This window comes from Pseudomonas fluorescens, from assembly GCF_018614775.1.
GTDB lineage: Bacteria > Pseudomonadota > Gammaproteobacteria > Pseudomonadales > Pseudomonadaceae > Aquipseudomonas > Aquipseudomonas fluorescens_BY.
In genome coordinates this window covers 55185-109332 of record NZ_JAGGOF010000048.1, presented here as the reverse complement: position 1 = coordinate 109332, position 54148 = coordinate 55185, and the positions used below count along the sequence as shown (strand labels likewise).

The 54148-nt window shown below is 63.9% G+C and carries 58 protein-coding genes (2 of these 58 only partly in view); 25 read left to right on the top strand and 33 right to left on the bottom strand.

What is annotated here, in order from left to right:
- Positions 1–22, top strand: the final stretch of a protein-coding gene (locus J7E36_RS14020; RefSeq protein ID WP_215003832.1) for a transglycosylase SLT domain-containing protein. Its footprint begins 1103 nt before the window's first position; the window shows 22 of its 1125 coding nt (coding positions 1104–1125); its start codon lies beyond the left edge, outside the window; the stop codon is at positions 20–22.
- Between the two features lie 43 nt (positions 23–65).
- Here the strand turns inward: J7E36_RS14020 and J7E36_RS14015 are convergent, their stop codons facing one another.
- The gene (locus tag J7E36_RS14015; protein WP_215003830.1) at positions 66–1232 is read right to left on the bottom strand and encodes a serine hydrolase domain-containing protein; all 1167 of its coding nucleotides are present in this window, start codon (positions 1230–1232) and stop codon (positions 66–68) included.
- A gap of 145 nt (positions 1233–1377) precedes the next feature.
- Here J7E36_RS14015 and J7E36_RS14010 point away from each other — a divergent pair, with 145 nt between their 5' ends.
- The gene (locus J7E36_RS14010) at positions 1378–2592 is read left to right on the top strand and encodes a cytochrome P450 family protein (protein WP_215003828.1); all 1215 of its coding nucleotides are present in this window, start codon (positions 1378–1380) and stop codon (positions 2590–2592) included.
- Positions 2593–2661: 69 nt separating this feature from the next.
- On the opposite strand, the gene J7E36_RS14005 is transcribed toward J7E36_RS14010, so the two are convergent.
- Positions 2662–3252 (bottom strand): GNAT family N-acetyltransferase, encoded by a 591-nt coding sequence (locus J7E36_RS14005; protein WP_215003826.1) that lies wholly within the window; start codon positions 3250–3252, stop codon positions 2662–2664.
- Complete coding sequence (locus J7E36_RS14000; RefSeq protein WP_215003824.1) at positions 3249–3785, bottom strand: RNA polymerase sigma factor; 537 nt, start codon at positions 3783–3785, stop codon at positions 3249–3251. The genes J7E36_RS14005 and J7E36_RS14000 overlap by 4 nt, the downstream gene beginning before the upstream one ends.
- Positions 3786–4096: 311 nt before the next feature.
- On the opposite strand from J7E36_RS14000, the gene sctW reads away from it, so the two are divergent.
- The 12 genes from sctW (at position 4097) to J7E36_RS13940 (ending at position 15251) form a co-directional block, all read left to right on the top strand.
- Positions 4097–5233, top strand: a complete 1137-nt coding sequence (gene sctW, locus J7E36_RS13995) for a type III secretion system gatekeeper subunit SctW (protein ID WP_231286420.1) — start codon at positions 4097–4099, stop codon at positions 5231–5233.
- On the top strand, positions 5230–7317 hold the full coding sequence (gene sctV / locus J7E36_RS13990) for a type III secretion system export apparatus subunit SctV (protein WP_215003822.1): 2088 nt from the start codon (positions 5230–5232) through the stop codon (positions 7315–7317). The genes sctW and sctV overlap by 4 nt, the downstream gene beginning before the upstream one ends.
- A 144-nt stretch (positions 7318–7461) precedes the next feature.
- Positions 7462–8355, top strand: coding sequence for an FHA domain-containing protein (locus tag J7E36_RS13985; RefSeq protein WP_215003820.1), 894 nt, complete (start codon positions 7462–7464; stop codon positions 8353–8355).
- Positions 8355–9713 (top strand): FliI/YscN family ATPase, encoded by a 1359-nt coding sequence (locus tag J7E36_RS13980; RefSeq protein WP_215003818.1) that lies wholly within the window; start codon positions 8355–8357, stop codon positions 9711–9713. The genes J7E36_RS13985 and J7E36_RS13980 overlap by 1 nt, the downstream gene beginning before the upstream one ends.
- The gene (locus J7E36_RS13975) at positions 9700–10119 is read left to right on the top strand and encodes a hypothetical protein (RefSeq protein ID WP_215003816.1); all 420 of its coding nucleotides are present in this window, start codon (positions 9700–9702) and stop codon (positions 10117–10119) included. Before J7E36_RS13980 ends, J7E36_RS13975 begins: the two co-directional genes overlap by 14 nt.
- Positions 10112–10675 (top strand): type III secretion protein, encoded by a 564-nt coding sequence (locus J7E36_RS13970; RefSeq protein WP_231286419.1) that lies wholly within the window; start codon positions 10112–10114, stop codon positions 10673–10675. The genes J7E36_RS13975 and J7E36_RS13970 overlap by 8 nt, the downstream gene beginning before the upstream one ends.
- Position 10676: 1 nt before the next feature.
- A complete protein-coding gene (locus J7E36_RS13965; protein WP_215003814.1) occupies positions 10677–11777 on the top strand; it encodes a FliM/FliN family flagellar motor switch protein in 1101 nt (366 codons plus the stop codon).
- The gene (gene sctR, locus J7E36_RS13960) at positions 11774–12427 is read left to right on the top strand and encodes a type III secretion system export apparatus subunit SctR (RefSeq protein WP_215003813.1); all 654 of its coding nucleotides are present in this window, start codon (positions 11774–11776) and stop codon (positions 12425–12427) included. Before J7E36_RS13965 ends, sctR begins: the two co-directional genes overlap by 4 nt.
- A 9-nt stretch (positions 12428–12436) precedes the next feature.
- Positions 12437–12691, top strand: coding sequence for a type III secretion system export apparatus subunit SctS (gene sctS, locus J7E36_RS13955; protein WP_029613975.1), 255 nt, complete (start codon positions 12437–12439; stop codon positions 12689–12691).
- Positions 12691–13488, top strand: a complete 798-nt coding sequence (gene sctT / locus J7E36_RS13950) for a type III secretion system export apparatus subunit SctT (RefSeq protein ID WP_215003811.1) — start codon at positions 12691–12693, stop codon at positions 13486–13488. Before sctS ends, sctT begins: the two co-directional genes overlap by 1 nt.
- A gap of 15 nt (positions 13489–13503) precedes the next feature.
- Positions 13504–14604, top strand: coding sequence for a type III secretion system export apparatus subunit SctU (gene sctU, locus J7E36_RS13945; protein ID WP_215003809.1), 1101 nt, complete (start codon positions 13504–13506; stop codon positions 14602–14604).
- 125 nt (positions 14605–14729) lie between these two features.
- Complete coding sequence (locus tag J7E36_RS13940; protein WP_215003807.1) at positions 14730–15251, top strand: type III effector; 522 nt, start codon at positions 14730–14732, stop codon at positions 15249–15251.
- A gap of 57 nt (positions 15252–15308) precedes the next feature.
- On the opposite strand, the gene J7E36_RS13935 is transcribed toward J7E36_RS13940, so the two are convergent.
- The 14 genes from J7E36_RS13935 to J7E36_RS13870 all read right to left on the bottom strand — a co-directional run bounded on the left by J7E36_RS13935 (position 15309) and on the right by J7E36_RS13870 (position 24914).
- Complete coding sequence (locus tag J7E36_RS13935; protein WP_215003805.1) at positions 15309–15758, bottom strand: type III secretion system chaperone; 450 nt, start codon at positions 15756–15758, stop codon at positions 15309–15311.
- Positions 15759–15769: 11 nt separating this feature from the next.
- Positions 15770–16147 carry a hypothetical protein gene (locus J7E36_RS13930; protein ID WP_215003803.1) on the bottom strand — a complete coding sequence of 126 codons (378 nt, stop codon included), beginning with the start codon at positions 16145–16147 and terminating at the stop codon, positions 15770–15772.
- A 6-nt stretch (positions 16148–16153) separates the two neighbouring features.
- Positions 16154–16363, bottom strand: a complete 210-nt coding sequence (gene hrpT / locus J7E36_RS13925) for an HrpT family type III secretion system protein (protein WP_215003801.1) — start codon at positions 16361–16363, stop codon at positions 16154–16156.
- Positions 16360–18507 carry a type III secretion system outer membrane ring subunit SctC gene (gene sctC / locus J7E36_RS13920; protein ID WP_215003799.1) on the bottom strand — a complete coding sequence of 716 codons (2148 nt, stop codon included), beginning with the start codon at positions 18505–18507 and terminating at the stop codon, positions 16360–16362. Before sctC ends, hrpT begins: the two co-directional genes overlap by 4 nt.
- A complete protein-coding gene (locus J7E36_RS13915) occupies positions 18500–18937 on the bottom strand; it encodes a type III secretion system chaperone (RefSeq protein WP_215003797.1) in 438 nt (145 codons plus the stop codon). Before J7E36_RS13915 ends, sctC begins: the two co-directional genes overlap by 8 nt.
- Positions 18924–19148 (bottom strand): type III secretion protein HrpF, encoded by a 225-nt coding sequence (locus J7E36_RS13910; protein ID WP_215003795.1) that lies wholly within the window; start codon positions 19146–19148, stop codon positions 18924–18926. The genes J7E36_RS13915 and J7E36_RS13910 overlap by 14 nt, the downstream gene beginning before the upstream one ends.
- Before the next feature lie 128 nt (positions 19149–19276).
- On the bottom strand, positions 19277–19858 hold the full coding sequence (gene sctL / locus J7E36_RS13905) for a type III secretion system stator protein SctL (RefSeq protein WP_215003793.1): 582 nt from the start codon (positions 19856–19858) through the stop codon (positions 19277–19279).
- Entirely contained in the window at positions 19836–20261 is a 426-nt protein-coding gene (locus J7E36_RS13900; RefSeq protein WP_215003791.1) for a type III secretion protein, read from the bottom strand. Before J7E36_RS13900 ends, sctL begins: the two co-directional genes overlap by 23 nt.
- A gap of 161 nt (positions 20262–20422) precedes the next feature.
- Positions 20423–21310, bottom strand: a complete 888-nt coding sequence (gene sctJ, locus J7E36_RS13895; protein ID WP_215003789.1) for a type III secretion system inner membrane ring lipoprotein SctJ — start codon at positions 21308–21310, stop codon at positions 20423–20425.
- A gap of 14 nt (positions 21311–21324) precedes the next feature.
- The gene (gene sctI / locus J7E36_RS13890; protein WP_231286418.1) at positions 21325–21747 is read right to left on the bottom strand and encodes a type III secretion system inner rod subunit SctI; all 423 of its coding nucleotides are present in this window, start codon (positions 21745–21747) and stop codon (positions 21325–21327) included.
- Positions 21738–22652, bottom strand: a complete 915-nt coding sequence (locus J7E36_RS13885) for a harpin HrpZ family protein (RefSeq protein WP_231286417.1) — start codon at positions 22650–22652, stop codon at positions 21738–21740. The genes sctI and J7E36_RS13885 overlap by 10 nt, the downstream gene beginning before the upstream one ends.
- A 57-nt stretch (positions 22653–22709) precedes the next feature.
- A complete protein-coding gene (locus tag J7E36_RS13880) occupies positions 22710–23003 on the bottom strand; it encodes a hypothetical protein (protein WP_331275372.1) in 294 nt (97 codons plus the stop codon).
- 9 nt (positions 23004–23012) lie between these two features.
- The gene (locus J7E36_RS13875) at positions 23013–23945 is read right to left on the bottom strand and encodes a sigma 54-interacting transcriptional regulator (RefSeq protein ID WP_215003787.1); all 933 of its coding nucleotides are present in this window, start codon (positions 23943–23945) and stop codon (positions 23013–23015) included.
- 393 nt (positions 23946–24338) lie between these two features.
- Positions 24339–24914, bottom strand: a complete 576-nt coding sequence (locus tag J7E36_RS13870) for a DUF6436 domain-containing protein (protein WP_215003785.1) — start codon at positions 24912–24914, stop codon at positions 24339–24341.
- Between the two features lie 108 nt (positions 24915–25022).
- On the opposite strand from J7E36_RS13870, the gene J7E36_RS13865 reads away from it, so the two are divergent.
- Positions 25023–25970, top strand: a complete 948-nt coding sequence (locus J7E36_RS13865; protein ID WP_215003783.1) for an alpha/beta hydrolase — start codon at positions 25023–25025, stop codon at positions 25968–25970.
- 133 nt (positions 25971–26103) lie between these two features.
- Here the strand turns inward: J7E36_RS13865 and J7E36_RS13860 are convergent, their stop codons facing one another.
- A complete protein-coding gene (locus J7E36_RS13860) occupies positions 26104–26847 on the bottom strand; it encodes a hypothetical protein (RefSeq protein ID WP_215003781.1) in 744 nt (247 codons plus the stop codon).
- 140 nt (positions 26848–26987) lie between these two features.
- Between J7E36_RS13860 and J7E36_RS13855 the strand changes: the two genes are divergently transcribed.
- Together J7E36_RS13855 and J7E36_RS13850 are read left to right on the top strand one after the other, a co-directional pair.
- Positions 26988–27620 carry a 2OG-Fe(II) oxygenase gene (locus J7E36_RS13855; RefSeq protein WP_215003779.1) on the top strand — a complete coding sequence of 211 codons (633 nt, stop codon included), beginning with the start codon at positions 26988–26990 and terminating at the stop codon, positions 27618–27620.
- Between the two features lie 2 nt (positions 27621–27622).
- Positions 27623–28114 (top strand): DUF523 domain-containing protein, encoded by a 492-nt coding sequence (locus tag J7E36_RS13850; RefSeq protein ID WP_215003777.1) that lies wholly within the window; start codon positions 27623–27625, stop codon positions 28112–28114.
- Here J7E36_RS13850 and J7E36_RS13845 read toward each other — a convergent pair.
- Entirely contained in the window at positions 28107–29492 is a 1386-nt protein-coding gene (locus J7E36_RS13845) for a DUF3482 domain-containing protein (RefSeq protein WP_215003775.1), read from the bottom strand. The two genes, J7E36_RS13850 and J7E36_RS13845, sit on opposite strands and share 8 nt — an antisense overlap.
- Entirely contained in the window at positions 29485–30852 is a 1368-nt protein-coding gene (locus J7E36_RS13840) for a DUF2868 domain-containing protein (RefSeq protein ID WP_215003773.1), read from the bottom strand. The genes J7E36_RS13845 and J7E36_RS13840 overlap by 8 nt, the downstream gene beginning before the upstream one ends.
- 86 nt (positions 30853–30938) lie before the next feature.
- On the opposite strand from J7E36_RS13840, the gene J7E36_RS13835 reads away from it, so the two are divergent.
- Positions 30939–31451 (top strand): dihydrofolate reductase, encoded by a 513-nt coding sequence (locus tag J7E36_RS13835; RefSeq protein ID WP_215003771.1) that lies wholly within the window; start codon positions 30939–30941, stop codon positions 31449–31451.
- Between the two features lie 82 nt (positions 31452–31533).
- Here the strand turns inward: J7E36_RS13835 and J7E36_RS13830 are convergent, their stop codons facing one another.
- Positions 31534–32925 carry an L-cystine transporter gene (locus J7E36_RS13830; protein ID WP_215003769.1) on the bottom strand — a complete coding sequence of 464 codons (1392 nt, stop codon included), beginning with the start codon at positions 32923–32925 and terminating at the stop codon, positions 31534–31536.
- A gap of 241 nt (positions 32926–33166) precedes the next feature.
- On the opposite strand from J7E36_RS13830, the gene J7E36_RS13825 reads away from it, so the two are divergent.
- Positions 33167–34222, top strand: coding sequence for a haloacid dehalogenase-like hydrolase (locus J7E36_RS13825; RefSeq protein WP_215003767.1), 1056 nt, complete (start codon positions 33167–33169; stop codon positions 34220–34222).
- Between the two features lie 185 nt (positions 34223–34407).
- Here J7E36_RS13825 and ilvD read toward each other — a convergent pair whose 3' ends face one another.
- The 3 genes from ilvD to J7E36_RS13810 all read right to left on the bottom strand — a co-directional run bounded on the left by ilvD (position 34408) and on the right by J7E36_RS13810 (position 39187).
- On the bottom strand, positions 34408–36249 hold the full coding sequence (ilvD, locus tag J7E36_RS13820; protein WP_215003765.1) for a dihydroxy-acid dehydratase: 1842 nt from the start codon (positions 36247–36249) through the stop codon (positions 34408–34410).
- Between the two features lie 267 nt (positions 36250–36516).
- A complete protein-coding gene (locus J7E36_RS13815; protein WP_215003763.1) occupies positions 36517–37719 on the bottom strand; it encodes an MFS transporter in 1203 nt (400 codons plus the stop codon).
- A 271-nt stretch (positions 37720–37990) separates the two neighbouring features.
- On the bottom strand, positions 37991–39187 hold the full coding sequence (locus tag J7E36_RS13810; protein ID WP_215003761.1) for a class I SAM-dependent rRNA methyltransferase: 1197 nt from the start codon (positions 39185–39187) through the stop codon (positions 37991–37993).
- Positions 39188–39403: 216 nt separating this feature from the next.
- Here J7E36_RS13810 and J7E36_RS13805 point away from each other — a divergent pair, with 216 nt between their 5' ends.
- Genes J7E36_RS13805 through J7E36_RS13795 form a run of 3 tightly spaced genes read left to right on the top strand, consistent with a single transcriptional unit; the run spans position 39404 to position 41437 of the window.
- Complete coding sequence (locus J7E36_RS13805) at positions 39404–40219, top strand: HDOD domain-containing protein (RefSeq protein ID WP_215003939.1); 816 nt, start codon at positions 39404–39406, stop codon at positions 40217–40219.
- 29 nt (positions 40220–40248) lie between these two features.
- Complete coding sequence (gene mutM / locus J7E36_RS13800; RefSeq protein ID WP_215003759.1) at positions 40249–41061, top strand: bifunctional DNA-formamidopyrimidine glycosylase/DNA-(apurinic or apyrimidinic site) lyase; 813 nt, start codon at positions 40249–40251, stop codon at positions 41059–41061.
- A 55-nt stretch (positions 41062–41116) separates the two neighbouring features.
- Positions 41117–41437 carry a multidrug transporter gene (locus J7E36_RS13795; protein WP_215003757.1) on the top strand — a complete coding sequence of 107 codons (321 nt, stop codon included), beginning with the start codon at positions 41117–41119 and terminating at the stop codon, positions 41435–41437.
- A 158-nt stretch (positions 41438–41595) separates the two neighbouring features.
- On the opposite strand, the gene J7E36_RS13790 is transcribed toward J7E36_RS13795, so the two are convergent.
- From J7E36_RS13790 to J7E36_RS13770, 5 genes are all read right to left on the bottom strand, one after another.
- A complete protein-coding gene (locus J7E36_RS13790; RefSeq protein WP_144926124.1) occupies positions 41596–41847 on the bottom strand; it encodes a YfhL family 4Fe-4S dicluster ferredoxin in 252 nt (83 codons plus the stop codon).
- Between the two features lie 147 nt (positions 41848–41994).
- Positions 41995–42474 carry a pantetheine-phosphate adenylyltransferase gene (gene coaD / locus J7E36_RS13785; RefSeq protein WP_003177462.1) on the bottom strand — a complete coding sequence of 160 codons (480 nt, stop codon included), beginning with the start codon at positions 42472–42474 and terminating at the stop codon, positions 41995–41997.
- 115 nt (positions 42475–42589) lie between these two features.
- Positions 42590–44185 (bottom strand): GMC family oxidoreductase, encoded by a 1596-nt coding sequence (locus J7E36_RS13780; protein WP_215003755.1) that lies wholly within the window; start codon positions 44183–44185, stop codon positions 42590–42592.
- A 145-nt stretch (positions 44186–44330) separates the two neighbouring features.
- Positions 44331–44876 (bottom strand): twin-arginine translocation pathway signal protein, encoded by a 546-nt coding sequence (locus J7E36_RS13775; protein ID WP_215003753.1) that lies wholly within the window; start codon positions 44874–44876, stop codon positions 44331–44333.
- 27 nt (positions 44877–44903) lie between these two features.
- The gene (locus J7E36_RS13770) at positions 44904–46334 is read right to left on the bottom strand and encodes a coniferyl aldehyde dehydrogenase (RefSeq protein WP_215003751.1); all 1431 of its coding nucleotides are present in this window, start codon (positions 46332–46334) and stop codon (positions 44904–44906) included.
- Positions 46335–46481: 147 nt separating this feature from the next.
- Here J7E36_RS13770 and J7E36_RS13765 point away from each other — a divergent pair, with 147 nt between their 5' ends.
- Complete coding sequence (locus J7E36_RS13765) at positions 46482–47153, top strand: TetR/AcrR family transcriptional regulator (RefSeq protein WP_215003749.1); 672 nt, start codon at positions 46482–46484, stop codon at positions 47151–47153.
- A 35-nt stretch (positions 47154–47188) separates the two neighbouring features.
- Positions 47189–48043: a sulfurtransferase gene (locus tag J7E36_RS13760; RefSeq protein WP_215003748.1), complete on the top strand. Its 855-nt coding sequence runs from the start codon at positions 47189–47191 to the stop codon at positions 48041–48043.
- Positions 48044–48085: 42 nt separating this feature from the next.
- Here J7E36_RS13760 and J7E36_RS13755 read toward each other — a convergent pair whose 3' ends face one another.
- Genes J7E36_RS13755 through J7E36_RS13740 form a run of 4 tightly spaced genes read right to left on the bottom strand, consistent with a single transcriptional unit; the run spans position 48086 to position 52558 of the window.
- Complete coding sequence (locus J7E36_RS13755; RefSeq protein ID WP_215003746.1) at positions 48086–49078, bottom strand: hydrolase; 993 nt, start codon at positions 49076–49078, stop codon at positions 48086–48088.
- 30 nt (positions 49079–49108) lie between these two features.
- Positions 49109–49720 carry a 16S rRNA (guanine(966)-N(2))-methyltransferase RsmD gene (rsmD, locus tag J7E36_RS13750; RefSeq protein WP_215003744.1) on the bottom strand — a complete coding sequence of 204 codons (612 nt, stop codon included), beginning with the start codon at positions 49718–49720 and terminating at the stop codon, positions 49109–49111.
- The gene (locus J7E36_RS13745; RefSeq protein ID WP_215003742.1) at positions 49720–51210 is read right to left on the bottom strand and encodes a M16 family metallopeptidase; all 1491 of its coding nucleotides are present in this window, start codon (positions 51208–51210) and stop codon (positions 49720–49722) included. Before J7E36_RS13745 ends, rsmD begins: the two co-directional genes overlap by 1 nt.
- A complete protein-coding gene (locus J7E36_RS13740) occupies positions 51203–52558 on the bottom strand; it encodes a M16 family metallopeptidase (protein WP_215003741.1) in 1356 nt (451 codons plus the stop codon). Before J7E36_RS13740 ends, J7E36_RS13745 begins: the two co-directional genes overlap by 8 nt.
- Before the next feature lie 344 nt (positions 52559–52902).
- Between J7E36_RS13740 and ftsY the strand changes: the two genes are divergently transcribed.
- Positions 52903–54148: the 5' portion of a signal recognition particle-docking protein FtsY gene (ftsY, locus tag J7E36_RS13735; protein WP_215003739.1), read on the top strand. The gene runs 176 nt beyond the window's last position; only the first 1246 of its 1422 coding nucleotides appear in the window; the start codon lies at positions 52903–52905; its stop codon lies beyond the right edge, outside the window.

Below are 54148 nucleotides of genomic sequence, written 5' to 3'. Positions count from 1 at the left end.
CAGCGTACCGCCAGGGGCGTGACCCCGCGCCTCGCCCTGTGCCGGGCGAGGCGCGGGTCAACAGACTAGAGGCAGCCCGACGCGACGTTAGCCAGGTGTCGCCCGCGCGGGTCCATCAGGACATAGGAGCCAATGGTGTTGCAGGCAAAGCCGAACGAGACCCCGCGCTCCGGGTCGGCAAAACCGACGGTGCCGCCGGCGCCCATGGCGCCCATATGGCCGAACGCTTCGGTGCCCATGCCATAGCTGCCGTTCGCCACCTCCGGCTGGTCGAGCATGACGCCCAGGCCGAAGCGCGCCGGCGTCTGGAGCGTCGGGTCGTATTCGGCGCTGTGCTCGCGCAACATTTCATTGAGCAGCGGTGACTCCAGCAAGCGCCCGTCGAGCAGGCCTGCGTAGAACGTCGCCAGGCTGCGGGCATTGCCGTGGCCATTGGCGGCCGGTTGGGTCATGCGCTTCCAGCCGGGTTCGTTGCTGCGTCCCAGCACCATCGGCGGGTTGGCGAAGGCCAGCGCGCTCATGGCGGTCGGTTCGGTGAGCACGTACTGGAGCACCCGACCGAAGGCCTCATCGTCGATCTCGTCCTTGGTCCGCGCCATGTAGGCGCAACGGGCGATGGTCGCGTCATCCAGGCCGAGGTGAAAATCCAACCCGAGCGGTACGGCCACTCGTTGGCAAATGCTCTGCGCGGGTGTCAGGCCCTCCACCCGGCGCAGCAACTCACCCAGGATCCAGCCGAACAGCAGCGGCGAATAGGTCTGCCGTTCTCCGGCGGCAGCCCAGGGATGTTCACTGGCAATCAGTTGCGCCATGGTGTCCCAGTCGTAAAGGGTTTCCGGCGCCAGCGGTGTGCGCAGCGCCGGCAGCCCGGCGCGGTGGCAGAGCACCTGGCGCAGGGTGATCGACGCCTTGCCTGCGTCGGCGAAGGCCGGCCAGTGCTGGCACAGCGGAGCGTCCAGCTCCAGGCGACCTTCGCCCACCAATTGCATGATCGCCACGGCCGTGAACGGCTTGGTGCAGGAGAACAGATTGAGCACGGTGTCGCGCTGCCAGTGGCGGTCCGGCTCGGGCCCGGCCTGACCTGCCCAGAGGTCGACGACGGTTTCGCCGTCAATCTGGATGCACAGGGCCGCGCCGCGTTCGAAGGGGCTTTGCATCAGCTGGATAAAAGCCTCTTGGACCGGTTCGAAGCGAGGGTCGCAATGGCCATGGACTACGGGGGCGCGCGTCATGTCAGCTCCACGGAAGGGGGAAGTTCCTTCCTGAGTGAGCGCGGCGATGCAAACGGTTCAGCGGCTTGCCCGAGGTCGTGGTGAGGGATCTTTTCTGTACGCCAGACCACTCAGGAACAACGATCCTGTCTTTTGGAGCATGCCCATGGCGTACGAGCGCACCCTCGATTTCAACAGTGACGCATTTCGCAGTGCGGCTTATCGGCACTATGCCGCGTTGCGCGAGGCCGCCCCGGTGTTCCTCAGCCAGCCGGAAGGTCAGCTGCCGATCTGGTACGTCACCGGTGCCCGTGAAGTCGAGACGGTGTTGCTCGACAGTGAACGCTTCGCCCGTGACCCGGCAAGGATCTGCCCGCAGTTCGCAGCCATGCTGGGTGGCGAGCAGTCCATCGCGTTTCTCAACGATCACATGCTCAACCGCGATGGCGAGCGTCATCGCCGCTTGCGCCGCCTGGTGAACAAGGCGTTCACGTTGAAAGCGGTCAACGTGATGCGCCCGCGCATCGAACAGATCGCCGAGACGCTGCTCGACGCGGTGGGACCGAGCGGGCACATGGACGTAGTGAGCCAGTATGCGTTTCCGCTGTCGATCATCGTCATTGCCGAACTGCTCGGTGTTCCCGCCCGGGACCGGGACGATTTTCGGCGCTGGTCACACACGATCGTCCAACAGGTCGGGCAGGACCTGAGCGAGGTACAGCGTTGCTATGGCGAATTCGCGGCGTACATGCTGGCCTTGATTGACCAGCGCCGGGCGCAACCGACCGATGACCTGGTTTCAGCGTTGGTGCAGGTCGAGGAGGAGGGCACCGTGCTCAGCCGCAGCGAGCTCTGCAGCATGATCGCGTTGCTCATCATCGCCGGCCACGAAACCGCGGCGTCGATGATCGGCAACGCGGTCCACTTGCTCGTGCAGCATCCCCAGGCCTTGGCCCGGTTGCGCGACGAACCGGCGTTGATGCCCAACGCGGTAGAGGAACTGCTGCGCTACGACTCGTCGGTGGAACGGGCGATGGTGCGCTTCGTGACACAGGACACGGAACTGGGCGGGCAGCGCTTGGAGCGCGGACAGTTGTTGCTCGCGGTGGTGGGGTCGGCCAATCGTGACGAAACGTTGTGTGCCAATCCTGACACCCTGGACATCACTCGCCCGGCATGTCCGCATCTGTCGTTCGGCAAAGGGACCCACCATTGCCTGGGTGCCTCGCTGGCCAGGCAGGAACTGGAAATTGCATTGAACACACTGCTCAGGCGCTGCCCGGGCCTGCGACTGGCCGTGGCCCCCGAGGCCGTACGCTGGCGCTATGTCCCCAACTTCAGGGGGCCGGACGCATTACCGGTGTGCTGGTCGGTGGATTGACGCGCGGCATCTGCCGCGACTGAGTGGTGTTATGGCTCGCCCGACAACCCGGCTGGGCGAGCCCCGGAGTTACGCCAGGACGGCGCGCGTGTCCTGCGTGTGCGCACTGGCGGGTACGGCGACGGCAGGCGTCAGGTGAAGCCCATAGAGGACCACGTCCGCACGCGTGTCAGCGAACCGGGCGATGCCCGGAAAGCGTCCCCATTGCGTCGCGCCCAAACCTTGCACGCCGCGTTTGCTGGCCTCGTTGTGCTCGATGATCCAGGCCACCAGTGTCTCGAAGCCGTACTGTCTGGCCAACACCACGGCCGCTTGACCGAGGCGGATGCCGACCCCGCTGCCAATGTGGTCGCTGCGTACGTAAATGGACACTTCGCCAGTCAATCGACAGGCCTGGGCGCCCCAGCTGAAGCGATTGACGATCAACCAGGCGACCACCTCGCCGGCGCGCTCGAGCACGTAGATCGGATCGCCTTCCTTGACGAAACAATCAACGAAGAACGTCATTTCCTCCAGGGAAAATGCTCTGAGCACGGGGGAGCTGGTCCCCCCCAAAGCGCTTTCGTTGAAGATATCGGTCATCACCGGCAAGTCGTCGGGGGTGTAGCGACGTACGCCGCGCGGCAGGTCCGGCCGGCTGTTCAGGCGATTACCGGTCATGATTGCGCTTCTCCATAGACGCTTCGCTTGAGTTGTTCACGGGCGCGAAACAGCCTGGAGCGCACGGTCCCGATCGGGACGCCCAGCCGTTCGGCGGCGTCGCGGTAGCTGCTCTCGGTGTCCACGGCGGTCCACAGGGTTTCACGCATGTCCTTGGGCAACTCATCCATGGCCGACAGCGTACGGTCCAGCAATCGGTGGTTTTCGCACTGCTCACTCAGGTCGATGTCGTCACGGGACTCGTGGAATTCGCTCTCGTCGAACGTACTCAGCGGTGGCTGCGCGTAGAAGCGCCGGAAATGGTTACGGATCAGGTTGAGGGCGATGCCGCACAGCCAGGTATCCGGCTTGGCCAGCCCTTTGAATTTCTCCTGATTGCGCCAGGCCTCCAGGTACGTGAGTTGGATGATGTCGTCGGCGTCGTCCTGATTGAGTACACGCTTTTGCACAAACAAACGAAGTTTACGTTCCTCGCCGAAGGTGATGCCCGGCGTGGAGGTCTCTGGTGGGGTCACGAGATTCAGACTGCTCATCAATGTATCCCTCTGATTGGGTTCCATAGCGTCGATCCAGATGTCGACGCAACCCCATCAGCAGAACCTGTGCCATGCCGATTTATCGTTGTATCTACTTGATAACCAAAGTTTTTTAATTAGAGCTTGTGCTCTATTTGTGCAGGCTCGTGCACACGGTTTACGAGCGCCACTGCAATAATTTGCACCGCCCGAACCCTTGGCGAAAAACGCTGTCGCCCGCCCTTCGGGTCGTTCCGCAGAGCGGGGTGACGGGTGATGGAACCGAACAGCGGATCACTGCCACCCAATGAGCGTCCGAAACCACGCTCATGGTCATCATGAAAGTAGAAGCACCGACAAACATGCGCATTGCCGTCAATCTTGCCCAGGCTGCCTCGGCAGTGGTGGGCCTGGGCAAGCCTGTGGAATCGCAGCAGGCCGTGCAGTCCAATTCGATGGAGGAGGTCGGCATGACCTTCAGCCATCACGTGGAGCGCAACACCAAGGCGCTGAGCCAGCGGCGCATCCGCAATGCTCGCAGCGAGGTCGGCCAGACGCGGGTCGAGACGCGTGAGCAGTTGGAGGAGTGGTACGACCAACTGGGTCATCCCGGTAAGCAAAGCCTGAGTGCAATGGCGGCCCAGGCCGGGACTTTGCTCTACGGTGAGCCGATGTTGGATGAGGTGGTTCAATCCACCGGAGGGGATCCCGCACGGACCGACCTGATCCTGCAGCAAGTCTTGCGCGAGGCCGAGGCGCAAGGCCGGCGCGTCGAAGCCAGGCGTGCCCTCGATTACCTGCAATTGCTGCGCGAACGCTATGGCGCGCAGATCCAGGCGGGCATGAACATCGCTCAGGCACTGCGCGCTGCCGGCGGCGATCCTGAGCTGCGCCAGGCGGTGCGACGGCTCTACTACGACACCGTGGTGCTCAAGCAGTCACTGCCCACCATGATGCAAGCGCTTCTTGGCCTTTTCGGCGAAGCGGCCTTCGTGTCGGGGTTGGACATGATGCGCCGGGCCCTGGCAGACGACATCGCTGCACAGACGCCCTCGAGCCCCACCGCCAAATTGCGCACGTTGCTGATCGGCCTGGCCGCCTCGACCCAGCTCAGCAGCGTTCTGCACAGCTGTCGGCAGTTGCTGGAACAACTGGCGGGCAGTTGCCCGACCAGCCAGCTCACCGCCGTGTTGTTGCTCCAGCGCATGCTCGGGGTGGCGGCCAGTGGTTTGTCGGCAGCCGAAGTACGCCGCCTCGGACGTGAACTCGGCGGGGACCAAGAGCGCGATCAACTGGTTTCACTGAATGGGCTGTATTCGATGCTCAAGCGTTTGCCGCTGGCGCTCTGGCGCGACGGCAAGAGCCGGCAGAGCGCCTTGAAGAACCTGTTGGTGCTGCTGGATGAGCGCTCCCGCGGCGAGATTCGCGGGCAGACTGCTGCCCCGATAGTGGGGGCCCAGTCATGATCGCGATGTTGAACAAAGTCGCCAGCGGCGCGGTGCGGCGCATTGAAGTGGCCGGTGCTTTCGTGGTGCTGGGCATCGTGTTCATGCTGATCCTGCCGCTGCCGACCTCGGTGGTCGACGCGCTGATTGCCGTCAACATTTGTATCTCCTGCTTGCTGATCGTGCTGTCGCTGTACCTGCCACGGCCCTTGGCATTTTCCTCGTTTCCAGCGGTGCTGCTGCTGACCACCCTGTTCCGGCTGGCGTTGTCGGTGGCGACCACGCGGCTGATCCTGCTTCAGGGCGACGCCGGCCACATCGTCCAGGCCTTCGGCAATTTTGTGGTGGGGGGAAACCTCGCGGTCGGGCTGGTGATCTTTCTCATCCTGACCGTCGTCAACTTCCTGGTGATCACCAAGGGCTCCGAGCGTGTCGCCGAAGTGGCGGCGCGTTTTACGCTGGACGCGCTGCCGGGCAAACAGATGTCCATCGACAGCGATTTGCGCGCCAACCTGATCGATGTCGGCGAGGCCCGCCGTCGGCGCGAAGAGCTGAACAAGGAAAGCCAACTGTTCGGCGCGATGGACGGGGCGATGAAGTTCGTCAAGGGTGACGCCATCGCCGGCCTGGTCATCGTGGTGATCAACCTGATCGGCGGTTTCTCGGTGGGCATGATGCAGCACGACATGGGCGCGTCCGAATCGATGCACCTGTATTCCGTGTTGACCATCGGCGACGGTCTCATCGCGCAAATTCCTGCACTGCTGATTTCCCTCACCGCGGGCATGATCATTACCCGGGTGTCCCCGGAAGGGCAGCCGGCGGGCAGCAGTGTCGGCAAGGAAATTGCCAGCCAACTGACCGCCGAGCCCAAGGCCTGGGTGATCGCGTCGGTCGGGATGCTCGGCTTTGCCGCGTTACCCGGCATGCCCACGCTGGTGTTCATCGTCATCGCCTTGATTACCGGCACCGCTGGCATCGTCCAGTTGTATGCCCGGGCACGGCAGGCGCGGCAGGGCGACCAGTCGCCAGAGGTGTTGCCCCCCGAGCACAACGGCGCCGAAGACCTGCGCAGCTTCGACCCGACCCGCGCTTACCTCTTGCAGTTTTCCAAGGCCATGCAAGGCCACCCGGCAGCCGAGGACGCCATCCAGGCGATCCGCAAGAAGCGCAATGGGCTGGTGGCCGGGTTCGGCCTGACGTTGCCACCCTTTGAAATCGAATACAGCGCGCTGCTGGAGGACGACGAATTTCGGTTCTGCGTGCATGAGGTGCCGATGTTGCGCGCCACCTTTGGCGAGCGCGTGGCCGTGGCGCGCGGCCCACTGCCATTCGAACCGCGCGATGCGCAGATCGGCAGTGAGGTGCGCGATGAGCATCAATGGCTGTGGCTGATGCCCGACGACCCGCTGCTGGCGGACGAGCGTGTGGAGGCGGTGTCCGCGACCGAATTGCTGGTGGAGCGGATGAGCCGGGCGATGTTTGCCACCGGCCCGCAATTTCTGGGGCTTCAGGAAAGCAAGTCGATTCTCAGCTGGCTCGAAGCGGGTCAGCCGGAGCTCGTCCAGGAGTTGCAGCGGACCATGCCATTGGCGCGCTTTGCCGCGGTGTTGCAACGCCTCGCCGGCGAAGGGGTTCCGCTGCGCGCGGTACGCCTGATCGCCGAGTCCTTGATCGAGCATGGGCAGCATGAGCGCGATGTCGGCGCCTTGACCGACTACGCGCGCATCGCCCTGAAGTCGCAGATCTATCACCAGTACCGCGACGCAGAAGGTTTGCATGCCTGGCTGCTGACGCCGGAAACCGAAGGGCTGTTGCGCGACGCGCTGCGCCAGACGCAGACCGAAATCTTCTTTGCCTTGGAGAGCGGGCACACCCGGGCGCTGGTGATGCAGTTGCGTGAAGGTTTCCCGTTGCGCGCCAAACGCGTGGCCGTGCTGTTGGTGGCCCAAGACCTGCGCGCACCGCTGCGCGACCTGTTGCGCGACGAGTTCAATCACGTGCCGGTGCTCGCCTACAGCGAACTGCACAGCAACGCCCAGGTGAATGTGTTGGGCCGCTTTGATCTGGAGCAGGAACAGCTGCGAGTGGAGGACGCCGCCTGACGATCGCCGGGTGCGTCGACAGTGGGTATCGAGGGTAAATCCAGGCGCATTCGACGGCCTGGCATGAAACACAGGACGGGGCTTTGGACGCCCCACAGACAACCGGGTTGAGGGCGAAAGATGTCGCCCCTTGAGGGATTGGCCATGTTCGAGCTTCGCGTATTGAGTGGTCTGCATCGGGGTGCCGCATTGCCGCTGGTCGGCGACGAATGGGTCGTCGGGGCGGCGGAGGATGCCGACCTGGCGCTTTATGATCCGGGCATTTGCGCGCATCACGCGCGCCTGAGCCAGGTACAGGGGCAGTGGCTGCTGGACCCGGTGGAGGGCGCGGTGTGCGATGCACAGGGGCAACCGTGGGCGCCCGTGGCATCGCTGGCGGTTGGCGTGCCTTTCGCTGCGGCCGGTATCTGGCTGTGCCTGGCCCCGGCCGATCAGCCGTGGCCGCAAGAGGGCGCGCTGGATGAAACCGCCGCTGTGGGGGGCAATCGGGAAAACCCGAAGGCGGCCACGCGGCCATCCTGGCCAAGGCGTCTGGCCATCGCCGCCGCCGTGATCACCGTGGCTTCCAGTGCGTGGGCCTTTACCAGCCAACCGGCGCAGACCGTGGCGCCCACGCCGGCCCAGCAGCTCAAGCGCAGCAAGGTGACACTGGACACCGTCGCGGCGGTGCGCCTGGAGCTCGATCGCATGTTGCAGGAGCGGGACTTGGCGGCCCATGTGCAGATCGTGTCCCAGGACGATCGGTTGGTGCTGGAGGGCGAGTTGCCGCGCCAGCGCATGGCGGTTGTCGAGCGACTGATGGAACGCTTCGCCGAGCGCTACGAAACGCCGGTCCAGATCACCGCCAACGTGCGCGAGCACCTGGCGAAGCTGCCGTTTCAGATCGCCCAGATCGTTGGCGGCAAGCGCGGGCATGTCGTCACGTCCGACGGACGCCGGTTGTTCCTCGGCGACCAGATCGACGGGCTGCGCTTGACGGCCATCGGTAGCGACAAAGTGACCTTCGAAGGTGACCAGCGCTACGAGGTTACCTGGTGATGACGGACGCGGCCGTTGCACGATTGCACGCCTGGGAAGTCGGGCAAAAGGCGCGCTTGCAGCGGTTCGCGCCGGTCGCCGTGCGCGGGCGGGTGCAACGGGTCAACGGCATCCTGTTGCAGTGCCGGCTGCCCGAGGCACAAATCGGCGATCTGTGCCGGGTCGAGCGCGATGCGCGTGAGCCATTGCTGGCCGAGATTGTCGGCTTCGATCAGCACGATGCCTTGCTCAGCGCGCTCGGTGGCCTGGAAGGCGTGCGGGTCGGCGCAACGGTGGAGCCGCTGGGCATGCCCCATCGGGTGTGCGTGGGGCCGCAGTTGCTGGGCCAGGTGCTGGATGGGTTCGGTCGGCCGCTGCTGGACGGCGGTGCCGGCGCGTTTGCCGATGCGTCCGTGCTGCACGCCTCGGTGGTGATTGGCGAAGCCCCGGCACCCACCGCCCGGCCACGCATTCAGCGCGCCCTGACCACCGGCGTGCGGGCCATCGACGGCCCACTGACACTCGGCGAAGGCCAGCGCGTGGGCTTGTTCGCGGGTGCCGGGTGCGGCAAGACCACCTTGTTGGCAGAGATTGCCCGCAACGTCGATTGCGATGTCATCGTGTTCGGGCTGATTGGTGAGCGCGGGCGCGAACTGCGCGAATTCCTCGACCACGAACTCGATGATGAGCTACGGGCCCGGGCGGTCCTGGTGTGCGCCACCTCCGACCGCTCCAGCATGGAGCGCGCCCGCGCGGCATTCACGGCAACGGCGCTGGCCGAAGGCTTTCGTGCCCAGGGCAGGCGTGTCTTGTTGTTGATAGATTCGCTGACCCGGTTTGCCCGGGCCCAGCGTGAAATCGGCCTCGCCGCCGGTGAGCCGTTGGGGCGCGGCGGCCTGCCGCCGTCGGTCTACAGCCTGCTGCCGCGGCTGGTCGAGCGGGCCGGGTTGACCAACGACGGCGCTATCACTGCGCTGTACACCGTGCTGATCGAACAGGATTCGATGAACGATCCGGTGGCCGACGAAGTGCGCTCGTTGCTCGATGGCCATATCGTCCTGTCGCGAAAACTGGCTGAGCGCGGTCACTACCCGGCCATCGATGTGTTGGCGAGCCTGTCGCGAACCTTGGCCAATGTGGCCGAGGCGGAGCACCTGCGGGCCGGTATCAACCTGCGCCGGTTGCTGTCGGCCTATGAGCAAATCGAACTGATGCTGCGTCTGGGCGAGTACCAGGCCGGCGCCGACCCGTTGACCGACCTGGCGGTGGAATCGCGGGCAGCCTTGGACGTGTTCCTGCGCCAGGACTTGCGTGAGCCGGAGCCGTTGCCGTCCACGCTTGCTCACTTGCAACAGTTGACCGCCTATGTCCCGGGCTGATCTGAACGCCCTGGCGCCGGTGCGCCGACATCGCGAAGCGCAGGCCGAACGGGCCTGGCGCCAGGCGCGCGATCTGTTGCGTGAACGCGAAGCCGAAGTCGCGGCAGCGCGGGCGCAATGGCAGGCGGCCCGTGAACAACAGGCGGCCCAGCGCGAGGCGTTGTATGGCGAACACCGCGGCCGGGCGCTGAGTGTGGTCGAGCTGAATGCCTGGAGCACCCAGGAACGCCGCTTGATCGGTGAGTTGGCCGAGCAAGCCCAGGGGCTGCAAGCGCTGGACGCTGCCCAGGCCCGACAGGCGCAGGACACTGAAGCCGCACAGCAGCGCTTGCGCAAGCGTCGTCGTGACCTGGAAAAGCTCAAGGCATTGATGGAGCGCCTGGCGCAGGAGGCCTGGGATGAATGAACGCCCGGTACGCAGTGAACCGACACCACGGCACGAGCCGCCGACGGCACTCGTGCGCCACCCGTTTCGCGCCCATGACCCTGCGCCGGCCCAGGCGAGTCGGGCGACGCGGCCGGCGTCACGCGAGCCCGCGCCCGGCGCCGAACGTGATCCTGACCTGACGGCTGGGCGCAGCGATGGTTACTGGTTTCGCCAATGGGTCACGGCGCCGCAGGGCGGTTCCCAGGAGGACACCACCGGAGCCGGTTCGCTGTCGGGCCTGGTCGGCCTGGAGGGCTGCGATGTGGAGACCTTTGTCGATCAGCTCACGCCACGCCTGCGCGCCAGCCTGGATCAGCAACTGGACCTGCTGCTGCATCTTCCCCATCTGGGCCGGATCAAGGTGCTTGCCCAACGGCGCAACGGGGGTTGCGGCTGGGACATCGGCCTGAGCGGCGAAAGTGATGAAGCCCAGGTGCGGTTGTCGAGTCGGGCCGACCGCCTCGAAGACGCATTGACACAGAGTTTGGGCCAACTGGTAAGCGTGCGCGTGGAGCGCGAAGAGAGGGAGGGGTGACATGACTGCATGGGCGTTATCGCTGCCGACTGTCTGCGCCGAAGAGGCCATCGCCCGGCAACGACTCGGGGCCGGCGTCGGCTTGCCCTTTGCCGTGGCGGGGGAGACGGGGCGGCTGGAACTGACCCTGGGCAACGGGCCTGCCGGGGGATCGCCGTGTGCGCTGGAGTGTGCCCACGGTGCCTTGGTCCTGGGCGAGCCAGGCGCCGTGCTGAGCCTGTTCGGCGAATGCCCGGTGGTATTGCCTGCCGAGCCGGGCGCGGATGAGGAGTGGTTCTGGTCACTGTTCCATCAACTCTTGAGCGAGCCCTTGCGCGGGGCCTTCGGTTTTCTCAAGCCGCTGGCCGCACCCGAGGGCGGCGGCATTGGCTGTCGACTCGACGTGCGGTTGGGGGCGGCCTGCGTGGTCAGTCACCTGGAGATTGGCGCCAAGACCCTGCTGGGCTTGCTCAACGCCGCGCCCTGGGAGCCACGAGCCACGCCCTGGGTCGAGCACTTCGTCCTCCGTGTGCCGCTGCTGGTCGGACGCTTGGCGCTGGCCGCCGGGGAGCTCGCGGCGCTGCGCCCCGGTGATGTGGTGATACCGGAAACACACTGGTTCGATTCATCCGGCCGGGGCCTGATCCGCCTGGGCCGGCATTGTGTGCAGGTGCGGGTGCAAAACCCTGCCGCACCATTGCAGCTGACTGTACTCGCGCTTGAGGAGACCGTTATGAGCACCACCGCCGACACCGATATGCTGACGCCCGAATGGGACGATACCGCCCGCTACGAACCCGACAGCCAGGCACCGGAGGCGGTCGACCCGGCGGCCTTTGTCCAGGCCGAAGCCGGGGAGGCGCCGGCCGCGCCCCCGGTTGCCGTCGGCATCAGCGAGCGCTTCGAGGACTTGCCCCTGGCGCTCACGGTGCGCTGCGGGCACCTGGAAATGACCTTGGCCGAGCTGCGCAATCTTGCCCCCGGGGCTGTCCTGCAAGTGCAAGGGGTGACCGCCGGAGCGGGGGCCCTGTTCTATGGCGAACGTCCCCTGGCCCATGGCGAGCTGGTCGAGGTCGATGGCCGGCTGGGCCTGCAAATCGTCCGCGTGGATGTGGCTGGATGAGCTTCCAGGGGGTCGACCCCTTTCTGCTGGCGCTGTTCATCGGTGGGATCTCGTTGGTGCCGCTGTTGCTGATCATCTGCAGCGCGTTCCTCAAGGTCGCTATCGTGCTGACGATCACCCGCAATGCCATCGGTGTGCAGCAAGTGCCGCCCAACATGGCGCTGTATGCCATTGCGCTGGCCGCGACGTTGTTCATCATGGCGCCGGTCGGCCACAACGTCGCCGAAACGCTGCAGGAACGGCCGCTGGATTTCAGCAATACCGAGGCGCTGCAAGGGTCGGCCCTGAACGCGATCAAACCACTGCAGGCCTTCATGTCGCGTAACACCAACCCGGACATCCTTACCCATCTGCTGGAAAACACCCAACGGATGTGGCCCAAGGAGCGCGCCGAGCAGGCCAGTCGCGACGACCTGATGCTGCTCATCCCCGCGTTCATGCTGTCGGAGCTTGAGGCAGGCTTCCAGATGGGCTTCCTGATCTACATCCCGTTCATTGTCATTGACCTGATCGTGTCCAACCTGTTGCTGGCGCTCGGCATGCAAATGGTGGCGCCCATGACCATTTCGTTGCCGCTCAAGTTGCTGGTGTTCGTCCTGGCCCAGGGCTGGACACAGTTACTCGACAGCCTCTTCTATTCCTACCTTTGAGGACCTGCGATGGACGCGATGACGCTCTTCAAGGAAGGCATGTTGCTGGTGGTTTTGCTCTCCGCACCGCCGCTGATCGTGGCCGTGTTGGTCGGCGTACTGACCTCGCTGGTGCAGGCACTGATGCAGATCCAGGACCAGACGCTGCCCTTCGGCATCAAACTGGTGGCGGTCGGGCTGACCCTGCTGGTCACGGGGCGCTGGGTCGGCGGGGAGTTGCTGGGGTTGTTGCGCCGGGCCTTTGAAATGATGGCCAACACCTGATGACCGCCTCGGCGTTCGTGCCCTATTTCGACTTGCTGCTGTCGGTGGCGCTTGGCATGGCGCGCATCTACCCGATCGCCTACCTGGTCCCGGTGTTCTGCTTCCAGCATCTGCGCGGCCTGCCGCGCCATGTCATTGTGTTCGCCCTGGGCATGTTGCCGGCCCCCGGGATCCGCCAGGCGCTGATCGAGGCCAAGATCAATTGGCTGTCCTTGGGCGGCCTGATGCTCAAGGAACTGGTGCTGGGCTTGCTGCTGGGGGTGCTGCTGGCGATGCCGTTCTGGTTGTACGAGTCGGTGGGGGCCTTGCTCGACAACCAGCGCGGCGCGCTCATCGGCGGTCAGTTGAACCCGGCGCTGGGCACCGATACCACGCCCCTGGGCCACCTGTTCAAAGAGATGCTGGTCCTGCTGTTGGTCGTCACCCTGGGCATCGGCACCTTGACCCAGGTGATCTGGGACAGTTACCTGGTGTGGTCGCCCACGGCCTGGCTTCCGTTGCCTGGCGCGGATGGCTTCGACGTGTTTCTCGGGCTGATCGCCGAAATGTTCATGCACATGCTGCTCTACGCGGCGCCGTTCATTGGCTTGCTGCTGCTGGTGGAATTCAGCCTGGCGTTGCTCAGTCTGTACAGCCCGCAGCTGCAGGTGTTTATCCTCGCCATGCCGGCCAAGAGCCTGATCGGCCTGGGCTTCCTGCTGTTCTACCTGCCCACGCTGTGGGATGCGATGACCGGCCGTCTCGGCCGGTATGGGGAAATCCGGCACCTGCTCGACCTGCTGTTGCAGGCGCCCTGAAGGAGGGCTTCGCTCATGAGCGAAGACAGCGGTGAAAAGACCAAGCGCGCCACACCGAAGAAGATTCGCGACGCGCGCAACAAGGGCCAGGTTGGTCAGAGCCAGGACCTGAGCAGCCTGCTGGTGCTTTCGGCAGTCACCGAGGTGGCCTTGACGCTGGCCGATGAGAGCATGCAGACGCTGGAAGACCTGGTGGCTTTCCCCCTGCATCGATTGGGGGTCGGCTTCGTGCGGGCCTTCGAGGAAACCCTGGCCCATGCCGGTGGCGTGCTGCTCAGCTTCACCCTGATGACCGTGGGGTTGGCAATCGCCACGCGGCTGGTGGCCGGTTGGATACAGTTCGGTTTCCTGTTCGCCCCCGAGGCCCTCCAACCGGACCCCAATCGCCTGAACCCGATGAACCAGGCCCAGCAGATGTTTTCCGCGCAAGCGCTGATCAACCTGTTCATGGGCTTGGTCAAAGCGCTGTTCATTGCCTCCGTGCTGTACCTGGTGACCCTGCCCGCACTCGGGTCGCTGATCAGCCTGGTCAACAGCGACCTGGACACCTATTGGCGCGGCTTGACCAGCCTGTTCCGGCACATCATGCATATCTGTCTGGCGGTATTGCTGGTGCTGGCGATTCTCGACTTCGGCCTGCAGAAGTATTTCTTCGCCAAGCGCCTGCGCATGAGCGAGGAGGAGGTACGCAAGGAATTCAAGGAAATGGAGGGCGATCCGCACGTTAAAATGCATCGCCGCAACCTGGCCCGTCAGTTGGCCGGGCAGTCCGCCAGCAAGGAGGAGAAACCGGTGGAAGACGCCGACATGCTGGTGGTCAACCCCACCCACTTCGCCGTCGCGCTGCGCTATCGACCCGAGGAAACGGCGCTGCCACAGCTCATCGTCAAGGGCGTCGATGCCGAGGCCCGTGCGCTGATCGAACGGGCCAAGGCTGCGCGGGTCCCGGTTATCCAGTGCATCTGGCTGGCGCGCACGATCTACCGCGAAGAGGTCGGCGGTTTCATCCCCCGCGAGACCCTCCAGGCGGTGGCGCACATCTACCGGGTACTGCGGGAGCTGGACGATGAGGCCAAGGACGAGGTGATCGAGATTCCGGAGTTGAACCTGCGCTGAGACCGCGAGAGGGAACCGATGCGCACGCGGCTGCCACTCAAGGGATGAGCCGGATTCGTCCGGGCGATGCCGGCTCGCCGATAGGCCCCGCCAATCGTCCGTGATGACCCATTGGAGAATCTCCCATGCCCCATGACTCAAGTCCCATCGGGCGCACAGGCGCCCTGCACGGGGTCGACAGCGCCCCGTCGTCCAGCTCGTCCTCGTTGAGCCAACAGCCACTCGACGCACAACAACGCCGCGCCAGCCAGAGCTTGCAGGAGCGGGGACGTTCATCGTCGGCGCCACCGACGCTGCATCAGCGCGGCCGTACCCGCACGCGAGAGGCCAACCGCACGGCCCGCGCCGCGTCCCACGCCCCCGAGTCGCGGCCGTCCGGCGAAACGGACGCATCGACCGCGCCGGCGACACCCGCTTCCTCCTCCTCGCTCATGAGTGACATGGAGTCCCGCCAGCGACTGTTGATGGAGCGCCAGTTCGAGCTTCAGATGGGCATGGAAGAACGCCAAGCGGACATGCTGCGAATCAAGAGCGCAGCGGACATGACCAAGCTGATGAGCGATACGGTGACGGAGGTCACCAAGGGCTTCCTGGACAGTGCCAGGAAGGTCATGCAGGAAGGTGGCGAAGCGATGAAGCTGCGTTGAGGCCCGGCACTACCCCAGGCCCCGCCAGGCTTGCCGGGTGGGGCTGGATGCGGTGGTTCAACCCAGTCGGGTGCGGTTCATGGCAAGGGACGCCGGACGCGACTCGCCGGGCTTGGCCAGGTCGAGGATGCGTGGACGCACCTCGTTGACCTGGGCGACGAACCCCACGACCCAGTGACAGAAGCGGGTCTCGTCGAGTGTCGACAACGTGCTGTGGGCGCACAGGCGGACACAGGCCTTGTCGTCCAGGGCCAGCCAGCTGCCGCCGAGCAGGTCCAGGCGAAAGTTGAGTTCCAGCAGGCGCTTGTGCAGGCCGGGTGCGTGGGCCGTCACTTCGATTGCGCAGTGGAGAATGGCCATGTCGCTGTGCTCGGGCAACTCGATGACCACCGCTTCGCGGTTGTTCCTGTCATAGAGTGCGCACACGCCTTCTTCCAGTTGCAAGTCCGCGTGCAGATGGTCGGCGAGCGCCGAGATCAAACGTTGGGCGAGCGGTGCGGCGGCCATGGAAAGCCTCCTCAATAGGTCGGTGGACGGTCGTCAAGGTCCTCCAGGCCCAGCAGCGACAGCTGGCGGGACTGGATGTCATCGAGCAGTTCAGGCGTGACCAACGCGTCGGGCAGCGCGTGCCACACGACGAGTGCTCGTTGTGGGTCGAGGAACACGAACAGCTGGGCGTAGTCGGCCGGGTGGGTGAAGCGCCGTTCGAGCACGTGCTGGATCTGGTTCGCGCGCAACGCCTGGCTTTGTACTTGTAGCGCGAGCCCCGCGCTGTGAGGCTCGCGTCGCAAGCCGAACTCGATGCCGGGGGCAATTTCCCAATAGGTGGCGATGCCGGCAATGATGTTCTTCTGGAAAGCCTGGCGAGTGCTTGCGTTGTGCACCGAAAAAGACATGCCGATTCAGTCCTCCAGTGGTACGACGGTGTAGTCGAGCGGGTGCTCGGGGGAGCCCAGGCCGCCGCGCATGCCGGGCGACCACCAGACGACTATCCGCGCGTTGTCGGGCTCGACGCGCTCACAGGAGCCGGCCTGGCAGCCCGATCGGCTCGCACAGCCGGCGAACACCGGCAGGCTCAGCAATACGGCCAGCAGCAGTGGGGTGCGACTCATGGCGTCATCCTCGCAGTGGTTTGCAGAAGGGAGGGGCGCTCGCCGCCTGGCACGCGAGCGGGTTGATTCATGACCACGAACACTTCGGTTTCCTCGCCGGGCTCAAGCCACACTTTTGGCCAGGCGGACGCTGCCAGGGTCCAGCGGCTGCCGCAGCTTGCCTCATCGAAGCGCAGCCGACGCTGGCCATCGTTGCGTACCACGCCTACAGCGATGCCGTAGTCGGGCCCCGCGAACCATTGGGCCCGGGCAGCATCCAGCGACAGCCCTGGTTGCAACGCGCACAGCGTCTCGGGCGAGTAAGGAATCGACTCGACCTGTTTGAACGTGGCCGGAATGTTGCCGTCGGCAAGCCGGGCCAGCACATCGCTGACCTCCAGGCGACCGACAGGGCGCTTGCCGTTGCGACGCTCTTCCAGGCGCGCCATGGCGCTGTCCACCTGTTCGCGATCGAGGGTGGAGATATAGCGCGCCGGGTCGACCTGGTCGCCGATCAGGCGCGGCGTCAGAATGAACACCCGTTCCCGGCGACTGGTCTGGCGGGTGGTCGACGAAAACAGCAGCGGGCCGATCAGCGGGATGCGCCCCAGCCATGGCACCCGTTCGAGGTTGTCGCCGGTTTCTTCGGTGTGGAAACCGCCGACGACCAGGGAGCGGCTTTCGCCCATGACGGCCTGGGTGCTGACCACGCCCCGGCGCACGCTCGGCGTCTGCTGGCCGACTTCCGAGGCTTCGATGCGTCCGTCTTCAATGTCCAGGGACATCTGGATCTGAGTCTGGCCGCCGGTCTCGATGGCATGCGGCACCACCTGCAAGCTGGTGCCGGCGGTGATGGGTTCGATGTTGGCCACACGCTCGCCGATGGCGGAGAGGTATTCGGTACGGCTGAAGTCGATGACCGCCGGTTGGTTTTCGAGGGTCAATACCGAAGGGTTGGCCACCACCGAGGCCAGGCCGCGACCCTCCAGGGCGCGTAATTGCGCGGAAAAATCGCCGTAGTCCTGGATGAACACGGTGGAGCTGGCGCCGGGGCGCAGCATCGAGGCCCCGCCGATCAGGTCGCCGCTTTCCACGTTCCAGTTGGAGGCCAGCTCGGCCAGTTGGGTCCGGTCGATGTCCAGGATGATCGCGTCGATTTCTACCAGTTTGCGCGGCACGTCCACGTCGCGGATCAGCGGCGTGTAGATTTCCCGTCGCTTGGGCGCGTCGTAGATGAGCACGGCATTGTTGCGTACGTCGGCTTCGACGCGGATCTTGCCACGGCCTCCACCGCCGCTCTCGCCGGGCTGTACGCGGCTGGTGTTAGGCCGCCCCATGCCGTTGAATGCCAACTGCTCGATATTGCCCATGGCCATCGACTGGTTGGCTTGCATTGTCTGGAATGACGCTTGCGGCAGGGCGGCTTGCGCCCCACCCGAGGTGGCGCTGCGGGTTTCCAGCAGGCCCCTGAGGATGCTGGCGACGCCGGGGATGACCAGCGTTTCGCCGCGGTATTTTATGTTCCGATCGGCAGCCGTGGCGTAGCGCAGCGGGAAGCTGATGACTTCCTGCTTTTCTTCGGGGGTTTTTCGCGCCTTGGCAAACCGCGTCACCAGGCGCACGTAGCGCTCCGGGCCGGAGATCAGTACCACGCCTTCGTCAGGCAGTTCACCCCAGCCGAAACGGGGGTCCAGCAGGCCGATATCGGTCAGTGCCTGTTTCATGTCCGGCACGGCATCGGCGGACACTTCCAGGCGCCTGGAATTCTGGTTCTGCAACGGGCTGACGTACAGGCTGTTGCCGTACACGAACCACTGGAAGCGATTCTCCAATCCGAGCCGGTCGAGGAACGCCTGGGGACTTTCGGCGCGCATCCGGCCCTCGACCGTGCCTTTGACGGTGCCGTCGATCACCAACTGCACGCCGAACGTGTTGGCGAAGTCGCCCAGTACCTTGGGCAGGGGCGTGCTCTGGGCGTCGTAGGCGTAGGGTGTGTTTTTCCAGTCGGTGGGCACGGCCGCCAGGGTCGGCGTCGCCAAGCCAAGCGCGCCGGACAGTACCAACGCGATCAGCGCCGGTTTCGCCCAGTGCTGCGCGATCAACGGGCGAAGGCGCAGGTTGCCTTCCTTCATCAAGCGGTACGGCGTAAGCCACTTGTTAGGCATGTCGGATTCCTGTTCCGAGGAAGTGAGCGTGTGAGGGACGTCGCGCCACAGGCGCCGCCGCGACACGTGGGGTCTTGTGAAGAATCGATTGCCAGGTGTCGCGCTGGTTGAGCAGGGCTTCGAGCAGCTCGATCAGGTCGTCGAGGTGCCCGTCCGGCGCCGGTTGCGCCATCAGCCATAACCGCGCGTCATGCGGCGAGCGCGCCAGTGCGCCGGGAAATCGCGCAAGGCTTGGGTGCGCCAGCCGGAGAAGGTCCTCCAGGGGCGCCTCGCTGGTCACCGGGTGTGGCAGTTCGACCGCCAGCAGCAGCGCGTCATCGAGTTTGCTGAGGGTGACATCGCCGTCGTCGATGACCAGCGTGAAAGGCGCTTGTTCATCGGCATTGGCGCTCCAGCGCAGGAGCTGTGCGCGCAGCTCATGGCATTGCATCGATGATCGCCTTGGCGAGGTTATGGTGAGCCGTGGTTTGTTGAGTGGCCGCGGTTACCGCCACCGACATGCCATTCATGCTTGTGAGGAAGGTGTGCATGTCGTCGAGAGACTGACTTTGCGCGGCGTTCATCGCGGCATTGTTGACGTTGTCGGTTGCGCGCTGGAAGTAGGTGTCGAGGCGGCGCTGGATGGCATCGATAGAAGACATGAAGGGTTCCTCCGGGCTTGGGCGTGTTCACCCGGTGAGTGGTGGCGACGCCCATGACGGTTCCGCGATGAGGAGTGAAAAAGAGCAGCAATGCGAAACCTCTGATGCAAAGCGAAAGAGGGGGTGGGTTACGTTTGTGTTTCGGGCAGCTGCAACGCTTCGACGGCGCTGGGCCAGTCGAGCAGGAAGGTGCCGGCGGGGGTTTCCAGCCTCAGTTGATGGCGAGCCATGGCGGCGTCTGCCAGGGGTGTCCACGGACGCCCGCCACCACCGCCCAGGCTGCGCGTCAGGTTTGCCAGGTCGTCGGGATGACACCGCAGGGTGGCGCTGGCCGGGTCACGCTGCCGGTACGCCAACTGACGTACCAGGGCGTCGATGCGAGCCTGGTCGGGAACCTCATCCAAAAGGGTTTGCAGGGCCTCGTTGACCACGCGTGCAGCACTGCTCTCGATCTGCTCCCACATCGCCTGGCGCTGCGCTTCCCAGGCGGCGAGCACGGTGTCGGCCCTGTTCCAGAATTGAGCCTGGGCCTCGAGCACTTTGGCCTCGGCCGTTTCGCTGGCCCGCTCGAGCAACAGCGCGGCGTGGGCCTGGGCCTGTTCAAGGACCCCTTGCGCACGGGCGCAATCGACCAGGGTTTCGCGGGCGACGTAGGGCTGCAGCAAGCCCTCGCCGTCCGGGCGTAGTTCAAGCGAGCGCCGGGCGAGCATTGTGCGTCTCCATGTGGTCAGCGGCAGGGGGCAGCAGGCTTTGCCCGGCTTTCCAGCCAGCGGACTGCCAAAGCGTGTCGAGCTTGGCCGCCGGTGGCTCTGGGAGCGTACCGCCTTCGACAGCAATGATTCTGTCCCGTGGGAAGGCCAGGCGTGCCCGTTGCCAGGTCGGTTCGTCCAGCCAGGCCCGCAGTAGTGCGAGCGGATCCTGGCCCGGTTCGAGCCAATGGCCGGGTCGCAATGCTTTGGCCGTACGTTCACACCAGGCGCGATCCTGCGCCGAAAGCGCCGGCGCTGCCGTCAACGGTGAGCATGTGGTCGCCACCAGTTCACAGGCGAGTGTCAGGGCGGGCGGTGTGCCGCAGAACAGCGCTTGCAGCGTCGGGCTTGGCCTGGGTGGCATGCAGGGGGTTATGCCGAAGCTTCTTGCAAGCGCGGCGTGTTGCCCCCGGGCCAGGGCGTCGAGTCGGGACGCGGTCAGCCGGTCAAGCCCCGGCGGTTGCCACTCGCGGCCTGCCTTTCGCCATGCGTGGTTCCACCAGCGAACCCACTCCAGCGCGGCGCTCATGCGGCGGACCCCTTGTCATCGGCCCTGGCGCCCGGTTTCTTGATCGCGAACAACGGCGCCGCCGTGCCGCCGTGCGAGGGGCCGGGCGTTGCGCCCGATCCGGCGAGCTTCTGCTCAAGAGCGTGCGGCAGCTGCAAGGCGCCTTTGCGCCACAGCCGGTAGAGGCCATAAAAAGCCCCCAGCAAAATGCCCAGCAACGTGATGCTCGCGACCACGGTGACCGTTCGCCAATAGCCGACCTCGTCGGCCTGCATGAGAAATGGCCCGAAATGCGCCATCTTGCGCTGTTCCTGATACGGCACTGTGGGAACGAATACCACCGAGAGCTTGCTCGCATTGTGGGCCGCATCGGCCATGCCGGGGATCCCGCTGGCGACCAGGTTGCGCACCCGCGGCGTGATGCTGTCGGGGTCAAGTGCGCTGGTGTGCTTGATAAATACCGAGGCCGATGCGGGTTGGACCGGCTCACCGGGCGCGACCCGTTCCGGCAACACCACATGGACCCGGGCGAGCACCACGCCGTCAATCTGTGACAGCGTCGATTCGAGCTCCTGGGACAGCGCGTAGATGTAGCGCGCCCGCTCTTCCAGCGGCGTGGAAATGACCCCCTCCTTGCGGAAGATTTCGCCCAGGCTGGAACGGGAGCGACGCGGCAGGCCGGCAGCCTCGAGCACGTGAACGGCGCTGTTCATGTCGGCGGCTTCGACCAGTACAGTCATGCCGTCCTTGTCGACCTGCTTGCTCGCCTCGATGTTCTTGTCCGCCAGTTCGGCAATCACTTCGTTGGCGTCCTGCTCGGAGAGGCGGCTGTGCAGCGCCGACCGCTCCTCGCAGGCGGTGAGCAGCAGGCACAGTAACAGCGTTGAGCATGCGCGCATGAACATGGCCGGCCTTCCCTTTATTGAAGGTTAGTGAGCTTCTCGATCGCCTGGGAGCCTTTGCTGACCAGCTTCGCGGTCATCAGGCTTTCCAGGTGGAACGATGACATCGACCGGTTCGACTGCAGCATGTCTTGTGGGTCGGCGGTGCGGATGGCCTTGAGCATGTCGCGATTGGCGCGATCATCCAGTCGCTGCAGTTCACCCGAGCGGCTCGACAACGACTCGATGATTCTCGCCGCGACGTTGTTTTCGGTGTCCGGTGCCGGTGGCTTCTCGCGCATTTGCGCGTTGAACCAACTGACATCACTGGTCTCGGCGCTCGCCTGCGGCTTCGCGGATGTTTTCGCCGGGGAGGCGGCCAGCTGACTGGCATCAATGGCTTGTATTTGCATGGGGCTCTCCAATCTAAAAGCTAAAAGGGCGGTTGCCTTCAGGCGCACATCAGCCTCAAGACGTTACGGGCACTGCCGGTGACGCTCAGGTGAAACTCGATTTCGTCGCGGCCACGCCTGGCGCGTTGCCGCATTGCCGGATGCTGGCCCGCCAAGCGGGCCAGGGCGATGTCCAGCTGTTCCAGGGCCAGCTGGAACAGCCGCGTCTCGCGTGCATCCAGCGGCGTGCCGTGGGCGATACGTTCGGTCCAGGTCCAGGAGTCGCCGTTCATCAGCGGCGGGGGGTAGCGCATGGGATGTTGATCCATGAAGCCGGCGATCTCGAACAGCAGGTCCTGGTCGTCCGGCTCATAGCGTGCCTGGCCTGCGCTGTCGTCGATGTCCAGCAGCGTCAGCAGTTTCCTGCGACCCAGCACCGCGATGAGCCTGAGCAACAGCAGCAGGTTCGTGTTACGACGGTCCAGCGGGCCCTCTGCTTCCCAGGCACCCAACAGCGCGCCGCAGAACGGGTTGTTCGCACTGCCGAAATCACTTTGGTTGCCGACGTCGTTGTCGCCGATAGGTTGCCGGCGGTGGGCGAACATCTGCGCCAGATCGCGAAACAGGTCTTCGTCGCAATAGGCGTCATCGATATCGACGTCCAGATTCTGGCCGGTACCGCCGTTGATCTCCTCCAGGATGTCCGCCAGCACCAGGTTCAGCGGCGTTTCAGCCTCGACGGCCAAGCCGGGTTGGGCAGGCTGCCAACCGAAGGGCGAGCGCCCGCCTGTCGAGCCGTGTTCACCGCCCCATTGGGCGAGCGACTCTTTCAGCCGGCCGCTGGCGGCATGCTGCGTCAGATGCTCGACCACCGCGTCTGCCAGGCCCTGTGTGACAGGGGCGCGGCGCTGCGTTGGATCATCATGGGGCAGAGGTGCCGGAAGGCGAAGGCTGTTCAGCCTGTCGATATGCATGGGCCTGATCTCATCGCGCTTGGGGTTACCCCGCCGCAGCGGGGTTTGAAGCGGTAGTCAGAATCGGATGTTCTTCGACGCCTCCCCCATGGCGGTAATGGCTTTGGTTGCGCTGTCCATGGACTCTGCCGAGATCGCGTTCATGGTATCGGCGACCAGTTTCTTTTGGTCAAATTGGGATTTCATGGTCGTCATTGCCGCGGACGTAGCATCCATCTGCTGCATGGCCGCCATGGACGCCGCGAGAGAAGCTCCACCAAAACTCATAGTCGTATCTCCGGATTGTGGAATGGCGAGACGGTTGTGAGTGTCTCGACGGTTAGGTGGCGACGCAGGTGGAAACGGTTCCACGCCGAGCACTCAACTCATCGATATTTCCAGGCACTTCATCCGGTAATAGAGCGTACGCCGGGCGATGCCCAGTTCGGCGATGACCTTGTCGATATGACGATGGTGGCGACGCATGCAGTCCTCGATGAGGACTTTCTCGAACTGCTGCAGTTGTTCTTTCAACTTGAGCGTGGAGCTGCTGCGTTCCGGGTGTTCCGGGTGCTCGGCGCGGGGCAGCGCCGGCAGGCCCAGCACGTATCGCTTGGCGGCGGACTGCAGTTCACGGATGTTGCCCGGCCAGGCGTAGGCGATCAGTTGGCACAACAGTTCCGGCGCCGGCGGGATATAGGGACGATCGAGTGCCTGGGCCTCGCGACGCAGCATCGTCTGGAACAGCGGCACGATGCGTTCCTTGCGGCTGCGCAACGGCGGCAGCTTGATGCTGACAATGTTCAGCCGGAAATAAAGGTCCCGGCGAAATTCACCACGTTCGACCATCTCCGCCAACGAAGACTGGGCGGAGGCAATGACCCGCATGTTCACCGGGATGTTTTGGGTCGAGCCCAGTCGCTGGACGGTTCTGGATTCCAGCACACGCAGCAGCTTGGCTTGCAGTGCCAAGGGCATGCTGTCGACTTCGTCCAGATACAGCGTGCCGTTATGCGCGGCTTCGACGAACCCGGCGCGGTTCTGGCTCACGCCGGTAAAGGCCCCCGTGTTCGCGCCGAACAGCTGGCTCTCCGCAAGGGTCTCGGGAATGGCGGCGCAGTTGATGGCGATGAACTTGCCGGAACGGCCGGACATGCGGTGGATCTTCTCCGCCAGCGTGTCCTTGCCAGTGCCGGTTTCGCCGCGCAACAGCACGTCGACCATGAGCGGCGCCACACTTTGGGCGAACGCCTCAAGGTTGAGAACATCCTCTTTGTGGGTAGTGGAAAGTGCAGCGCAAAGCATCTTTTGCATCACTGACGATTCCATTCTTGTTTTGGTAGGAGGTCGACAAACTTAAAGATCAAGGCGCGTAGAACGTTCCGCGCTGCGGTATGACCGAATTGAGACCAACGTTCTGTTTGCTACGGAGGTTTAGAGAACCGATTAAAAAAAAGTTCATGTGGGCAGGGCAGATGTTAAACGTTTCAGCTCGACGGCTGGAAAGCTCGTAAACCCCTGAGCGACCCGTCTGGCGTGGGGGCTGGCCGAAAAATCGGGCGTTTGGGGCAACCCTCGTAAAATTGGATCCGACAAACGGTTCAGCACAAGCGCTTGTTTGGAGCAAACGCTCTACTATCAAACAAATGTTCGATCGTTTAGTACTGCGCTAGAGGTTTTGGAAATACATTCCGTAGTTCAGCTTAATTACTTCGGAGTTGACCAGGGACAATAACAACCGACCGCCAATGTGTGAGTGGCGTCAACTTTTCGGCCGACACTTAATGCTTCAAGAATCGGCTCGATGAAGCTGTTGCTGGAGTTGCAGGTCAATCCTTCGCTATAAGGACCGAAATACGCCAATTCGCCGCTGCGGTCCCAGATCGCCACCGCCGGGCTGGCCGGAATCTGGCTTGAGCCGGGGAGTGCTGCAAGAGGAATGAGGCGGTCTAGCGTCGCTGGCAACTGACCCTGGCTGCCGGTCTTTTGTACCGCAAAAAACTCGACGCCTTGGGCGGCATACTTATCAACCAGCTCGGACAGGTGCTGCTGATTGCCGACGTTGCACGGGCAAGCCGGATCCCAGAAGTGCACCAGGCGAATCGCACCCGGGCCGGCCAGGCCAGGCGGCAGGCGCAGCGGATCGCCGGAAAAAACCGCCGTGTGCTGGCTGAAGGCCCGCAGGAAGCGTCCCTGGAACCAGTCATAGGCCACCCACAGCAGGATGGCGCAGCCGAGGGCAAGCAGGCTGGCAAGCAAGGTCGTGCGATGGGACGGGCGCATGAAGTCGATCCTCTGAGGCTGCGTAGCTTGCCATGCCCGCCGCGACAGATGAATATCGCAGGCTTACAAAGTCCGTTTTGCGCGATGCGCTTCTGCCTGGAAATATTGATGCCTGCTTCTTTCGATCCCGATTTCCTGCGTGCCAGCCTCAAACCCCTGGTTCAATGGCAGCCCCTGTCGGAGCAGGCGCAGGCCTATCAGCGCTTCTATGGCCTGGACTTTCCCCAGCGCAGCGTGCGCAAAGGACTGGGGCGTTTCGAGGCAAAAGGGTATGAGTTGGTCGGTCAGGTCTGGTGGCCGGAAAAAGCCGTAGCGACGCTGTTTGTGTTCCACGGTTACTACGATCACATGGGGCTGTACCGGCACCTGATCGAGTGGGCGTTGGAACAGGACTTCGCGGTGATAGCGTGCGACCTGCCGGGCCATGGCCTGTCCAGCGGCGAGCGCGCCAGCATCGGCGATTTCGCCGAGTACCAGGCCACTTTGCAGGGCCTGTTGAGCGAAGCCGGCGCCCTGGGCCTGCCGCAACCCTGGCACCTGTGTGGCCAGAGCACCGGCGGGGCCATCGTGGTCGATCATGTGCTCAACCAGGGCGCCCACAGCCCGGCCCAGGGCCAGGTCATCCTGCTGTCGCCCCTGGTGCGGCCGCGGGCCTGGGGCTGGTCGCGGCTGAGTTACTACCTGCTCAAGCCTTTTGTGAGCGGCATTGCCCGGCGCTTCAGCGAGAACTCCAACGACCCGCAGTTCCTGCCATTTCTGCAAGCCGATCCGCTGCAACCGCTACGCCTGCCTACGGCGTGGGTCGGGGCGTTGGGGCAGTGGATCAAGCGCATCGAAGCTGCCCCGAGCAGTTCGCGTCAGCCATTGATCGTCCAGGGGCAGGCGGACATGACCGTGGATTGGAAACATAACCTGCAAGTGCTGCGCGGCAAGTTCGACCGGCCCCAAGTGCTGATGCTGCCCGAGGCCCGGCATCACCTGGCGAACGAGACCCTGGCGACTCGGCGGGAGATGTTTGGGTTCTTGACGAAGCGGATGAGCCGGGTGCGGCGTTGACTTCAAGGGCCCTATCGCGAGCAGGCTCGCTCCCACAGTGGATTGTGGCCAGTCGCGATATCTGATTTCACTCAACCTCCCTGTGGGAGCGAGCCTGCTCGCGATAGCGGTGTTTCAGGCGCTGAATATCTTGCTACTGCCCCAGATTCTGCCCCACCGCCAACCCCGCCCGAATCGCTGCCAACGCCGCCTGATAATAAGCCTGGCCCTCGGTCGATTCGGCGAAAGTGGCAAATTCTTCCAGCTCGGTGTCGGTCAGGTCGCGGTAGACGTACAGCAGGGTGTTGTTCAGGTCTGTGCCGATCTGTTCCATCAACCGCTGGCGCTGGCCATTCAACATGCCCTGGGCCTGGCCGCCGCCCAGCAGGCCGGGAATCATCGAACTCAGGCTGTCGGCCGCGACGCCGGCGATGGCCAGGCTGACTTCGGCACCGGCCTCGCGGGCGGGCAGGGCCTGGGCCAGGTGGCCGATGATCAGCAGGCGATTGTCACTGGCTGGCATCTTCGGCAGGCCCTTGGCGTTTTTCGCCAACTGATCGCGACGGGTCGCCAACAGCTCGGCCGCCACGACCTTGCGGCCCAGGGACGACTGGAAAAAGCCCAGGGCCGGGTCCGGATCGCGCAGATTTTTGCGCATTTGCGCCTCGGCCCGCTGGTCCATGGCCTGGGGAGCGAAGCGCTGATTGCTGTTGCTCACCAGTGCCTGGAATACCGCTGGCGGCAGGCTGTTCTGATAGCGCTGCTGGGCGGCGCTCAGGGCATCGTTGAAATGCGCGCGCTGTTCCGGCCAGCCGGCGACCTTGTACAACTGGTCGTAGCTGTCTGCCCAGGCGGGCAAAACGCAGAACATCAACAGTGAGAAAAGCAAACGGCGCATAGGGACTCCTGTCAGCAGCCGACTATTCTCCGTGGGGTGTGGGGACTTGTCGAGAATTCGTATCAAGTTCGTACGCTGTTGCCAGCCAGCGCTGCAAAGTCGCCGCATGGCGCTGTCGGTTTTGCAGGCACAGGAATACTATGCGCGCCATGCCAATACCTTCTGATCATCCGCTGCTGTTACGTATTGTCGACGACCTCGCCGAGCGCGGTTGGTCGCAGCAGAACCTGTTCCTGCCGGATGCGCTGACCCGCGCCCTGGCGGCCGAATGTCGCCAGCGTGCCGCCGAAGGCGAGCTGGCCCCGGCAGCGGTCGGGCGCGGGCCGTTTTCGGAGATCCGTGAAGGCATCCGGGGTGATCGCATCCAGTGGATCGAGCCCGGTCAGGCGCAGGCCTGTGACCAGTACCTGGAGCGGATGGACAGCTTGCGCGAGGCGATGAACCGCGGGCTCTTCCTCGGCCTGGAGGATTTCGAAAGCCACTTCGCCCTGTACCCACCCGGCGCATTCTACCTCAAGCACGTCGACCGCTTCCGCGATGACGACCGGCGCATGGTGTCGGCGGTGCTCTACCTCAACGATGACTGGTCAGCGGACCAGGGCGGCCAGTTGCGCATGTACCTGGACGACGGCGTGGAGCATGACATAGTGCCCGCCGGCGGTTGCCTGGTGGTGTTCCTGTCGGGCGACATTCCCCACGAAGTGCTGCCGGCCACGCGGGATCGCCTGTCATTGACCGGCTGGTTCCGCCGTCGCGGCAGCGAGTTGTTTTGAGTATGGAAAAGATCCTGGTCAGTCGCTGCCTGCTCGGGCACCGCGTGCGCTATGACGGCGGCGCCAGCGGGCCGTTCGATCAACTCCAGCAGTGGCTCGACGAAGGCCGGGTCGTGCCGCTGTGCCCGGAAGTCGCCGGCGGCTTGCCCACGCCCCGGGCGGCGGCGGAAATTCCCGGCGGACAGGGTGGGCAGGTGCTCGACGGCCAGGCGGCGGTCATCACCACGGACGGCGCGGATGTGAGCGCGCAGTTTCTGTCAGGCGCGCACCAGGCGCTGGCGCTGGTGCGGGAGCACGGCATCCGGATCGCCGTGCTCAAAGCCAACAGCCCGTCCTGCGGCAACCGGCTGACCTATGACGGGACGTTCAGTGGTGTGAAAGTCAGTGGTGAGGGCGTGACGGCGGCGCTGCTCAAGCGCCATGGGGTAAGGGTGTTCAGTGAGTTGGAGTTGATTGAGGCTGCGACGGCGCTCAAGGCTTTGATCGCTAGCTGACACAACCCATCTGTCCGGCCAATTGCTCGATCTGCGCCTGCCGTTCAGCCTGGCTCAACCGCGCCTGGGGGTTGAGCGAGGACCACTGAGGATGAGCGCGGGCCTTGTTCAACGCTTCCGGCAGCTTGCCTTCGCGCCAGGTCTTGTCCTGGGGCGTGGCGATGCGGATGCTGTCCAGCGCCGCATGCCCGCGCTGGTTGAGGGCTTGCAGCAGTTGCCGTTGGCGCAGCGCCAGCAGGCGCAGCACGCTGTCGTCGACCGTCAGTTCGCGTTGGCCCTTGAGTTTGCCCATCAACCGATTGCCGTAGCTGCGGGCGGTTTGCAGGGCGCCGCCGGCAATGGCGCCGGCCAGGGCAGCGGCGCCGAGGGTCAGGCCGCCCACCAGTAAATCCACGCCGGCACCGGCTGCCGCGCCCGCTGCGATCCCGCCGCCGACCCGCACGCCCAGGTGCTTGAGGGTTTCGGGGTTGAACAGATCATCGCCCCAGCGCCCGTCGAGCAGAGGCAAGTCGCTGGCGGCGGCGTCCTGGGGGCGGAAGGCGTAGAGCTTTAGCAGCGCCTCGACGCAGCGTTGCTCGCGCTGGCGCACCGCATTGCGCAACTCGCTGATAGCCTGGCGTTCCCGCTCGGGGTCGCTGACGACACTGCGGCGGCAGGCGGCGCAGTCGATCAGTAATTCGGCAATCAGGCGCGCCGCGCTCTGCTGGCGGGCCAGGCGTTGCGCCTGTTGATCGGCGATCAAGCGTTCCAGCTGCCCGCGTGCGCTTTCCAGCAACAGCGCCAGGCTTTCATACAGGCGTCGTTCGCCATCCTCGGGCGGTGCGACGCTGTCAAACCGCACCAGGGCATGCAGCCCCAACCGCGCCAGGGCTTCGCGCCAATCGGGCTCGCGATGCTGGGCGCTGCTGACGAAATTCAACACCGGCAACAGCGGCTTGCCGCAACTGGCGAGGACTTCCAGCTCATCGCGGTATTTGGCCAGTACCGGCTCGCGGGCGTCGATGACATAAACGCCGGCATCGCTGGCGAGCAGCTGTCGCAGCACCTTGGCTTCCTGCTCGAAGCGTTGCCGCGCCTCGCTGCCATCAAGGAAGCGGGCCAGGCGTGCCGGGCCGTCCAGGCGTTCACCGGGGCGTTCCAGGCGTTCGAGGTAGTCGAGCAGGGCGATGGCATCTTCCAGGCCTGGCGTGTCGTAAAGCTCCAGCAGCGCTTCGCCGTCCACCGACAGGCGTGCACCTTCGACGTGCCGGGTAGTGCTCGGGCGATGGGACACTTCACCGAAGCCGACGTCCCGGGTCAAGGTCCGCAGCAGCGAAGTCTTGCCGACGTTGGTGTGGCCAACCACGGCCAGTTTCAGTGGCTTGATCGCGTCAGTCATGGCCGCTCTCCAGCCAGTTCATGGGCGCGCAGTCGGCGAACGGCAATTGCAACTGCTGCAGCGCGCTGTGCCAGTCGCCCAGGCGCTCGGCGTCCAAGGCTTCGCCGGGCGGCGCCTGTAACAACCAGACGCGGGTGGCGCTGGCGCTACGGGCCAGTTCGGCGATCAACGCCAGGCTGCCGCGGTCCGGTGAGCGGCGTGGGTCACAGGCAATCGCCAATCGCGCCGGTGGAAAACGCGACAGTTGTTCGAGGAGTTTGTGGCGGGACTCACGGCTGTCGAGAATGCCGGCGTTCTTCACGGAGTCGGGCAGTTTCGGTGGCCAGGGCCGCTCGTCCAGTTCGATCGCCACCAGCAGCGCGCCATCGCTTTGCATGCTGCCGACCGGGATTGCAACGTGATGCAACTGCGCCGGCGCGGCGTCGCTGACACCCAGCCGCTCACTGCTGGGCATCAGGCGTTCGCGCAACTGGGCGTAGCCCGGCAGGTTCAAGTCCAGGCGCAAGGCGGCGCGACCGCGTTGCCAGCGCCACAGGCACAGCAGCGCCAGGGCCAAGCGCGGCAACAGGCCATAGACCAGCAGCACACCCACCAGCCAGGTGGCCCAGGCCTGACGGGCGCTTTCGAGGTTCAGGGCGCCGTCGCCGCTGGCGCGGATCATCTCCACGGTCGGCACGTTGAAGCCCAACAGGGCGGGCAACGTACCGAGGGCGCGGGTCATGGCCACGAAGGTCTCGCTGCCCAGAAGGGTGGTTTCCCAGACAAAGCCATAGCGCCGGGTGGCCATCAGCATCAGCACGATGACCAGCGCGCTGAGCATCGCCAGCAGCCACAAGCCGTTGACCAATGCACCGAGGGCCCAGCGATTGAGCCGGTGTCGTTGCAGCAACAGCAGCAGGGCCGGCGCCAGTTGGGCGGCCTTGGCATCGCGGGCGAGCCTTTCGCTGAGCCACAACCACAAACGGCCGAGCACGGCGTCCTGTTCACCGGCGAACATCAAGCCCAGGGCCCAGCCGATGAGCAGGATCAGGTTCAATCCCAGGAGACTGCCCAGGGCCCAGAACACATTGACCGGGGTTTGCCCGTCGCCCAGGGCGGCAAAGCCCAGGCCGGCGCCGCTGATGATCGCGAGCACTGCCAGCACGACCAGCGCCAGGCGCGCCCCTTGCAGCCAGTGATGCAAGGCCTGGGTGAGGCCATCGCGCTCGGCCAGCCAGCGGGCGCGGTGGCGGATGCGGGTGGACAAGTCACCGCCAGCCGCGCGGGCCAGGCGATTGGCTTCCTGGTCCTCAAGGGGGCCAGCGTGTTCTTCACGCAGGCGTACGGTCTCGGTCAACCAGAGTGCTTGCAGTTCAGTCACGGGCGCTTCCGTTGCTCGAATGAGGGGTGAGCATAACCGCTGTGGCGCCTGTCGGGGTACGGCGGGCCTCTGGTATCCTCGGCGGCATGAAAAAAACACTCCCCTTAAGCCTGATCGCAGCCCTCGGTGAAAACCGCGTGATCGGCGTCGACAACAGCATGCCCTGGCACCTGCCGGGGGATTTCAAATACTTCAAGGCCAGCACCCTGGGCAAGCCGATCATCATGGGCCGCAATACCTGGGATTCTCTCGGTCGGCCGTTGCCGGGACGCCTGAACATCGTCGTCAGCCGCCAGCCGGACCTGCGGCTCGACGGCGCGGAAGTCTTCTGCTCCCTGGAGGCCGCTGTTGAGCGGGCCGAGGCGTGGGCGCTGGCGCAAGGCGTCGATGAGCTGATGTTGATCGGCGGCGCCCAGCTGTATAGCCAGGCGCTGGAACACGCTGATCGGCTGTACCTGACCCGCGTGGCGCTGAGCCCGGAAGGGGATGCGTGGTTTCCGGCGTTTGATGCGAGCCGGTGGACGCTGGTGTCGAACCAGCCGAATCCGGCAGAAGGGGACAAGCCGGCCTACAGCTTTGAGGTGTGGGAGAAGCTGTAAGCCAAGCCTGGATCGTTCCCACGCTCTGCGTGGGAATGCAGCCCGTGACGCTCTGCGTCACTGGACGCGGAGCGTCCCTTGATCAAGCCTGCACCAGCTCCCCATGCTCATCGGCATTCAGCAGCGCTTTGTCAGTCTGCTGCATCACCTGGCTGGTGATCGCCCCGGCGGTGATCGAGCCGCTGACGTTCAACGCCGTGCGGCCCATATCAATCAGCGGCTCGACGGAAATCAGCAGCGCCACCAGCGAGACCGGCAACCCCATGGCAGGCAGCACGATCAACGCGGCAAATGTCGCGCCGCCACCGACCCCGGCCACCCCGGCCGAGCTCAGGGTCACAATCGCCACCAATGTCGCGATCCATACCGGGTCCAGCGGGTTGATACCCACCGTTGGCGCAACCATCACCGCCAGCATGGCCGGATAGAGGCCGGCGCAACCGTTCTGGCCGATGGTGGCGCCGAACGAGGCACTGAAACTGGCGATGGATCGGGGAATGCCGAGACGGCTGGTCTGGGCTTCGATGCTCAATGGAATGGTCGCGGCGCTGGAGCGGCTGGTGAAGGCAAAGGTCAGCACCGGCCAGATCTTGCGGAAAAAACGCAGCGGGTTGATTCCGGCGGCGGAAACCAGCAGGCCATGGACGACGAACATCAGGCCCAGGCCCAGGTATGACACCACGACAAAGCTGCCAAGCTTGATGATGTCCTGCAGGTTGGAGCCCGCGACCACCTTGGTCATCAACGCCAGCACGCCATACGGGGTCAGCTTCATCACCAGCCGCACCAGGCGTGTGACCCAGCTTTGCAGGGTGTCGATGGCGTTGATCACTTTCTGGCCTTTTTCCGCGTCATCCTTGAGCAGTTGCAGTGCCGCGACGCCGAGGAACGCGGCGAAGATCACCACGCTGATGATCGAGGTCGGCTTGGCCCGGGCCATGTCGGCAAAAGGGTTCTGCGGAATGAACGAAAGCAGCAACTGCGGGATATTCAGGTCGGCGACCTTGCCGGCATAGTCGCTCTGGATCACTTGCAGGCGGGCCAGTTCCTGGGTGCCGGCCACCAGGCCTTCGGCAGTGAGGCCGAACAGGTTGGTCAGGCCGATGCCGAAGAGCGCGGCGATGGCTGTGGTGAACAGCAGCGTGCCGATGGTCAGGAAGCTGATCTTGCCCAGGGACGAGGCGTTATGCAGGCGGGCCACGGCGCTGAGAATCGAGGCGAAGACCAGCGGGATGACGATCATTTGCAGCAACTGCACGTAGCCGTTGCCTACCAGGTCGAACCAGCCGATGGAGGCTTTGAGCACCGGGTTACCGGCACCGTAGATCGTGTGCAGGGCGATACCGAACACAACGCCCAGCACCAGCGCCAGCAGCACTTTTTTCGCCAGGCTCCAGCTGCTGTGGCGGGTTTGCGCCAGGGCGAACAGCAGGGCGAGGAACACCAGCAGATTGAGGATCAGTGGCAGATTCATCAAAGAAAGCTCCGTTAAGACGTGCCAGTCGCTTGAAGCTGCGACTGTGAGCAGGGAAGCCTAACAGGCTGATAACTAATGAATTAATACTAAAAAGGCATGTTGAATGTCGTTTATGGAATATGGAGGTGGCGTTTACGGGTACGTCGCTGGCGTGATCAAGACGCAAGCGGTCGCGGACAGGCGAGGACTGTCACACGCATTTGTTAGCGTCGGATCTTTGAACCTGGGAGAAATGCCGATGAAGCTCGCACCCCGTTTTCTCGCTGTCGCCCTGAGTCTTGGCCTCGCCGGCCAGGCACTCGCCACCGAGCTCAAGCACTGGCCGGCGGAGCAAGCCAAGGCCCTGGACGCGATGATCGCGGCCAACGCCAACAAGGGTAACTTTGCGGTGTTCGACATGGACAACACCAGTTACCGCTATGACCTTGAAGAGTCGTTGCTGCCGTTCATGGAGAACAAGGGCCTGATCACCCGGGAAACCCTCGACCCCTCCTTGAAACTGGCGCCGTTCAAGGACACCGCTGATCACAAGGAAAGCCTGTTCAGCTATTACTACCGCCTGTGCGAAGTGGACGACATGGTCTGCTACCCGTGGGTGGCCCAGGTGTTCTCCGGCTTCACCCTCAAGGAACTCAAGGGCTACGTCGACGAGCTGATGGCTTCCGGCAAGCCGGTGCCAACCACTTATTACGATGGCGACAAGGTCGTCGAATACAACGTCAACCCGCCAAAAGTCTTCACCGGGCAGGCCGAGCTGTACAACAAGCTGATGGAAAATGGCATCGAGGTGTATGTCATGACTGCCGCTTCCGAAGAGCTGGTGCGCATGGTCGCCGCCGATCCGAAGTATGGCTACAACCTCAAGCCGCAGAACGTCATCGGCGTGACCACCTTGCTCAAGGACCGCAAGACAGGCGAGCTGACCACCGCTCGCAAGCAGATCACCGCCGGCAAGTATGACGAGAAAGCCAACCTGGACCTGGAGTACACGCCTTACCTGTGGACCCCGGCGACCTGGATGGCCGGCAAGCACGCGGCGATCCTGACCTACATCGACGAATGGAAGAAACCGGTTCTGGTGGGCGGCGACACGCCGAGCAGCGATGGCTACATGCTGTTCCACGATGTGGACGTGGCCAAGGGCGGCATCCACCTGTGGGTCAACCGCAAGGACAAATACATGACCCAGATCAACGGCATGATGGCCAAGCACGCCGCGGCCCAGGCCAAGGAAGGGTTGCCGGTCACGGCGGACAAGAACTGGGTGATCGTCAAGCCGGAAGATATCCAATAGGATCACGCGAACTCCTGTGGGAGCGAGCCTGCTCGCGATAGCGGTGTGTCAGGCACATTGATGCAACTGATCTACCGCCATCGCGAGCAGGCTCGCTCCCACAGTTGATCACCGTTTGCCACGGGATATCAGACAAAAAAATGCCCCGCACTTGGCGGGGCATTTTCATTGCAACGAGGGAACGCTTACAAACCGTCCAGCATCGCCTTGTTGCGCACCGCGCCCTTGTCGGCGCTGGTGGCGAGCAGGGCGTAGGCCTTGAGTGCCGTGGTGACTTTGCGCGGACGCACTTCCATCGGTTTCCAGCCTTTCTTGTCCTGTTCGACGCGGCGCGCGGCCAGCTCTTCATCGCTGATCAGCAGGTTGATCGAGCGGTTCGGAATGTCGATCAGCACCTTGTCGCCGTCCTGCACCAGGCCGATGGCACCGCCCGCGGCAGCTTCTGGCGAAGCGTGGCCGATGGACAGGCCGGAGGTCCCGCCGGAGAAACGGCCGTCGGTCAGCAGGGCGCAGTCTTTGCCCAGGCCCTTGGACTTCAGGTAGGACGTCGGGTAGAGCATTTCCTGCATGCCCGGGCCGCCTTTCGGGCCTTCATAACGAATGATCACGATATCGCCGGCCTTTACTTCGTCGGCAAGGATCCCGCGCACGGCGCTGTCCTGGCTTTCGAAAATCTTGGCGTTGCCTTCGAACACATGGATCGACTCGTCGACGCCGGCGGTTTTCACCACGCAGCCGTCCAGGGCGATGTTGCCGTACAGCACGGCCAGGCCGCCTTCCTGGGAGTAAGCGTGCTCGACGCTGCGGATGCAGCCGTTTTCACGGTCGTCGTCCAGGGTTTCCCAGCGGGTCGACTGGCTGAACGCGGTCTGCGTCGGAATGCCCGCCGGGCCGGCCTTGAAGAAGTGATGCACGGCCTCGTCGCGGGTCTGGGTGATGTCCCACTTGGCGATGGCGTCGGCCATGGTCTTGCTGTGCACGGTCGGCAGGTCGGTGTGCAACAGGCCGCCACGGGCCAGGGAACCGAGGATGCTGAAGATGCCGCCGGCGCGGTGCACATCTTCCATGTGGTACTTCTGGATGTTCGGCGCGACCTTGCACAGCTGCGGTACGTGACGGGACAAGCGGTCGATATCACGCAGATCGAAATCGATCTCGGCTTCCTGGGCGGCGGCCAGCAGGTGCAGGATGGTGTTGGTGGAACCGCCCATGGCGATGTCCAGGGTCATGGCGTTTTCGAACGCCTTGAAGTTGGCGATGTTGCGCGGCAACACCGACTCGTCGTTCTCGCCGTAGTAGCGTTTGCACAGTTCGACGATGGTCCGGCCGGCCTGCAGGAACAGCTGTTCGCGGTCGCTGTGGGTGGCGAGGGTCGAACCGTTGCCCGGCAGGGCCAGGCCCAGTGCTTCGGTGAGGCAGTTCATCGAGTTGGCGGTGAACATGCCGGAGCACGAACCGCAGGTCGGGCAGGCACTGCGCTCGTACTCGGCGACCTTCTCGTCGGAAGCGCTGGCGTCGGCGGCGATGACCATGGCATCCACCAGGTCGAGGCCGTGGCTGGCGAGCTTGGTCTTGCCGGCCTCCATCGGGCCGCCGGAAACGAAGATCACCGGGATGTTCAGGCGCAGGGCGGCCATCAGCATGCCGGGGGTGATCTTGTCGCAGTTGGAGATGCAGACGATGGCGTCGGCGCAGTGGGCGTTGACCATGTATTCGACGGAGTCGGCGATGATCTCGCGGCTCGGCAGCGAATAGAGCATGCCGTCGTGGCCCATGGCGATACCGTCGTCCACGGCGATGGTGTTGAATTCCTTCGCGACGCCGCCAGCGCGCTCGATTTCCCGGGCAACCAACTGGCCCAGGTCCTTGAGGTGCACATGACCCGGTACGAATTGGGTAAAGGAGTTGGCAATGGCGATGATCGGCTTCTTGAAGTCGTCATCCTTCATCCCCGTGGCGCGCCACAGTGCACGGGCGCCGGCCATGTTGCGGCCATGGGTGGATGTTTTCGAGCGGTAATCGGGCATGGAGCACTCCGGGCGGCTAATCAGGTACTAATCAGGTATCAAGGGGAAGTGAGCGTCTGTTGACCTCTGGAACACGCTGGATTGACGGTGTGTCCGGAAGTGGCCGATGGCGATGCAGGATCACTGCGCGCCCGGGCATGAGCTCATAAACCCGCCGGGGATGAATGGCGATGAATGACGCGATTCTACACCGCTGGCGCCAGGATGAAATGACGCAAAGCGCTGATCACGGGTCAATGTCGCCCGTGGGATGACGACTGGCAGTACTCAACCGGTCGGAAGTGCCCCGTATCGATGCCGGACCAGAGCGTTGAGCATCAGCCCCAGGAAACTGAGCAGTATCAGGCAGAGGGCCAGCGTGACCTGCCTGTCCAGTGGCGTGAGACTGATCGCGGCGCTGGTCAGCCCACCGACGATAAATATCAGCACACTGCCGGCCGAGGCGGATGTGCCGGCGTGCGCGGGGAATATGTTCATGGCCTGGGTGTGGGCCGCTGCGCGGGCAATGGTGGTGCCGACGGTGCATACGATCATCGGCAGCAGCAGGGTGGCCACCGACAGGCCGAGCTGGCTGGACAATCCCAGCATCAATATCCCGGCTGCGAAAATCAGGCCCAGGCCGATGATGATCTGTGTCTGTGAGTCGACCCGGTTGCCCAGCAAAGTCGCCACCGCACCCCCGCCAATGTAGGCCAGCCCGTAGGCGAGCAGCACCAGCGAAAAAGCCTCGGGTGAGAGTTGCAATTGTTCGATGAGCAGCAGCGGCGAAATGACGATGAACGAGAAGTGGCAGGAGAAAGCCAGGGCCGAGGTCAGCCAGTGGGCCATGAAGCCCAGGTCGCCGCAGACCTTGCGATAGGACGCGATGAAATTCATGGGCCTGGGTGGACGATCGGCAGGGTGATGAAGGAACAGGCATGCCCCGAGAAAAGCCCCGATTGCCAGGGAGATGAACACCAGGAAGCTGCCCGGCCAACCCATCCAGGTTTGTAGCCCTGTCCCGACCAGGGGCGAAACGGAAATGAAGAGACCGCCGCAGGTGACCAGGAAGATCCGTAATCGCTGTTGTTCCAAGCCTGTGAACAGGTCTTGGATCAATGCCTGGGAAAGTACGAAGAAACCGCACCCCAGCGCCTGGACGACCCGAAACAACAGAAACCCCGCGAAGCTCTCGGCAAGTACGCAACCTGCTGCTCCAAGGGCGGAAATGCCGATCCCGATCAACAACAGGTTTTTGCGTCCCATGGCGTCGGACAGTGGGCCGACCAGCAACTGCGACAACGCGATACCCACTGCAAACAGGCTGACGGACAGGGCGATGTCGGACGATGAGCGCCCGAAATGTTCGGACAGCGACGGGAATGAGGGCAGCACGACGTCGATTGGAAATACGCCGAGTAAGGTCAGTGTCAGCAGCAACCCAACAGTTACGGGTTTTCGGGTGTGCGGGAACGCTCTGGTGTCAGCCATGGATACCTGTCCGTGGGGCAATATCGGCGCTTGAAAAGGTCCCGATAAATGGGTTTCCAGTGTCGAAATTTGCGGCGGCAGAGGCAAGGGGATGTTGGGTAGGAAGGCTCTGGTAATCAAGTCGGAAGGGTCGTACAGAGCACCGCGTATCGGCAACGCCCTCAATGCCGGTGGCGTTTGGCAGCGACAAAAAAAATCGCAGCCCGGCTGCGATTGGGGGTGTTCGGACGCCATGGGGGCCAGTGCCACGGCTCTGGCCCCACGTGATCACTCAGCTGTTAGGCAACAACCGGCAGGTAATGCTCTTGATGTAGCGGGTTTCGGCAATGGCCGGGTGTACCGGATGGTCCGGGCCCTGGCCGCCGCGTTCGAGCAGTTGGATGTTGCGGTCCAGGTGGCGGGCGCTGGTCAGCAGGATGTTCTGCAGGTCGTCTTCGGGCAGGTGCATCGAGCACGAAGCGCTGACCAGGATGCCGTCCTTGCTGAGCAGGCGCATGGCTTGTTCGTTGAGGCGGCGATAGGCGCCTTCGCCGTTCTTCAGGTCTTTCTTGCGCTTGATGAAGGCCGGTGGGTCGGCGACGATCACGTCGAAACGTTCTTCGCTGGCCTTGAGTTCCTTCAGGGCCTCGAACACGTCGCCTTCGATGCAGGTCAGCTTCTCGGCGAAGCCGTTCAGCGCGGCGTTGCGCTCGACACCGTCGAGGGCGAAGGCCGAGGCGTCGACACAGAAGACTTCGCTGGCACCGAAGGCGGCGGCTTGCACGCCCCAGCCGCCGATGTAGCTGAACAGGTCCAGTACGCGCTTGCCCTTGGCGTAGGGTGCCAGGCGTGCGCGGTTCATGCGGTGGTCGTAGAACCAGCCGGTTTTCTGGCCTTCCATGACCGGCGCTTCGAACTTCACGCCGTTTTCTTCCAGGGCGACCCATTCCGGCACGAGGCCGAACACGGTTTCGACATAGCGGTTCAAGCCTTCGGCGTCGCGGGCGGCGGAGTCGTTCTTGAACAGGATGCCGCTGGGCTTGAGCACCTGGGTCAGGGCCGCAATCACGTCGTCCTTGTGGGCTTCCATGGTGGCGGAGGCGATCTGCACCACCAGGATGTCACCGAAACGGTCGACTACCAGGCCCGGCAACAGGTCGGAATCACCGTAGACCAAACGATAGAACGGCTTGTCGAACAAGCGCTCGCGCAAGGACAGCGCCACGTTGAGGCGGTGTACCAGCAGGGATTTATCCAGCGGCAGCTTGACGTCACGGGACAACAGGCGTGCGCAGATCAGGTTGTTCGGGCTCATCGCGACGATGCCCAACGGCTTGCCGCCGGCCGCTTCGAGGATAGCCTGGTCGCCGGCCTGGAAACCGTGCAGCGGCGTGGCGGCCACATCGATTTCGTTACTGTAGACCCACAGGTGGCCGGCGCGCAGGCGACGGTCGGCGTTGGCTTTGAGGCGCAGGCTAGGCAGGGACATGACGTCGCTCCGGAAAAAAGAGCGGGAGTATAGCGTGTTGAGGCACGTCCGGGGTTTGTGCGGGACATGTGGCGAGGGCAGGCTATGGCACCGATCTACCCGGCGGTGTATCGGATCCATCTTTAAGGGTTAGAATCCCCGCCTGACCCAGAGTGTGTACTCATGTCCAAAGAGCTTACTGCCGAACAGATCCAACAATCCTTGCAAGGCATCAGTGTGCCGCCCCAGCCGCAGATCATGGTGGATCTGCAGATGGAGCAGTACATGCCCGACCCGGACCTGGAGACCATCGCCAAGCTGATCTCCCAGGACCCGGGCCTCTCGGGGGCCTTGCTCAAGATCGTCAACTCGCCGTACTACGGGCTGCGCAACAAGATCACTTCGATCCAGCGTGCGGTGAACCTGTTGGGCAGCCGTTCGATCATCAACCTGATCAACGCGCAGTCGATCAAGGGCGAGTTGCACGATGACGCCATCGTCACCCTGAACCGTTTCTGGGACACGGCCCAGGACGTGGCCATGACCTGCCTGACGCTCGCCAAGCGCGTCGGCCTGGAGAATGGCGACGAAGCCTATGCGCTGGGGTTGTTCCACGATTGTGGCGTGCCGTTGATGCTCAAGCAGTTCCCCAATTACATGGGCGTGCTGGAAGAGGCCTATGCCAACGCCAGCGCCGAGTGCCGGGTGGTGGACACCGAGAACCGGATGTTCAACACCAACCATGCAGTGGTCGGTTACTACACTTCCAAATCCTGGCGCCTGCCGGATCACGTCAGCCAGGCCATCGCCAACCACCACAATGCCCTGGCAGTTTTCAGCGACGAGTCCTCGCGCAACAACAGCCCGTTGAAAAACCTGCTGGCGATCCTGAAGATGTCCGAGAACATCTGTGCCTCCCACCGAGTGCTGGGCAATCAAGCCGAAGACCACGAGTGGGACTGCGTCGGGCCGCTGGTGCTCGACTACATCGGCTTGTCCGAGTACGACTTCCAGACCCAGAAACAGGAAATCCGCGACCTCGCCACTCGTTGAGTGCGCGCTTCGCCTGACCCGAGAGCCCCATGCCAGAACTGCCGGAAGTCGAAACCACCCGCCGCGGTATTGCGCCACACCTTGAAGGGCAGTGGGTCAGTCGCGTGGTGGTGCGCGACAGCCGCCTGCGCTGGCCGATCCCGGAAGACCTCGACGTACGGCTCTCCGGCCAACGCATCGTGCGGGTGGAGCGGCGGGCCAAGTACCTGCTGATCAACGCCGAGGTTGGCACGTTGATCAGTCACCTGGGGATGTCCGGCAACCTGCGCCTGGTGGAGGTCGGCATGCCTGCGGCCAAGCACGAGCATGTGGACATCGAGTTGGAGTCCGGCCTGGCCTTGCGCTACACCGACCCTCGACGTTTCGGCGCGATGCTCTGGAGCCTCGACCCGCTCAATCATGAATTGCTGATCCGCCTCGGACCGGAGCCGTTGACCGATCTGTTTGACGGCGAGCGCCTGTTCCAGCTGTCCCGGGACCGATCCATGGCGGTCAAGCCGTTCATCATGGACAACGCGGTGGTGGTGGGGGTGGGCAATATCTATGCGACCGAGGCGCTGTTTGCCGCCGGTATCGACCCGCGCCGGCCGGCCGGGGGCATATCCCGGGCGCGTTACCTGAAGCTGGCGATCGAGATCAAGCGCATCCTTGCCCACGCCATCGAGCGCGGCGGTACCACGCTGCGGGATTTCATCGGCGGCGACGGCCAGCCCGGGTACTTCCAGCAGGAGCTGTTCGTGTATGGCCGGGGCGGCGAGCTGTGCAAGGTCTGTGGCACGGGGCTGCGGGAAATTCGTCTGGGCCAGCGCGCCAGCGTCTGGTGTCCGCGCTGCCAGAGCTGATCCGTCCTACGGTCTATAGTCAGTAGTCATACTGCTTAGCCGAAGGACCGACCCCATGAACCTGCTTCGACTTACCGTTCTGACACTGCTGTTGGGCGCCAGTTTGCCTGCCGTGGCGAACGGCGGCAGCGGCGACTCGCGCTACACCATCCAGAACCCGCCGGCCTACGCGATGATCGGCGACTTGTTGATTGCCCGCCCGCTGCTGCTGGCCGCCACCGTGATCGGCGCGGGGGCGTTCGTGGTGGCGTTGCCCTTTACCGCGCTGGGCGGTGGGGTGGGCGATGCGGGGAAGGCGTTGGTGGTCGACCCGGCGAAAGCCACGTTTGTGCGCTGCCTGGGGTGTATTGGGGAGGGGTTTGAGCAGCAGGAGTGAAGCTGTTGGGGCTGCGGGTGTGGCTGATGACCCCATCGCGAGCAGGCTCGCTCCCACAGGAGTCTGCTCAAGACACAAATGTTGCGGACTCAGCAGATCCCTGTGGGAGCGAGCCTGCTCGCGATAGGGCCGATGCAGGCGTTACAAAACCTTCTGGTTCAACCCTTGCCAGTAATCTTGCGATACTTGGCCATCAACTGCTCTTCAGTCTCCGGATGGGCCTCGTCCAGCGGGATGCAGTCCACCGGGCAGACCTGCTGGCACTGGGGCTCGTCGTAATGGCCGACGCACTGGGTGCACAGGTTCGGGTCGATGACGTAGATTTCTTCGCCTTGGGAAATGGCTTCGTTCGGGCACTCGGGTTCGCAGACGTCGCAATTGATGCAGTCGTCGGTGATGATCAGGGACATGCAGGCTCCTGCCGGGGGCGTTGGGCCCGGGCATCTGAAAACGTATGGGCGCAATTGTGCCGTATTGGCGAGCGCAGTGCACGCGGGCGCGATGGACTGCGCTCGGCTTCGCTCGTCGAACCGCGAGCGCAGCGCAGCCCCCACGGGCTATTTCTTGAAGCGCAGGGTCAGCGCATCGGCCACGGCCGGGTGGACGAACTTGGTGATATCCCCGCCCAGCGCCGCAATTTCCCGCACCAGGGTCGAAGAGATGAAGGAATAGCGTTCCGACGGCGTCAGGAAAAGACTCTCGACGTCTGGCGCCAACTGGCGGTTCATGTTGGCCAGCTGGAATTCGTACTCGAAGTCCGAGACCGCGCGCAGGCCGCGCAGGAACACATTGGCGTTCTTTTCCTTGGCAAAATGCGCCAGCAGCGTCGAGAAACCGACCACCTCCACGTTGGGCAGGTGCTTGGTGACCTCGCGGGCCAGTTCCACACGTTGCTCCAGCGGGAACAGCGGGTTCTTCTTCGGGCTGGCGGCGACGGCGATGATCACATGGTCGAACAGGCGCGCGGCGCGTTCGACCAGATCGCCATGGCCCTTGGTAATAGGGTCGAAGGTACCTGGGTACAACACTCGGTTCATCGCGTCGTCCTGGCGGGAGTCCGTTGGGGAGTCGGATGGTATCGCAGCCGACCCGGTCGGCCAAGTCGGCCGTGGGATAAGAAAGCACTATAGACGGTGCGAATAATCCGGATATTCATGGGGTTTTCAAACGTTCGGCCAGGGAAGTTGCCAATTGCGCCGTCAGTCCGTACACCGATAATTGTGGGTTGGCGCCAATGCTGGTGGGGAACAGCGAGCCGTCGTGGATCGAAAGATTGCCCAGTTGATGATGGCGACCGAGGCTGTCCGTGACGGCGGTTTTCGGATCCTCACCCATGGCGCAGCCGCCCATTACATGGGCGCTGCCCAAGCGCGTGCGATGCAAGGCCAGGTCCAGGCTGTCGATCAGCGTACGGGCTTCGGCCAGGGTTTTCACGTAGCGGGCATCGCTGTGCACCGGCATGACGGCCCTGGCGCCGCCGGCGAACTGAATCTCGGCCATGCTGTGGAAGGCCCGGCGCAAACCGTCCCAGGTATACGGTGAAACCGTGTAGTCGAGCACCGGCGTGCCGTCGCTGCGCAACTCGACACGACCACCGGGGCTGTCCGGATGAAACCCGTCGCGCAGCAGGGCCAGCATCGCGTGGGTGTGGGGCAGGTGGCCCATGTGCGCAGCATTCTCCGTGCCGAAGCCACCCAGCAAGGTGGCGGCGAGGGCCGGGTGCAGGGGTGGGACTTCGAGTTTGTAGGACATTTTGCCGGCGGCTCCGTCCTGCCATTGGAAATGGTCCGAGTAAATCGATTGCGGCGCACCGTAAAAGGGGTTGATGACTTCATCGAATTGTCCGGCAGACATGTTCACCAGATGCAGGAAGGTGCGCTTGCCCAGGCATTCGTGCGGGTCCGGCGCATCGGAACGCAGCAGCAGCGCCGGGCTGTTGATGCCGCCGCCCGCCAGCACGTAGTGCCGCGCCTTGATCGTGATGCGCCGTCCGGTGGGGGCCACGCAACGCTCGTCCATGGCCACGCACTCCAGGCCGACGACGGCATCATTCTTGATCAGCAGGCGCTCGGCCCGTGCCAGGTAAAGCAGCACGCCACCCTTGTCCAGCGTGGCGGGAATGGTGGTGACCAGCATCGACTGCTTGGCGTTGGTCGGGCAGCCCATGCCGCAGTAGCCCAGGTTCCAGCAGCCGCGGACATTGCGCGGGATGACGTGCCAGCTGTAGCCCAATTGCTCACAACCTTTGCGGATCACGTCGTTGTTGGCATTGGGAGGAATCATCCAGGGGGCCACGCCCAGGCGCTGTTCCATGCTTTCGAACCAGGGCGCCATTTGTGCGGGGCTGTGCCCCTTGACGTTGTGCTCGGTGGCCCAATGGTCAAGGGTCTGCTCGGGCGTGCGAAAGCTCGAGGTCCAGTTGATCAGCGTCGTGCCGCCCACGGCCCGGCCCTGGAGGATGGTGATGGCGCCGTCCTTGCTCATGCGCCCCAGGCCTTCCTGGTACAGGCTGGAGTAGGCCTGGGCTTCGAGCAGCTTGAAGTCATCGCTGGTCTTGAGCGGGCCCTCTTCGATCAGCAACACGCGATAGCCGGCGGCGCTGAGGATTTCGGCCGTGGTTCCACCCCCCGCGCCACTGCCGATGATCGCCACGTCGGCTTCCAGGGTCAGGTCCTGGGTTAGTTGCGAGCCGTTGTGGGTGGTCCAGCCACGAGCCAGGCCTTCGCGGAAGAGATCGGGTACGGGCATTTGAGGGGTCTCTTGTTGTTATGGATTGGCAATGCTTCTCCTGTGGGAGCGAGCCTGCTCGCGATGGCGGAGGGTCAGTTGCACGGAAGTGAACTGATACACCGCCATTGCGAGCAGGCTCGCTCCCACAGGGAATCTCTCGGTCTCAAACCTTCGGCGGCCCTGGATACCCGCAATGCGCCCAGGCCTCGGGCCGGCTGTACCACGCCATCATCACCATCTGCAGCAGCGAATTGCGGCCTTGTCGCAGAAGGTCCAGCGAGCTGTTTTCCCAGCGGTCGAGGAATTGACGGATGTCTTCGGCGCTGGCGTTTTCCCACGCGCCCCAGACGCCAGTCAGCGGTCCGCGGGTAATGCCCAGCGTGAGCACGTCGAACAATTGGCGCGTCAGCTTGAGCATGGCGGGGGACAAGTGAGCCAGCTCGGCGTCCAGGCTTGCCAGGGTGGCCTCGACGGCAGCGGGGATCTGTTCCGCCGCGACCGCGCCATCCAGCATCACGGGAACAACGGCGCGTAAAAACGGCAGGTCGCTGTCCCGTAGCGCCGCGAGACCGCTGGCCGGCAGGCTTGGTGAGCAACCGCTGAGGCTGGCGCCCAAGCCGACGGTGGCCAGGAAGGCGCTGGCGCCGAGGCTGAATTTCAGCAGGCCGCGCCGTGACAGGACGGGTGCATCGATGAGGCTTGGGTTCATGCTTGTTATTACCCGCGCAGACCTGCGTTAGCGAACGAACAGCTTCTGGATCAACTTCTGCAGCGGCTTGCCATAGGGCGGATAGATCAGCTTCGCAGCGTTGAAGCGCTGTTTGGTCAGCACGCCCTTGGCCTTGCTGAAAGTCAGGAAACCCTCGTGCCCGTGATAGTGCCCCATGCCTGACGGGCCAATACCGCCAAACGGCAAGTCGTCCTGGGCGACGTGCAGCAGTGTGTCGTTCAGGCAGACGCCGCCGGAATGGGTTTCATGGAGTACGCGGTGCTGTTCGGCCTTGTTGTAGCCGAAATAGTAGAGCGCCAGCGGGCGTGGTCGTTGATTGATGTAGGCAAACGCCTGGTCCAGATGCTCGTACGGCACGATGGGCAGCAGCGGGCCGAAGATTTCGTCCTGCATGATCGTCATTTCATCGCTGACGTTGAGCAGCAGGCTGTGGGCCATGCGGCGGCCCTGGCCCTGGTCGAACAGCTCGATCAGCAATGCGCCCTTGCTGGTGGCATCGCTGATGTAGCCGTTGAGCCGCGTCAATTGTCGTTCGTTGATGATCGCGGTGTAGTCCGGGTTGTCCGCCAGGGTCGGATAAAAACCGCGGATCGCCTCGCGATACGCTTCAACGAACTCACCGACGCGGTTTTGCGGCACCAGCACGTAGTCCGGTGCGACACAGGTTTGCCCGGCGTTCAGCGTCTTGCCGAAAGCAATGCGTTCGGCGGCGTCCTTGAGGGGCACGTCGGCGGAGACGATGGCCGGCGATTTTCCACCCAGCTCCAGGGTCACCGGCGTCAGGTTCTCGGCGGCTGCCCGCATGACGTGCTTGCCGATGCTGGTGGCGCCGGTGAACAACAGGTGATCGAAGGGAAGCCTGGAAAACGCCATGCCGACCTCGGCCTCGCCAAGCACCACGCAGACCAGGTCCTGGGGGAAGACCCGGGCCAGCAACTGTTTGAGCAGCAAGCCGGTTGCAGGGGTCGCTTCGCTGAGCTTGAGCATGACCCGATTACCTGCCGCCAGTGCGCCCACCAAAGGCCCGATGGCCAGGAACAGCGGGTAGTTCCAGGGCACGATGACCCCGACTACTCCTAACGGCTGATAAATGACTTTGGCCGACGCCGGTTGGAACGCCATCCCCACCTTGCGCCGGGAAGGTTTCATCCAGCCTGGCAGGTGCCGGCTGGCGTAATGGATGCCGTGCAGGCTGGGCATCAGCTCGGCCAGCAGCGTTTCGTCGGCGCTGCGATGGCTGAAATCCTGGCTGATGGCATCGATCAAGGCTTGTCGTTCGTTGCTCAGCACCTCGCGTAACGCCTTGAGCCACTGCCGGCGCTGATCGACCGGTGGCATCGGATGGGCGGCATAGGCCAGGCGCTGGGCATCGAAGAGCGATTGAAGTTCGCCCAGTTGCTGTTGCGATTCGTGCAGGTAAGCAACGTCAGCAGGCATGGTCGGGCACCGGATATTATTAGAATGGGTGTTTTTTAGAGCTTGTACTCTAGAAAGTCAATGGCATCCTCAACGGCTGTGGGTTTTTCCCGTGACCGATAGGTCGTAAGATGCCCCCAATGCCTTCGTCGAATTAAAGCCCAAACCATGGCCCCACGAATAAAAACCAGCGAGCGCATCGTCCAGAACAGCCTCGAGCTGTTCAATCAGCAAGGCGAGCGCAGCGTCAGCACCAACCACATCGCCGCCCATATGGACATGTCGCCGGGCAATCTCTATTACCACTTCCCCAACAAGCAGGCGATTATCGCCGTGCTGTTCAGTGAGTACGAGAACCTGGTGGACAGCTTCCTGCGTCCGCCCCAGGGCCGGGCTGCCACGGTGGAAGACAAGCGCTTCTACTTGCAGGAGTTGCTGTCGGCCATGTGGAGTTACCGTTTCCTGCATCGGGACCTGGAACACCTGCTCGACAGCGATCCGGACCTCGCCGCCCGCTATCGACGGTTCTCCCAACGCTGCCTGATCCACGGCACGGCCATCTACGAAGGCTTCGTCGCCGCCGGTATCCTGAAAATGGACCGGGTCCAGATCGAGTCCCTGACCTTGAACGCCTGGATCATCCTTACCTCGTGGGTACGGTTCCTGTGCACCACGCGGGAAAACTCAAGTCACTTGAGCGAGCAGGCCATCAAGCGCGGGGTGTATCAGGTGTTGGTGCTGGAGGCCGGTTTCGTCACCGAACAGGCCCGCGAAGCGGTGGATGCGTTGTTCAAAGAATATTACGTCCCGCTGGCCCAGACCCTGGAGGAAGGGCAGTAGGATCGGACCTTCGATTTCCGCCACAGGAGCTCACCATGCCGATTGCGCAACTCATCAGTCCCCAGGCCCTCGAGCAGCGCCGAGCGCTGCCCGGACTGGTCATCCTCGATTGCCGCTTTGCTCTGGAAGACCCGGATTACGGGCAGCGCAGTTATGCCGAGGGCCATATTGCCGGTGCGTCGTTCGCCGACCTTGAGCGAGACCTGAGCGGGCCGGTGACCAAAGGCGTGACCGGGCGTCACCCGCTGCCAGAGCCGGAAGCCTTGGCGGAGCGTCTGCGGACCTGGGGTGCCGACAGTGACAGCGACATCGTGCTCTACGACGACGGCCCCGGGGCCTACGCCGCGCGAGCCTGGTGGTTGCTGGCCTGGCTGGGCAAGCGCGAGGGTGTCTACCTGCTCGACGGTGGGCTCAAGGCCTGGCATGCCGCCGGCTTGCCCTTGAGCCTGGATCCGCCACAGGCGCGCCGTGGGGCCTTCAACGGCTGCGTCGATGCAGCCCTGCTGCTCACCGCGCCAGCGTTGCAACGACGCCTCGGCGAGCCAGGCATGACGCTGCTGGATGCCCGGGCCTTGCCGCGTTTCAAGGGTGAGGTCGAGCCGATCGATCCGGTGGCCGGGCATATCCCCGGCGCGCAGTGCGCCGCGTTCACCGACAACCTGGGAAGCGATGGACGCTTCTTGCCGACCGATGAGCTCAAGCAGCGGTTCGCCGAAAAACTCGGTGGGCGTTCACCCACCGAGCTGGTGGCCTATTGCGGCTCCGGCGTAACGGCGTGCCATAACCTGTTTGCGTTGTGCCTGGCGGGATACCCGCTGGGGAGGTTGTACGCCGGCTCGTGGAGTGAGTGGATCAATGATCCGCAGCGGGGCGTGGCGACGGGTGAATAGCATCACCCACATGTAGGGTGGAGTTCTCTGTGCGAGGCGAGCCTATTTCAGGCTGGCCAGCCACTGGGGAATACGCCGCTCCAGATAATACGCGGGGCTGCGCAGGCTCCCGTCGACGAACCCCACATGTCCACCCCGGGCGTGCAGCTCAAGCCGGGTCGAGGCCGACAGTTCGCCGGGCTCGGGCAGGCTGTGGGGAAACACAAAAGGATCGTCGGCGGCCTGGATCAGCAGGGTCGGGGTGCTGATCTCGCTCATGAAATAACGGCTGGAGGCGCGACGGTAATAATCCGCAGCGTCCGAGAAACCGTGCAGCGGTGCGGTTACCCGGCCATCGAAGTCCCAGAAAGTGCGCATGTTCTCCAGCGGGCCAAGCGCCGCCAGGGTCGCCAGCCCTTCGTGGCGTCCGTCATGCTGGAACTGCCGTTGCTTGTTGCGCACATACGCCACCAATTGCCGCATGAAGTGCGCTTGGTAGAACCTGGAGAATCCCTGCCCGATGCGATCGGCGCACTGGTCGAGACGAAACGGCACCGAGACCGCCACAGCCCCCTCCAGTTGGCTGTGGCTGCCGGTTTCGCCCAAGTGCTTGAGCAACACATTACCGCCCAGTGAATAACCCACGGCGAACAACGGCGCCAACGGCCGGCGGTCGCGCAGGTGGTGGATGGCGGCGGCCAGGTCTTCGCTGACGCCGGAGTGATAGCTGCGGGCCAACAGGTTCGGCTCACCCGAGCAGCCGCGCCAGTTCAGCGCGACACTGGCCCAGCCCTGGCGACCAAGGGCTTGTTGCAACCCGGCCACGTAGGGCGAGTTGGAGGAACCGGTCAGCCCGTGCAGCACCAGCACCAGAGGCGCCTTGGCGCTGTGGGGGCCATGCCAGTCGAGGTCGAGGAAATCACCGTCTTCCAGCCACAAGCGTTCACGTTGCCGCTCGATGTGCGTGGTCTTGCGCCACAGCGGGCCCCACAAGGTTTGCAAGTGCGGGTTGCCAAGGCCCCGGGCGGGGATGAACCGTTCAGATGCAGCGGCCACTATTCTTGTTCTCGGTGCACCGGCCAGCCGTCAGTCAACGGCCTGTGCCATACGTTGCCACAATGCGTAATACACCCGTCCGGATTTCTGCTCGCGATGCAGGCGCCAATTGCCTGGCAAACCCAGGGTCGACGGAGCGGTTTCGCTTTCAGTGTAGACCCAGGCATCGTCGGCCAGCCACTGCCGTTCCTCGAGCAAGGCGCAGACCGTCGGCAACAGGTTCTGGTTGAATGGGGGGTCGAGGAACACCAGGTCGAAGGCTGACGCCGGTTGGCTGTCCAGATAGCGCAGCGCGTCGGCGGTCTGCACCTGGCCGACGGTGCAGCGCAGCGTGCCCAGGTGTTCTTTCAGGCTGGAGACCGCCAGGCTGCTGGCATCCAGCGCCTGGCCCATGGCTGCCCCCCTGGATAAAGCCTCGAGAAACAACGCGCCGCTGCCGGCAAACGGGTCGAGCACCTTGGCGCCCGCCACATAAGGCGCAAGCCAGTTGAACAGGGTTTCACGCACCCGGTCCGGGGTCGGGCGCAGGCCGGGGGCGTCGGGAAAGCTCAAGCGCCGGCTGCGCCATTCGCCGCCGATGATGCGTAACTGGTTCACGCCGTTGTGGGCAGGTTTCTTGCTGGAATTCGTTGGACGAGCCATCAGTGCTCCGGAACCCCGAGCGGTTGCTCGGCAGGTTTGTCAGTGGGGGCCGGTAGCGGCTTCTGCGGCACGGTCGGGCCGGCGGTGACGATGACCATCTTGTCCGTGCTCAAATGTTTGTTCAGCGCGGCCTTGACCTGTTCGACCGTCAGTTCCTGGGACTGGCGCATGAAGTCTTCCAGGTAGCTCAGCGGCAGGTCATAGAACCCCATGGCCCCAAGCTGGCCGACGATGTCGGCGTTGCTGGCGGTAGACAGCGGGAAGCTGCCGGCCAGCTCACGCTTGGCATCATCGAGTTCTTTCTGGGTTGGACCGTTCTTCAGGTAATCGGCGAACACGTCCTGCACCAGTTTCAGCGTGCCTTCGCTCATTTCGGCGCGGGTCTGCAGGTTGATCATGAACGGGCCACGGGCTTGCATCGGCGTGAAGCCGGAATACACGCCGTAGGTCAGGCCGCGTTTTTCCCGTACTTCAGTCATCAGTCGCGTGCCGAAACCACCACCGCCGAGAATCTGGTTGCCCAAGGACACCGCCGCAAAATCCGGATCGTCCCGGTCAATGCCCAGTTGCGCGAGCATCAGGTTGGTCTGCTTGGACGCAAACTCGATATGGCTGACGCTGGCCTTCGGTTCCACCGGCGCTGGGGTTTTCGCCAGGGCCGGACCTTTGGGCAGCGCCGTGGACACCTCGCTGGCAATGGCTTGGGCTTCTGCGCGCGACAAATCCCCCACCAGCGCGATCACCGCGTTGCCGGCGGTATAGGCCTTGGCATGGAAGGCCCGGGCCTGGGCCAGGGTGATCGGTGGAATGCTCGCTGCGGTGCCGTCGCTGGAGTGGGCGTAAGGATGCTCGCCGTACAAGCGCTTCATCAGCTCCAGGCCGGCCAGTTTGCCGGGGTTCTGTTTCTGGTATTCGAAACCGGCGAGCATCTGGTTCTTGATGCGGGCGAAGGAGTCGGCGGGGAAGGTCGGCTTGCCGACGACGTCGGCGAACAGCTTCAGCGCCGGCTCACGCTTGTCCACTGCACTGAGGCTGCGCAGGGACGCCACGGCCATGTCCCGGTAGGCGCCATTGCCGAAGTCTGCGCCGAGGCTTTCGAACCCTTCGGCAATGGCACCGACGTCCTTGCCGGCCACGCCTTCGTTGAGCATGGCATTGGTCAGCAGCGCCAGCCCCGGAGCGTCGCCGTCCTGGCTGCTGCCGGCGGCGAAGGTCAGGCGCAGGTCGAACATCGGCAATTCCCGGGCTTCGACGAACAGCACCTTGGCGCCTTCGGTGGTTTTCCAGGTTTGCACGTCGAGCTGGCGGTGGCTGGGCGGCTTGCCGTCCAGCTCCGCCAGCGATTGCAGCTTGTTGCCGGACTTGGCGTTGTCCAGGGCCTGGCTCGCGGTGACGCCCGTGGTGGGGAACAGGTAGAACGCCAGGGAGCCGGCCAGTGCGACGAGCACCAGGCCGATCAATACCCGGCGTGATGATTTACGCTCATTCATGAGCTTTCTCCTCGGGCAGGACGTGCGCAACGCTGAGGCGCGAGCGGGTGAAATACAGCTGGGCGGCCTTCTGGATATCTTCCGGGGTCACGCTCTGCAGCTCGGCGAGTTCCGTGTCCATCAGCTTCCAGGACAGGCCGACGGTCTCCAACTGGCCAATGGCCGTGGCCTGGCTGGTGATCGAGTCACGCTCATACACCAGGCCGGCAATGACCTGGGCGCGCACGCGCTCCAGTTCGTCCGCGGTCGGCGCCGTGGTCTTCAACTGGTCGAGCAAGCGCCACAGCCCGGCTTCGGCCTGGGCCATGGTTTTGTTTTTCTGCGTGTTGGGCGTCGCCGACAGGCTGAACAGCGAGTCGCCACGGGTGTACGCGTCGTAGCTCGACGAGCCGCCGGACACCAGCTCTTCGCCGCGTTCCAGTTGGGTCGGAATGCGCCCGCTGTAGCCGCCGTCCAGCAGCGCCGAGATCAGCCGCAGCGCGTTGACCGAGCGCTTGTCCGTCGCCGTGGCGATGCTCGGTACGTTGAAGGCCATCATCACGCTGGGCAGTTGGGTCTGCACATGCAGGGTGATCTGGCGCTCACCGGGCTCGGCCAACTCCAGGGGGATTTTCGCCGACGGCACCGCGCGCCGGGCAATCGGACCGAAGTAACGCTGGGCCAGGGCCTTGACCTCGTCCGGCGTCACGTCGCCAACCACCACCAGGGTTGCGTTGTTCGGGGTGTACCAGGCTTCGTACCAGTGACGCAGCTCCTCCACGGTCATCCGGTCCAGGTCGGCCATCCAGCCGATGGTCGGCGTGTGATAGCCGCTGGCCGGATAAGCCATGGCCTTGAAGCGTTCATAGGCCTTGGACATGGGCTTGTCGTCCGTGCGCATGCGGCGCTCTTCCTTGATGACCTCGATTTCACGGCTGAACTCTTCCGGCGGCAGGCGCAGGCTGGCCATGCGGTCGGCTTCCAGCTCGAAGGCCACGCCCAGGCGGTCACGGGCCAGCACCTGGTAGTACGCGGTGAAGTCATCGCTGGTGAAGGCGTTCTCTTCGGCGCCCAGGTCCCGCAGGATCAGCGACGCTTCGCCGGGGCCGACTTTTTCACTGCCCTTGAACATCATGTGTTCCAGGGCGTGGGACAGGCCGGTCTGGCCCGGTGTTTCGTAGCTGGAGCCGACCTTGTACCAGACCTGGGACACCACCACCGGTGCCCGGTGGTCTTCGCGCACCACCACCTTCAAGCCATTATCGAGGGTGAATTCGTGGGTGGGTTGTGGATCGGCAGCGAAGGCTGGAAAGGGCAGACAAACTGCGCTGAACAGCAGGCCTGCAACGCGGCGGGCAAGAGCATTCATTCGTGTTTAAACCTGTTGGGCTGCCCGCTAGGTCTTAGCGTCGGCGGGCGAGAGGGTGCTAGGATAACGGTCCGTTTTACTGGCGGCCACGCCTATCGGGCCTTTTGTCGGCCCATGGCAGTTTGGGTTCTGCGCAGAAACCTTGGGTTAGCTCGGCGATCCCAGCGTTTTCGCCGAGGATGGCCTACCAGTCCTTCGAAAAAATCGACCATGAGGTGTCCCGGGGACATTTCGACAATCTGTTGCCCGTGAACAAGCTGGGTAAAACGCAGTCTGTTCAGCATCGAATATTTATCACCGAGGCGCCCCTGTGGCGCTTCGCTACCGTGAGATAGCCGTCCTCCATGTTTGGTTCCAACGACGACAAGAAGACCCCAGCTGAGGCTGGCGAGAAAAAAGGCCTGTTCGGATGGCTGCGCAAGAAGCCGCAGGAAACCGTCGTCGAACAGCCACAAGCGCCCATTGAACCCGCCGCCGAGCCGGTGGCCGAGGCCGCCGCGCCGATCGTCCTGCCGATCGCCGAACCGGTGCTGCAACCGGTCGCGCCTGAGCCCGCACCTGAGCCAGTGGCCGAGCGACCGCTGACGCCGCCCGCGGAGCAAACCCCCTGGCTGACCTTACCCGTGGCGGAAGAGCCGGTGGCGCTGGTCGAGGATGCACAGGCCCCGCATGTCACCCCGCCGATCCCGGCTTCGGCGCAACCTGTCGTGGTGCCGGTTGCCGAAGTGCCGGCGGTGGTCGCCACACCGGCCGTTGTTCCTTCGCTCATTGCCGAGCCAGCGCCGGTTGAAACGACGGCCCCGGTCGAACCCGTGCGCGTCACTGAAGAGAACAAGGTCGGCTTCTTCGCCCGCCTCAAGCAAGGCCTGTCGAAGACCAGCGCCAGCATCGGCGAAGGCATGGCCAGCCTGTTCCTGGGCAAGAAGGTCATCGATGACGAATTGCTCGAAGACATCGAAACCCGCCTGCTGACCGCCGATGTCGGCGTCGAGGCGACGTCGGTGATCATCCAGAGCCTGACCCAGAAAGTTGCCCGCAAGCAGCTGACCGATGCCGACGCGCTGTACAAATCCCTGCAGGGCGAGTTGACCAACCTGCTCAAGCCGGTGGAACAGCCGCTGGTGATCGCTTCGCAGAACAAGCCGTATGTGATCCTGGTGGTGGGCGTCAATGGCGCCGGCAAGACCACCACCATCGGCAAGCTGGCGAAGAAGCTGCAGCTTGAGGGCAAGAAAGTGATGCTCGCCGCCGGCGACACCTTCCGCGCCGCCGCTGTGGAGCAGCTGCAAGTGTGGGGCGAACGCAACAAGATTGCGGTGATCGCCCAGCACACTGGCGCCGATTCCGCTTCGGTGATCTTCGACGCCGTGCAGGCCGCCAAGGCCCGTGGTATCGATGTGCTGATCGCCGACACCGCCGGTCGCCTGCACACCAAGGACAATCTGATGGAAGAGTTGAAGAAGGTACGCCGGGTTATCGGTAAGCTTGACGCCGACGCGCCGCACGAGGTGCTGCTGGTGCTCGACGCCGGTACCGGCCAGAACGCGATCAACCAGGCCAAGCAGTTCAACCAGACCGTCGAACTGACCG

Excerpts from the sequence above, each read along its gene's own strand:
- J7E36_RS14015 (WP_215003830.1), bottom strand. The coding sequence starts at position 1,232 with ATGACGCGCGCCCCCGTAGTCCATGGCCATTGCGACCCTCGCTTCGAA.
- J7E36_RS14010 (WP_215003828.1), top strand. The coding sequence starts at position 1,378 with ATGGCGTACGAGCGCACCCTCGATTTCAACAGTGACGCATTTCGCAGT.
- J7E36_RS14005 (WP_215003826.1), bottom strand. The coding sequence starts at position 3,252 with ATGACCGGTAATCGCCTGAACAGCCGGCCGGACCTGCCGCGCGGCGTA.
- J7E36_RS14000 (WP_215003824.1), bottom strand. The coding sequence starts at position 3,785 with ATGAGCAGTCTGAATCTCGTGACCCCACCAGAGACCTCCACGCCGGGC.
- sctW (WP_231286420.1), top strand. The coding sequence starts at position 4,097 with ATGGTCATCATGAAAGTAGAAGCACCGACAAACATGCGCATTGCCGTC.
- sctV (WP_215003822.1), top strand. The coding sequence starts at position 5,230 with ATGATCGCGATGTTGAACAAAGTCGCCAGCGGCGCGGTGCGGCGCATT.
- J7E36_RS13985 (WP_215003820.1), top strand. The coding sequence starts at position 7,462 with ATGTTCGAGCTTCGCGTATTGAGTGGTCTGCATCGGGGTGCCGCATTG.
- J7E36_RS13980 (WP_215003818.1), top strand. The coding sequence starts at position 8,355 with ATGACGGACGCGGCCGTTGCACGATTGCACGCCTGGGAAGTCGGGCAA.
- J7E36_RS13975 (WP_215003816.1), top strand. The coding sequence starts at position 9,700 with ATGTCCCGGGCTGATCTGAACGCCCTGGCGCCGGTGCGCCGACATCGC.
- J7E36_RS13970 (WP_231286419.1), top strand. The coding sequence starts at position 10,112 with ATGAATGAACGCCCGGTACGCAGTGAACCGACACCACGGCACGAGCCG.
- J7E36_RS13965 (WP_215003814.1), top strand. The coding sequence starts at position 10,677 with ATGACTGCATGGGCGTTATCGCTGCCGACTGTCTGCGCCGAAGAGGCC.
- sctR (WP_215003813.1), top strand. The coding sequence starts at position 11,774 with ATGAGCTTCCAGGGGGTCGACCCCTTTCTGCTGGCGCTGTTCATCGGT.
- sctS (WP_029613975.1), top strand. The coding sequence starts at position 12,437 with ATGGACGCGATGACGCTCTTCAAGGAAGGCATGTTGCTGGTGGTTTTG.
- sctT (WP_215003811.1), top strand. The coding sequence starts at position 12,691 with ATGACCGCCTCGGCGTTCGTGCCCTATTTCGACTTGCTGCTGTCGGTG.
- sctU (WP_215003809.1), top strand. The coding sequence starts at position 13,504 with ATGAGCGAAGACAGCGGTGAAAAGACCAAGCGCGCCACACCGAAGAAG.
- J7E36_RS13940 (WP_215003807.1), top strand. The coding sequence starts at position 14,730 with ATGCCCCATGACTCAAGTCCCATCGGGCGCACAGGCGCCCTGCACGGG.
- J7E36_RS13935 (WP_215003805.1), bottom strand. The coding sequence starts at position 15,758 with ATGGCCGCCGCACCGCTCGCCCAACGTTTGATCTCGGCGCTCGCCGAC.
- J7E36_RS13930 (WP_215003803.1), bottom strand. The coding sequence starts at position 16,147 with ATGTCTTTTTCGGTGCACAACGCAAGCACTCGCCAGGCTTTCCAGAAG.
- hrpT (WP_215003801.1), bottom strand. The coding sequence starts at position 16,363 with ATGAGTCGCACCCCACTGCTGCTGGCCGTATTGCTGAGCCTGCCGGTG.
- sctC (WP_215003799.1), bottom strand. The coding sequence starts at position 18,507 with ATGCCTAACAAGTGGCTTACGCCGTACCGCTTGATGAAGGAAGGCAAC.
- J7E36_RS13915 (WP_215003797.1), bottom strand. The coding sequence starts at position 18,937 with ATGCAATGCCATGAGCTGCGCGCACAGCTCCTGCGCTGGAGCGCCAAT.
- J7E36_RS13910 (WP_215003795.1), bottom strand. The coding sequence starts at position 19,148 with ATGTCTTCTATCGATGCCATCCAGCGCCGCCTCGACACCTACTTCCAG.
- sctL (WP_215003793.1), bottom strand. The coding sequence starts at position 19,858 with ATGCTCGCCCGGCGCTCGCTTGAACTACGCCCGGACGGCGAGGGCTTG.
- J7E36_RS13900 (WP_215003791.1), bottom strand. The coding sequence starts at position 20,261 with ATGCCACCCAGGCCAAGCCCGACGCTGCAAGCGCTGTTCTGCGGCACA.
- sctJ (WP_215003789.1), bottom strand. The coding sequence starts at position 21,310 with ATGTTCATGCGCGCATGCTCAACGCTGTTACTGTGCCTGCTGCTCACC.
- J7E36_RS13885 (WP_231286417.1), bottom strand. The coding sequence starts at position 22,652 with ATGCATATCGACAGGCTGAACAGCCTTCGCCTTCCGGCACCTCTGCCC.
- J7E36_RS13875 (WP_215003787.1), bottom strand. The coding sequence starts at position 23,945 with ATGCAAAAGATGCTTTGCGCTGCACTTTCCACTACCCACAAAGAGGAT.
- J7E36_RS13870 (WP_215003785.1), bottom strand. The coding sequence starts at position 24,914 with ATGCGCCCGTCCCATCGCACGACCTTGCTTGCCAGCCTGCTTGCCCTC.
- J7E36_RS13865 (WP_215003783.1), top strand. The coding sequence starts at position 25,023 with ATGCCTGCTTCTTTCGATCCCGATTTCCTGCGTGCCAGCCTCAAACCC.
- J7E36_RS13860 (WP_215003781.1), bottom strand. The coding sequence starts at position 26,847 with ATGCGCCGTTTGCTTTTCTCACTGTTGATGTTCTGCGTTTTGCCCGCC.
- J7E36_RS13855 (WP_215003779.1), top strand. The coding sequence starts at position 26,988 with ATGCGCGCCATGCCAATACCTTCTGATCATCCGCTGCTGTTACGTATT.
- J7E36_RS13850 (WP_215003777.1), top strand. The coding sequence starts at position 27,623 with ATGGAAAAGATCCTGGTCAGTCGCTGCCTGCTCGGGCACCGCGTGCGC.
- J7E36_RS13845 (WP_215003775.1), bottom strand. The coding sequence starts at position 29,492 with ATGACTGACGCGATCAAGCCACTGAAACTGGCCGTGGTTGGCCACACC.
- J7E36_RS13835 (WP_215003771.1), top strand. The coding sequence starts at position 30,939 with ATGAAAAAAACACTCCCCTTAAGCCTGATCGCAGCCCTCGGTGAAAAC.
- J7E36_RS13830 (WP_215003769.1), bottom strand. The coding sequence starts at position 32,925 with ATGAATCTGCCACTGATCCTCAATCTGCTGGTGTTCCTCGCCCTGCTG.
- J7E36_RS13825 (WP_215003767.1), top strand. The coding sequence starts at position 33,167 with ATGAAGCTCGCACCCCGTTTTCTCGCTGTCGCCCTGAGTCTTGGCCTC.
- ilvD (WP_215003765.1), bottom strand. The coding sequence starts at position 36,249 with ATGCCCGATTACCGCTCGAAAACATCCACCCATGGCCGCAACATGGCC.
- J7E36_RS13815 (WP_215003763.1), bottom strand. The coding sequence starts at position 37,719 with ATGGCTGACACCAGAGCGTTCCCGCACACCCGAAAACCCGTAACTGTT.
- J7E36_RS13810 (WP_215003761.1), bottom strand. The coding sequence starts at position 39,187 with ATGTCCCTGCCTAGCCTGCGCCTCAAAGCCAACGCCGACCGTCGCCTG.
- mutM (WP_215003759.1), top strand. The coding sequence starts at position 40,249 with ATGCCAGAACTGCCGGAAGTCGAAACCACCCGCCGCGGTATTGCGCCA.
- J7E36_RS13795 (WP_215003757.1), top strand. The coding sequence starts at position 41,117 with ATGAACCTGCTTCGACTTACCGTTCTGACACTGCTGTTGGGCGCCAGT.
- J7E36_RS13790 (WP_144926124.1), bottom strand. The coding sequence starts at position 41,847 with ATGTCCCTGATCATCACCGACGACTGCATCAATTGCGACGTCTGCGAA.
- coaD (WP_003177462.1), bottom strand. The coding sequence starts at position 42,474 with ATGAACCGAGTGTTGTACCCAGGTACCTTCGACCCTATTACCAAGGGC.
- J7E36_RS13780 (WP_215003755.1), bottom strand. The coding sequence starts at position 44,185 with ATGCCCGTACCCGATCTCTTCCGCGAAGGCCTGGCTCGTGGCTGGACC.
- J7E36_RS13775 (WP_215003753.1), bottom strand. The coding sequence starts at position 44,876 with ATGAACCCAAGCCTCATCGATGCACCCGTCCTGTCACGGCGCGGCCTG.
- J7E36_RS13770 (WP_215003751.1), bottom strand. The coding sequence starts at position 46,334 with ATGCCTGCTGACGTTGCTTACCTGCACGAATCGCAACAGCAACTGGGC.
- J7E36_RS13765 (WP_215003749.1), top strand. The coding sequence starts at position 46,482 with ATGGCCCCACGAATAAAAACCAGCGAGCGCATCGTCCAGAACAGCCTC.
- J7E36_RS13760 (WP_215003748.1), top strand. The coding sequence starts at position 47,189 with ATGCCGATTGCGCAACTCATCAGTCCCCAGGCCCTCGAGCAGCGCCGA.
- rsmD (WP_215003744.1), bottom strand. The coding sequence starts at position 49,720 with ATGGCTCGTCCAACGAATTCCAGCAAGAAACCTGCCCACAACGGCGTG.
- J7E36_RS13745 (WP_215003742.1), bottom strand. The coding sequence starts at position 51,210 with ATGAATGAGCGTAAATCATCACGCCGGGTATTGATCGGCCTGGTGCTC.
- J7E36_RS13740 (WP_215003741.1), bottom strand. The coding sequence starts at position 52,558 with ATGAATGCTCTTGCCCGCCGCGTTGCAGGCCTGCTGTTCAGCGCAGTT.